Source organism: Pseudoalteromonas sp. RB2-MNA-CIBAN-0110, from assembly GCF_040309305.1.
Taxonomy (GTDB): domain Bacteria; phylum Pseudomonadota; class Gammaproteobacteria; order Enterobacterales; family Alteromonadaceae; genus Pseudoalteromonas; species Pseudoalteromonas arctica.
In genome coordinates this window covers 1-57,671 of sequence record NZ_JBEOOQ010000026.1, presented here as the reverse complement: position 1 = coordinate 57,671, position 57,671 = coordinate 1, and the positions used below count along the sequence as shown (strand labels likewise).

Annotated in this window: 58 protein-coding genes (1 of these 58 running past the window's edge); 20 read left to right on the top strand and 38 right to left on the bottom strand. The window is 39.0% G+C overall.

What is annotated here, in order from left to right:
• A protein-coding gene (locus AAEY68_RS13475; RefSeq protein WP_350586109.1) for a vWA domain-containing protein crosses the window boundary here: on the top strand, positions 1-556 show its 3' end. The gene continues 632 nt to the left of window position 1, outside the view; the window shows 556 of its 1,188 coding nt (coding positions 633-1,188); the start codon falls outside the window, past its left edge; its stop codon occupies positions 554-556.
• A gap of 59 nt (positions 557-615) precedes the next feature.
• Here AAEY68_RS13475 and AAEY68_RS13470 read toward each other — a convergent pair whose 3' ends face one another.
• From AAEY68_RS13470 to tkt, 8 genes are all read right to left on the bottom strand, one after another.
• The gene (locus AAEY68_RS13470) at positions 616-1,563 is read right to left on the bottom strand and encodes a hypothetical protein (protein WP_305137831.1); all 948 of its coding nucleotides are present in this window, start codon (positions 1,561-1,563) and stop codon (positions 616-618) included.
• Positions 1,564-1,904: 341 nt separating this feature from the next.
• Positions 1,905-2,219, bottom strand: a complete 315-nt coding sequence (locus tag AAEY68_RS13465) for a helix-turn-helix domain-containing protein (RefSeq protein WP_024594067.1) — start codon at positions 2,217-2,219, stop codon at positions 1,905-1,907.
• Positions 2,220-2,278: 59 nt separating this feature from the next.
• Positions 2,279-2,695 carry a GNAT family N-acetyltransferase gene (locus AAEY68_RS13460; RefSeq protein WP_024594068.1) on the bottom strand — a complete coding sequence of 139 codons (417 nt, stop codon included), beginning with the start codon at positions 2,693-2,695 and terminating at the stop codon, positions 2,279-2,281.
• Positions 2,696-2,713: 18 nt separating this feature from the next.
• Positions 2,714-3,169 carry a GNAT family N-acetyltransferase gene (locus tag AAEY68_RS13455; RefSeq protein WP_024594069.1) on the bottom strand — a complete coding sequence of 152 codons (456 nt, stop codon included), beginning with the start codon at positions 3,167-3,169 and terminating at the stop codon, positions 2,714-2,716.
• 71 nt (positions 3,170-3,240) lie between these two features.
• On the bottom strand, positions 3,241-4,416 hold the full coding sequence (locus AAEY68_RS13450) for an NRAMP family divalent metal transporter (protein WP_154903690.1): 1,176 nt from the start codon (positions 4,414-4,416) through the stop codon (positions 3,241-3,243).
• 202 nt (positions 4,417-4,618) lie between these two features.
• Entirely contained in the window at positions 4,619-4,975 is a 357-nt protein-coding gene (gene hpf / locus AAEY68_RS13445) for a ribosome hibernation-promoting factor, HPF/YfiA family (RefSeq protein WP_007584763.1), read from the bottom strand.
• Positions 4,976-5,152: 177 nt separating this feature from the next.
• Positions 5,153-5,467: a pyrimidine/purine nucleoside phosphorylase gene (ppnP, locus tag AAEY68_RS13440; RefSeq protein ID WP_002958974.1), complete on the bottom strand. Its 315-nt coding sequence runs from the start codon at positions 5,465-5,467 to the stop codon at positions 5,153-5,155.
• A gap of 184 nt (positions 5,468-5,651) precedes the next feature.
• Positions 5,652-7,643: a transketolase gene (tkt, locus tag AAEY68_RS13435; protein ID WP_024594070.1), complete on the bottom strand. Its 1,992-nt coding sequence runs from the start codon at positions 7,641-7,643 to the stop codon at positions 5,652-5,654.
• 304 nt (positions 7,644-7,947) lie between these two features.
• On the opposite strand from tkt, the gene metK reads away from it, so the two are divergent.
• From metK to serA, 5 genes are all read left to right on the top strand, one after another.
• Positions 7,948-9,099, top strand: coding sequence for a methionine adenosyltransferase (gene metK / locus AAEY68_RS13430; RefSeq protein ID WP_007584761.1), 1,152 nt, complete (start codon positions 7,948-7,950; stop codon positions 9,097-9,099).
• A gap of 175 nt (positions 9,100-9,274) precedes the next feature.
• Positions 9,275-9,823, top strand: a complete 549-nt coding sequence (locus AAEY68_RS13425; RefSeq protein WP_024594071.1) for a hypothetical protein — start codon at positions 9,275-9,277, stop codon at positions 9,821-9,823.
• A gap of 18 nt (positions 9,824-9,841) precedes the next feature.
• Positions 9,842-10,438, top strand: coding sequence for a 5-formyltetrahydrofolate cyclo-ligase (locus tag AAEY68_RS13420; protein ID WP_024594072.1), 597 nt, complete (start codon positions 9,842-9,844; stop codon positions 10,436-10,438).
• 53 nt (positions 10,439-10,491) lie between these two features.
• Positions 10,492-11,145, top strand: a complete 654-nt coding sequence (gene rpiA / locus AAEY68_RS13415) for a ribose-5-phosphate isomerase RpiA (RefSeq protein WP_024591469.1) — start codon at positions 10,492-10,494, stop codon at positions 11,143-11,145.
• A 9-nt stretch (positions 11,146-11,154) separates the two neighbouring features.
• Positions 11,155-12,384, top strand: a complete 1,230-nt coding sequence (gene serA, locus AAEY68_RS13410; protein WP_024594074.1) for a phosphoglycerate dehydrogenase — start codon at positions 11,155-11,157, stop codon at positions 12,382-12,384.
• Positions 12,385-12,437: 53 nt separating this feature from the next.
• Here serA and panP read toward each other — a convergent pair whose 3' ends face one another.
• The gene (gene panP / locus AAEY68_RS13405; RefSeq protein ID WP_024594075.1) at positions 12,438-14,063 is read right to left on the bottom strand and encodes a pyridoxal-dependent aspartate 1-decarboxylase PanP; all 1,626 of its coding nucleotides are present in this window, start codon (positions 14,061-14,063) and stop codon (positions 12,438-12,440) included.
• Positions 14,064-14,327: 264 nt separating this feature from the next.
• On the opposite strand from panP, the gene AAEY68_RS13400 reads away from it, so the two are divergent.
• Complete coding sequence (locus AAEY68_RS13400) at positions 14,328-16,211, top strand: EAL domain-containing protein (RefSeq protein WP_350586103.1); 1,884 nt, start codon at positions 14,328-14,330, stop codon at positions 16,209-16,211.
• 6 nt (positions 16,212-16,217) lie between these two features.
• Here the strand turns inward: AAEY68_RS13400 and trmB are convergent, their stop codons facing one another.
• Genes trmB through mpl form a run of 5 tightly spaced genes read right to left on the bottom strand, consistent with a single transcriptional unit; the run spans position 16,218 to position 20,563 of the window.
• Positions 16,218-16,889 carry a tRNA (guanine(46)-N(7))-methyltransferase TrmB gene (gene trmB, locus AAEY68_RS13395; protein WP_007584750.1) on the bottom strand — a complete coding sequence of 224 codons (672 nt, stop codon included), beginning with the start codon at positions 16,887-16,889 and terminating at the stop codon, positions 16,218-16,220.
• Positions 16,889-17,656 carry an ABC transporter permease gene (locus AAEY68_RS13390; RefSeq protein WP_350586101.1) on the bottom strand — a complete coding sequence of 256 codons (768 nt, stop codon included), beginning with the start codon at positions 17,654-17,656 and terminating at the stop codon, positions 16,889-16,891. The genes trmB and AAEY68_RS13390 overlap by 1 nt, the downstream gene beginning before the upstream one ends.
• The gene (locus AAEY68_RS13385) at positions 17,657-18,586 is read right to left on the bottom strand and encodes an ABC transporter ATP-binding protein (protein ID WP_024594076.1); all 930 of its coding nucleotides are present in this window, start codon (positions 18,584-18,586) and stop codon (positions 17,657-17,659) included.
• Positions 18,586-19,206 carry a flavin prenyltransferase UbiX gene (locus AAEY68_RS13380; protein WP_007584746.1) on the bottom strand — a complete coding sequence of 207 codons (621 nt, stop codon included), beginning with the start codon at positions 19,204-19,206 and terminating at the stop codon, positions 18,586-18,588. The genes AAEY68_RS13385 and AAEY68_RS13380 overlap by 1 nt, the downstream gene beginning before the upstream one ends.
• Position 19,207: 1 nt before the next feature.
• Positions 19,208-20,563 (bottom strand): UDP-N-acetylmuramate:L-alanyl-gamma-D-glutamyl-meso-diaminopimelate ligase, encoded by a 1,356-nt coding sequence (gene mpl / locus AAEY68_RS13375; protein WP_024594077.1) that lies wholly within the window; start codon positions 20,561-20,563, stop codon positions 19,208-19,210.
• 251 nt (positions 20,564-20,814) lie between these two features.
• Between mpl and AAEY68_RS13370 the strand changes: the two genes are divergently transcribed.
• Entirely contained in the window at positions 20,815-21,603 is a 789-nt protein-coding gene (locus tag AAEY68_RS13370) for a hypothetical protein (protein WP_024591466.1), read from the top strand.
• Positions 21,604-21,666: 63 nt separating this feature from the next.
• Here the strand turns inward: AAEY68_RS13370 and AAEY68_RS13365 are convergent, their stop codons facing one another.
• The 3 genes from AAEY68_RS13365 to folB are packed head-to-tail and all read right to left on the bottom strand — an operon-like array spanning position 21,667 to position 23,312.
• Entirely contained in the window at positions 21,667-22,467 is an 801-nt protein-coding gene (locus AAEY68_RS13365) for an undecaprenyl-diphosphate phosphatase (protein WP_007584742.1), read from the bottom strand.
• On the bottom strand, positions 22,464-22,952 hold the full coding sequence (gene folK / locus AAEY68_RS13360) for a 2-amino-4-hydroxy-6-hydroxymethyldihydropteridine diphosphokinase (RefSeq protein WP_024591465.1): 489 nt from the start codon (positions 22,950-22,952) through the stop codon (positions 22,464-22,466). Before folK ends, AAEY68_RS13365 begins: the two co-directional genes overlap by 4 nt.
• On the bottom strand, positions 22,953-23,312 hold the full coding sequence (gene folB, locus AAEY68_RS13355) for a dihydroneopterin aldolase (protein ID WP_007584738.1): 360 nt from the start codon (positions 23,310-23,312) through the stop codon (positions 22,953-22,955).
• Positions 23,313-23,542: 230 nt separating this feature from the next.
• Between folB and plsY the strand changes: the two genes are divergently transcribed.
• Positions 23,543-24,154, top strand: a complete 612-nt coding sequence (gene plsY, locus AAEY68_RS13350; protein ID WP_024594078.1) for a glycerol-3-phosphate 1-O-acyltransferase PlsY — start codon at positions 23,543-23,545, stop codon at positions 24,152-24,154.
• A gap of 174 nt (positions 24,155-24,328) precedes the next feature.
• On the opposite strand, the gene tsaD is transcribed toward plsY, so the two are convergent.
• From tsaD to AAEY68_RS13335, 3 genes are read right to left on the bottom strand one after another with little or no spacing between them, the layout of a single operon-like run.
• The gene (gene tsaD / locus AAEY68_RS13345) at positions 24,329-25,342 is read right to left on the bottom strand and encodes a tRNA (adenosine(37)-N6)-threonylcarbamoyltransferase complex transferase subunit TsaD (RefSeq protein ID WP_010554406.1); all 1,014 of its coding nucleotides are present in this window, start codon (positions 25,340-25,342) and stop codon (positions 24,329-24,331) included.
• Between the two features lie 38 nt (positions 25,343-25,380).
• Positions 25,381-25,971 (bottom strand): YjaG family protein, encoded by a 591-nt coding sequence (locus tag AAEY68_RS13340; RefSeq protein WP_007584732.1) that lies wholly within the window; start codon positions 25,969-25,971, stop codon positions 25,381-25,383.
• Positions 25,964-26,317, bottom strand: coding sequence for a putative signal transducing protein (locus AAEY68_RS13335; RefSeq protein WP_007584731.1), 354 nt, complete (start codon positions 26,315-26,317; stop codon positions 25,964-25,966). Before AAEY68_RS13335 ends, AAEY68_RS13340 begins: the two co-directional genes overlap by 8 nt.
• Before the next feature lie 75 nt (positions 26,318-26,392).
• Between AAEY68_RS13335 and AAEY68_RS13330 the strand changes: the two genes are divergently transcribed.
• The 3 genes from AAEY68_RS13330 to AAEY68_RS13320 all read left to right on the top strand — a co-directional run bounded on the left by AAEY68_RS13330 (position 26,393) and on the right by AAEY68_RS13320 (position 28,790).
• A complete protein-coding gene (locus AAEY68_RS13330) occupies positions 26,393-26,815 on the top strand; it encodes a DUF2721 domain-containing protein (RefSeq protein WP_007584730.1) in 423 nt (140 codons plus the stop codon).
• Between the two features lie 377 nt (positions 26,816-27,192).
• On the top strand, positions 27,193-28,077 hold the full coding sequence (locus tag AAEY68_RS13325) for a LysR family transcriptional regulator (protein WP_007584725.1): 885 nt from the start codon (positions 27,193-27,195) through the stop codon (positions 28,075-28,077).
• 92 nt (positions 28,078-28,169) lie between these two features.
• Positions 28,170-28,790 carry a 2OG-Fe(II) oxygenase gene (locus AAEY68_RS13320; protein WP_007584723.1) on the top strand — a complete coding sequence of 207 codons (621 nt, stop codon included), beginning with the start codon at positions 28,170-28,172 and terminating at the stop codon, positions 28,788-28,790.
• 37 nt (positions 28,791-28,827) lie between these two features.
• On the opposite strand, the gene ubiA is transcribed toward AAEY68_RS13320, so the two are convergent.
• Entirely contained in the window at positions 28,828-29,706 is an 879-nt protein-coding gene (gene ubiA, locus AAEY68_RS13315) for a 4-hydroxybenzoate octaprenyltransferase (RefSeq protein ID WP_024594080.1), read from the bottom strand.
• The gene (locus AAEY68_RS13310) at positions 29,703-30,242 is read right to left on the bottom strand and encodes a chorismate--pyruvate lyase family protein (protein WP_024594081.1); all 540 of its coding nucleotides are present in this window, start codon (positions 30,240-30,242) and stop codon (positions 29,703-29,705) included. Before AAEY68_RS13310 ends, ubiA begins: the two co-directional genes overlap by 4 nt.
• Positions 30,243-30,396: 154 nt before the next feature.
• On the opposite strand from AAEY68_RS13310, the gene AAEY68_RS13305 reads away from it, so the two are divergent.
• Positions 30,397-30,795, top strand: a complete 399-nt coding sequence (locus AAEY68_RS13305) for a flagellar basal body-associated protein FliL (RefSeq protein WP_007584719.1) — start codon at positions 30,397-30,399, stop codon at positions 30,793-30,795.
• 3 nt (positions 30,796-30,798) lie between these two features.
• Here the strand turns inward: AAEY68_RS13305 and glpG are convergent, their stop codons facing one another.
• The 6 genes from glpG to AAEY68_RS13275 form a co-directional block, all read right to left on the bottom strand.
• Entirely contained in the window at positions 30,799-31,617 is an 819-nt protein-coding gene (glpG, locus tag AAEY68_RS13300) for a rhomboid family intramembrane serine protease GlpG (RefSeq protein ID WP_024594082.1), read from the bottom strand.
• Positions 31,614-31,931, bottom strand: a complete 318-nt coding sequence (glpE, locus tag AAEY68_RS13295; protein ID WP_007584717.1) for a thiosulfate sulfurtransferase GlpE — start codon at positions 31,929-31,931, stop codon at positions 31,614-31,616. Before glpE ends, glpG begins: the two co-directional genes overlap by 4 nt.
• 68 nt (positions 31,932-31,999) lie before the next feature.
• A complete protein-coding gene (tdh, locus tag AAEY68_RS13290) occupies positions 32,000-33,025 on the bottom strand; it encodes an L-threonine 3-dehydrogenase (protein ID WP_007584716.1) in 1,026 nt (341 codons plus the stop codon).
• 50 nt (positions 33,026-33,075) lie between these two features.
• The gene (locus tag AAEY68_RS13285; RefSeq protein WP_024591460.1) at positions 33,076-34,269 is read right to left on the bottom strand and encodes a glycine C-acetyltransferase; all 1,194 of its coding nucleotides are present in this window, start codon (positions 34,267-34,269) and stop codon (positions 33,076-33,078) included.
• Positions 34,270-34,438: 169 nt separating this feature from the next.
• Positions 34,439-35,002 (bottom strand): D-glycero-beta-D-manno-heptose 1,7-bisphosphate 7-phosphatase, encoded by a 564-nt coding sequence (gene gmhB, locus AAEY68_RS13280; RefSeq protein ID WP_024594083.1) that lies wholly within the window; start codon positions 35,000-35,002, stop codon positions 34,439-34,441.
• Positions 35,002-36,060, bottom strand: coding sequence for a glycosyltransferase family 9 protein (locus tag AAEY68_RS13275; protein ID WP_024594084.1), 1,059 nt, complete (start codon positions 36,058-36,060; stop codon positions 35,002-35,004). The genes gmhB and AAEY68_RS13275 overlap by 1 nt, the downstream gene beginning before the upstream one ends.
• Positions 36,061-36,182: 122 nt before the next feature.
• Here AAEY68_RS13275 and AAEY68_RS13270 point away from each other — a divergent pair, with 122 nt between their 5' ends.
• A complete protein-coding gene (locus AAEY68_RS13270) occupies positions 36,183-36,911 on the top strand; it encodes a 3-deoxy-D-manno-octulosonic acid kinase (RefSeq protein ID WP_024594085.1) in 729 nt (242 codons plus the stop codon).
• 16 nt (positions 36,912-36,927) lie between these two features.
• Here AAEY68_RS13270 and AAEY68_RS13265 read toward each other — a convergent pair whose 3' ends face one another.
• Both AAEY68_RS13265 and AAEY68_RS13260 read right to left on the bottom strand, forming a co-directional pair.
• Entirely contained in the window at positions 36,928-38,013 is a 1,086-nt protein-coding gene (locus AAEY68_RS13265; RefSeq protein WP_024594086.1) for a glycosyltransferase, read from the bottom strand.
• Positions 38,013-39,083, bottom strand: a complete 1,071-nt coding sequence (locus AAEY68_RS13260) for a hypothetical protein (protein WP_024594087.1) — start codon at positions 39,081-39,083, stop codon at positions 38,013-38,015. Before AAEY68_RS13260 ends, AAEY68_RS13265 begins: the two co-directional genes overlap by 1 nt.
• Before the next feature lie 211 nt (positions 39,084-39,294).
• On the opposite strand from AAEY68_RS13260, the gene AAEY68_RS13255 reads away from it, so the two are divergent.
• Positions 39,295-40,800, top strand: a complete 1,506-nt coding sequence (locus AAEY68_RS13255) for a capsule assembly Wzi family protein (RefSeq protein WP_081707872.1) — start codon at positions 39,295-39,297, stop codon at positions 40,798-40,800.
• A gap of 98 nt (positions 40,801-40,898) precedes the next feature.
• Here the strand turns inward: AAEY68_RS13255 and hldE are convergent, their stop codons facing one another.
• Together hldE and AAEY68_RS13245 are read right to left on the bottom strand one after the other, a co-directional pair.
• Positions 40,899-42,338, bottom strand: coding sequence for a bifunctional D-glycero-beta-D-manno-heptose-7-phosphate kinase/D-glycero-beta-D-manno-heptose 1-phosphate adenylyltransferase HldE (gene hldE, locus AAEY68_RS13250; RefSeq protein WP_165729385.1), 1,440 nt, complete (start codon positions 42,336-42,338; stop codon positions 40,899-40,901).
• Positions 42,338-42,928 (bottom strand): SIS domain-containing protein, encoded by a 591-nt coding sequence (locus AAEY68_RS13245; protein WP_002961065.1) that lies wholly within the window; start codon positions 42,926-42,928, stop codon positions 42,338-42,340. The genes hldE and AAEY68_RS13245 overlap by 1 nt, the downstream gene beginning before the upstream one ends.
• A 182-nt stretch (positions 42,929-43,110) precedes the next feature.
• On the opposite strand from AAEY68_RS13245, the gene waaA reads away from it, so the two are divergent.
• Positions 43,111-44,409: a lipid IV(A) 3-deoxy-D-manno-octulosonic acid transferase gene (waaA, locus tag AAEY68_RS13240; protein ID WP_024594091.1), complete on the top strand. Its 1,299-nt coding sequence runs from the start codon at positions 43,111-43,113 to the stop codon at positions 44,407-44,409.
• Positions 44,406-44,954, top strand: coding sequence for a DUF1415 domain-containing protein (locus AAEY68_RS13235; protein ID WP_024591451.1), 549 nt, complete (start codon positions 44,406-44,408; stop codon positions 44,952-44,954). The genes waaA and AAEY68_RS13235 overlap by 4 nt, the downstream gene beginning before the upstream one ends.
• Positions 44,955-45,025: 71 nt before the next feature.
• Here AAEY68_RS13235 and AAEY68_RS13230 read toward each other — a convergent pair whose 3' ends face one another.
• The 4 genes from AAEY68_RS13230 to purL form a co-directional block, all read right to left on the bottom strand.
• The gene (locus AAEY68_RS13230; RefSeq protein WP_007584701.1) at positions 45,026-45,355 is read right to left on the bottom strand and encodes a YdbL family probable chaperone protein; all 330 of its coding nucleotides are present in this window, start codon (positions 45,353-45,355) and stop codon (positions 45,026-45,028) included.
• Between the two features lie 11 nt (positions 45,356-45,366).
• Positions 45,367-45,564 (bottom strand): YnbE family lipoprotein, encoded by a 198-nt coding sequence (locus tag AAEY68_RS13225; RefSeq protein ID WP_007584699.1) that lies wholly within the window; start codon positions 45,562-45,564, stop codon positions 45,367-45,369.
• Positions 45,565-45,566: 2 nt separating this feature from the next.
• Positions 45,567-48,035 (bottom strand): intermembrane phospholipid transport YdbH family protein, encoded by a 2,469-nt coding sequence (locus tag AAEY68_RS13220; protein ID WP_024594092.1) that lies wholly within the window; start codon positions 48,033-48,035, stop codon positions 45,567-45,569.
• Positions 48,036-48,156: 121 nt separating this feature from the next.
• Positions 48,157-52,047, bottom strand: a complete 3,891-nt coding sequence (gene purL, locus AAEY68_RS13215) for a phosphoribosylformylglycinamidine synthase (RefSeq protein WP_350586094.1) — start codon at positions 52,045-52,047, stop codon at positions 48,157-48,159.
• A gap of 211 nt (positions 52,048-52,258) precedes the next feature.
• Between purL and mltF the strand changes: the two genes are divergently transcribed.
• Together mltF and AAEY68_RS13205 are read left to right on the top strand one after the other, a co-directional pair.
• Positions 52,259-53,737, top strand: coding sequence for a membrane-bound lytic murein transglycosylase MltF (gene mltF, locus AAEY68_RS13210; protein ID WP_350586092.1), 1,479 nt, complete (start codon positions 52,259-52,261; stop codon positions 53,735-53,737).
• 198 nt (positions 53,738-53,935) lie between these two features.
• Complete coding sequence (locus tag AAEY68_RS13205; protein WP_007584688.1) at positions 53,936-54,103, top strand: hypothetical protein; 168 nt, start codon at positions 53,936-53,938, stop codon at positions 54,101-54,103.
• A gap of 2 nt (positions 54,104-54,105) precedes the next feature.
• Here the strand turns inward: AAEY68_RS13205 and tadA are convergent, their stop codons facing one another.
• Positions 54,106-54,621, bottom strand: coding sequence for a tRNA adenosine(34) deaminase TadA (gene tadA / locus AAEY68_RS13200; RefSeq protein WP_010554384.1), 516 nt, complete (start codon positions 54,619-54,621; stop codon positions 54,106-54,108).
• A 178-nt stretch (positions 54,622-54,799) separates the two neighbouring features.
• On the opposite strand from tadA, the gene AAEY68_RS13195 reads away from it, so the two are divergent.
• Positions 54,800-56,104, top strand: a complete 1,305-nt coding sequence (locus tag AAEY68_RS13195; protein ID WP_010554383.1) for an inosine/guanosine kinase — start codon at positions 54,800-54,802, stop codon at positions 56,102-56,104.
• A gap of 37 nt (positions 56,105-56,141) precedes the next feature.
• Here AAEY68_RS13195 and glsB read toward each other — a convergent pair whose 3' ends face one another.
• Positions 56,142-57,065: a glutaminase B gene (glsB, locus tag AAEY68_RS13190; RefSeq protein WP_024594093.1), complete on the bottom strand. Its 924-nt coding sequence runs from the start codon at positions 57,063-57,065 to the stop codon at positions 56,142-56,144.
• Between the last annotated feature and the right edge of the window lie 606 nt (positions 57,066-57,671).

Here is a 57,671-nt window from a genome sequence, read left to right as displayed (position 1 = left end):
CGAGACTATTCGCGCTACTGCAAAACAAGGCGGCATGCTTGATGTAAAAATGGCGCCCGAACGCCACAATGCAGTAAAAGTATTGATGCTGTTTGATATTGGCGGCTCAATGGATGACTACATCCACACCTGCGAAGAATTATTTAGCGCCGCTCACAGCGAGTTTAAACACCTAGAGTTTTACTACTTTCATAACTGTTTATACGAGCACGTTTGGCAAGACAACGCACGCCGCCATTCAAACGTGATTGACACCATGACGCTGATTAATAAATTTACCAGCGACTATAAAGTAATATTTGTTGGCGATGCCACTATGGGACCTTACGAAATAGCCTACCCTGGCGGCTCGGTAGAACACTACAATGAAGATCCCGGCAGTGCCTGGTTATCACGTGTCACAAACCACTTTGATAAAGTCGCCTGGCTCAACCCACAACCCGTTGAACACTGGCCGTACTATCAATCTATTGGCTTTATAAAAGAGTTAATGAACAACCGCATGTATGCCCTTAGTTTAGATGGGATAAGTAGAGCGATAAAAGAGCTGAGTTGATAGTTAATATCAATGACAGCCCAGTGTCAGTGGCGGACGGTCGTAACCTTAGCTCCTTGTTATGTGAATGTACTGTGAACCATTTCAATATATGGGAAAATAGGTTCCACGATTGATATAAATAGCTCTTTGGCTTTTTCCCATTTATCAATAGTCGTAAGAAAGGTACCTATTACAAGTAAAAATGTAAGCCAAGCCATTCGTCTCTGAATTGCCACCTGTCGCTTTTGAATAATGTTTGCAGATTCATTGTTTTTTATGCTTTCTTTTGTAAGGGTAAAGTAATGTATGCCCTTTCCTTTCATTTTATACAATGGGTCATTTTCATTCTGATGCGAGATTTTTTGAACTTCTCCATCCTCAACGCAGGACTCAAGAATCCAATCTAAAGATTGAGATACTTGCTGATAAACTTTAAATTCACCTACATAGTGGTTACCAAATAATGATTTTGATAACTCACTTTTCCTAAATGTACCTCTCTGAAGAAAATCATCATTATTCATCAGAGCTTCATAAATTTCGAATTTACTTCTGAGTGGTGTTCTAAGGCGTCTAAAAACGGTTACTTTACGAAAATAAGTAAAGATTTTGTGTTTGAGTATACTTAAATATATTGCTCCGGTAGCCCTTAACAAAAATAACTTTATAAGCATATAAAGTGAACATTTCTGTTCACGAACATCCCAACCTTTAAAATAGTAATTCACATCAATTCGAGCATATCGGAGGTAATCAATGGACATTAAACAGTCTGAAAATTCAGAATCGTGCCTTCTCTTCATACGTCCTGCTAGAATACCTCCCCATCTAGCTGAATTTTTCGAAGGCATGAATTCAAAATTAATTCTTAGCGCCCCGCGGTTTTTAGATGGAATATTAGCAAGTTCTTTGATTTCCCCTTCAGGGACAAAAATATGCACTTCAAAGAAGTTGTATTTTTTCGTTTCATCAGAACTTAATGAAAAACGGTCTGGGCAAATATATTTTGAGAAATAGTTTATCAACCAAAATTTAAGATAGTCAGATATTAGTTTCAGAATGATGCACCGATTTATAAGGATTCATATAACAACTTTATCAGAGGACACTTTACCTATCTTAGCGTGAAAACATCCTTATTTTGTGAAATTACATTAATAGCAAATAGTGTAAGCTATTGCCAGCTATAAATATTAGGCTTACTGTAGGTTATTTAAACATGTGAAAAAAGAAAAGTTTTCTCTTATGATTACTAATCTAATTACAACTCAGCTGAATGACTGCTTCACGCTCTTAGCTGCCACAAGAAAGTAATAGATCGCGTCTTTCTTTTTGTCTTTTAAAATAATAAATAATCCAAAGGAACTTACAACTCAGCTATATGATTTAGCGTCTCAGGATGACACTGCACAAGTTTTAGCAATATTATCGCTTGCCCATTAGGTGCACTGCGTCCTTGTTCCCAGTTTTCAAGCGTTCTTGCTGAGGTATGTAGAATGTTAGCAAACACACCACGCGACATATTAAATGTTTCTCGAATATTTACTATTTCATCCGATGAGATAGCAAGGTCGTTGATATCATTTACCTTATGAGAACGTAACGTAAGCTTTCCTTGTGAATGCGCTTTAGCATCACCAAGAGTTGTAGTTAATTCTGAAAATAAATCACGCTTGCTCATTGCGCCATGCCTTTGAAAGCTATCTAAATAATCTTTATATCATGCAGCAATATTTATTATTACTTGCTAATAAACTTACACATTCCGAGCCCTAAAACATCGCCATCACGTTTTACATAACCATACTGTGTATAAAAACTTTCTTTACCGTGAGCACTTAATAAAGCTATTGTAGCGCCATTAGAGCAGGTGCTGCTTAGATAGTTTTCAATGTGGGTCATAACTAAATGACCAATGCCCTTGCTTTGATAACTTGGCGCAACAATTACATCTTGAATATAAAAATACATTGCGCCATCACCAATCACTCTACCAGTGCCTATCAACTTATCAGTGTCGTACACGGCAACCCAAAACTGTGAGTTTTCGATGCTTGCTTTTAATGTTTTATCGTCAGGATTTTGCCACTTTACTTGTGTACGTAAATTAGCAAATTCATCCAGTGCTGGGGCTTTAAATTCAACTTTATAAACCATAATATCCCCTACTCACTTTTAAAGCACTTTACTCATAAACAAGCTGTACGGATCTAACTCATAATCACCAAATGGTTCGCATTCTTTAAAACCAAATTGAGTGTAAAGCTTTTGTGCGGGCAAAAATGCCTTTGCCGTGCCGGTCTCTAAGCTTAACTTTTTGTAACCTCGCAAAGTTGCTTGCTCAATAATATGCGTGAGCAATTTAGCAGCGATGCCTTGGCGTAAATAGTTGCTTGATGTGCGCATTGATTTAATTTCGCCATGCGTTGTATTTAGTGCTTTTAAAGCGCCAACACCCGCTAAATTATTATCAATCCATAAGCTATAAAAAGTTATATCGGGCTGAGTGAGTTTACTCACATCAAGTGCATGTACGCTCTCAACGGGTGAGTGTTTTAACATATCGTTATGATGCGCTTGTAGTAGCTTTATAACGTGTGGGTTTGAAAGCTCACCTGTTCTAATATCCATTTATACCTCGTTTAACCCTAGAATTTAATGCTTTAGGGCTTTAATTAAAACCCTAAAGTAAGTGGTTATATTTAGAATGCTAGTTTCCACACTACAAAAGCGACAGCAAACCCAACTAAGTACACCAAACCTAACCACGTTAAACTACGTAGTAAAACGCTATGCTTTATAGCAGGCTCTGAGCGCACAAGGCTAAAGTTGAGCCATGCAAATACAGGCGTTGTAACAAATGAAAGCGTCATCGCAAAAGTAAGCATGGGGCCAAGGGCTGATTTAAAAAATAAAATAACGGCCATACCGGCAAGTGCTTGTAGTATTAACCAAATATTTAAGCTGTGTTTTGATTGCCCAAAGCCAAGTAGTTTATGAGACTCGTTAAGCGTGCGGGCGTAGCCATCTAGCACGGTGAGTGTGGTGCCAAACATACATAAAAAAGCGATTGCTGATACCAGCGGCCTTGCCCACTCGCCTATTGTTAATGCGTACATATCAATAAGCTGCTTGGCAAACGCAACACCGCCGAGTTCTATACTACTGGTTTGCCCATACTGCACTAATACACCTAAGCTAAAAAATACCAAGGCTAAGCCAGCTGTAAGCCAGTAACCTACGTTAAAATCGAACAAGCCTTGGCTTTTAGAAACTGTTTGCTGCGCTTGTTTTTCTTTTAGCCATAAAGAACTTAATGCAGATATTTCGATAGGGGCTGGCATCCAGCCCATTAAAGCCACCATAAAGCTAAGCATGGCAAGTTCATACGGTGAAGGTCCCACATAATCAGCAGGTGCCATTGGGCCGTTACTAAATGCAATGGCAAGGGCAATCAAAGTAGCGAGCGTAAGCAGCCCCATAATACCTTTGGCAACGTTATCTAGCGCTTTAAAGTGTCCAAGTAGCAATATAACTAAACATACACCCAGCAGCATCCAGCAAAGCAAGGTTACTTCAATAACCACGGGTAAGGCGTAATGCAGTAAGCTTGCGGTAAGCAGTAATACGCCGGCGGTATTAACAACAGCGGCAACAATGTTTAAGCCAATAAAACTGTAGAAGTAAAACGGACCTTTGCTTTTATAGCCCTCCACTAGGCTATTTTTAGTGGCGAGTGTGTATTCCATACCAAAGCGAAAAAACGGGTACTTTAAAACATTAACAACGAGGATAAGCCAAAATAATTGCCAGCCAAATATTGCCCCAGCTTGCGTAGAGGCAACTAGGTGAGATCCGCCAATAGCGGCTGTTGCCATGAGTATTCCAGGCCCAAGCGCACCTAGTCGAGACTTCCATACTGCTTTTATTGTGTGCATTAATTTCTCAAAATATGTGTGTTGTGTGTTCTTTTTATTAATTTTTATAATTAATAAACTGCAAGAACGCATAACTTACCTAAATTACAGGCAATAAAAAAGAGCCATACGGCTCTTTTTTACAATACTTTGTGACTAAATTTTATTTAAGATCCATCTCTTGGATGATCTCGTGTGCGATTTCAGGTGTAGTGCTAACAGGCTTTTCGTGTAAGTTTGCTTTTATCTGCCCTTTTCGATGTTTTAGTGCTGCATCGAGTTTTTTAGCTGCACTTGCAATGGCAGGGTACATAACTTCGTTTTCCCCTTTTACCGATATGCGCGTGCCTTCATAATTAGTGCTAATTTCAGCTTGGATTTTATGATGTTCTTTAGACAAAATAATTTCGAGTGCAATAAGCGATGGGAAATGGCTCTCGATTTTTGAAAATTTTTCGTTGATGTGCTCTCTAATAGAGTCAGTAACTTCAACATGGTGACCAGAAAGATTAATTTTCATAGGGTATCCTTTTATTTGTTACCTCATAAATAGTATTGGGGGCTATTTAGATTAACACAAGGAAAAAAGAGAGATATTTGAGGTTTATTTGCGGTTTTTGGTGATTTAAATCATGCGTTGCGCAAAGTTTATGCAAAGCCCATAGTGCATGGGCTTTCAGACGTCTAGCTGTACTGATTAATCTGTGTACGAACAACAGTAGTCAGCAAAATCAGATACTTTTACTTTAAAGCTTACATTTGCATCAACATTAAACGATTCACCCGCGTTAAATGTTTTCCACTCACTTGCACCTGGTAATAAAATATCCCATTGGCCAGCTAAAAGCTCCATGCACTCTTTTTGGTTTGTATCAAAAACAAACTCACCTGGTTGCATAAAGCCTAACGTTTTCGCTTCGCCATCACCTAAAATAACGGTACGGCTCGACACTTTTCCGTCAAAATATACATTGGCTTTTTTTACTACACTCACGTTATCGAACTTTGGCATTTTTAGCTCCTGCTATTAATTTAAGATTTTTATTTATAAATATTATCGCACTACCTTGCCTGATAGCTTACTTTCTTGCAAGGAAAGCTGCATTGATCAAGGTGAAGTTGCTTCATGTAAGGGCATAAAAAAACCCGCAACATGTGCGGGTTTTTCAATTACTTACTTTATTTAATCGAAGCGATTAAAAAAGCTCGTTTGCTTTGCTTACAATGTTTGCCACTGTAAAACCAAAGTGCTCAAACAGCTCGCCTGCAGGTGCTGACTCACCAAAGGTAGTCATACCTACTACTGCGCCGTTTAGACCTACGTACTTGTACCAGTAGTCAGCAATACCAGCTTCTACTGCTACGCGGCGTGAAACAGATGCCGGTAATACGCTTTCTTTGTATGCTGCGCTTTGATCTTCAAAGGCATCAGTACATGGCATAGATACAACACGTACCTTTTTACCTTGGCTGCGTAGCTCAGTTGCTGAATCTTGTGCTAGTTTCACTTCAGAGCCCGTCGCAATAAAGATAATCTCTGGATTGCCGTCACAGCTAAGGATGTAACCACCCTTTTTAACATCTGCTAATTGCTGTGCGTCACGTGCTTGTTGCTCAAGACCTTGGCGAGTAAAGATAAGCGATGTAGGCCCGTCTTTACGCTCAATAGCTTGTTGCCATGCAATTGCCGACTCAACTTGGTCACATGGACGCCAGTTGTATAAGTTAGGCGTTAAACGCATGCTTGCAATTTGCTCTACTGGTTGGTGAGTTGGACCATCTTCACCTAAACCAATTGAATCATGCGTGTATACAAAAATGCTTGGTTGCTTCATTAATGCAGCCATACGCACAGCATTTTTTGCATATTCAACAAACATTAAGAACGTAGCACCGTAAGGAATAAAGCCTTTATGAAGGGCAATACCATTCATAATTGCCGACATACCAAACTCACGCACACCGTAATAAATGTAGTTACCGCTTGCATCATCGCGTGTTAAACCTTTAGAGCCATCCCAAATTGTTAAGTTTGAGCCAGCTAAATCGGCTGAGCCACCCATAAATTCTGGTAATAACGGACCAAATGCGTTTAATGCATTTTGCGATGCTTTACGAGACGCTGGGTTTGCAGGGTTTGCTTGTAATTGCTCAATGTACGCTTGAGATTTTTCAGCCCAATCGCCAGGCAGTTCGTTATTAATACGACGCTTATATTCAGCTGCAAGCTCTGGGTATGCTTTTGCGTATGCTGCAAATTTTTCGTCCCAGCTTGATTCAAGCTGCTGACCTTTTTCTTTGCTATCCCATTGTGCGTAAATATCATCAGGAATTTCGAACGCATCGCCAGTCCAACCTAAGAATTCGCGAGACGCTTTAATTTCGTCATCACCTAGTGGTGCACCGTGACAATCGTGGCTACCAGATTTATTAGGTGAGCCGTAACCAATAATTGTTTTACAACAAATTAGTGAAGGTTTATCGGTAACGCTTTTTGCTTCTGCAATTGCAGCACTTACAGCATCGCTGTCGTGGCCATCAACACCACTAATTACATGCCAACCGTATGCTTTAAAGCGAGCTGGTGTATCATCTGTAAACCAACCTTCTACTTCGCCATCGATTGAGATGCCGTTGTCATCCCAAAATGCAACAAGTTTCCCCAGACCTAATGTGCCTGCAAGTGAACCTGCTTCATGAGAAATACCTTCCATAAGGCAACCATCGCCCATAAATGCATAGGTAAAGTGATCAACAATATCGTGACCTTCACGGTTAAACTGTGCAGCAAGTGCTTTTTCAGCAATTGCCATACCTACTGCATTTGTGATCCCTTGACCTAATGGACCCGTAGTAGTTTCGATTCCTGGTGCATAACCATATTCAGGGTGACCTGGTGTTTTAGAATGCATTTGACGGAAGTTTTTAATTTCGTCCAGTGGTAAGTCGTAACCACTTAGGTGCAATAGAGAATAGATAAGCATTGAACCGTGGCCGTTTGAAAGAATAAATCTGTCACGGTCAGCCCACTCTGGATTCGTTGGGTTATGTTTTAGATAATCGCGCCATAATACTTCTGCGATATCAGCCATGCCCATAGGGGCTCCAGGGTGACCAGATTTGGCCTTTTGTACTGCGTCCATTGACAAGACGCGAATAGCATTTGCAAGTTCTTTGCGAGATGGCATGAATTCTCCTACCTTTATGTGTATTTGCGCGGGTATTTATGTGTTTGTTTATGCACCCAAGTAACTTGGGTTCGTTTATACCGACCATTCTTACTTATTGTGGGGGCTGTGTGCAATTAAAAACCCTATAAAAGTGAGGCATTATGAATATTTTTTAAGACCAAAAAGTTATTAGTAATTTTATTTAGACGTCTAGGCGTAAAAACACTATGCAAGGTGTTTTGTTTTCGATAAAATACGCCCCTTAATTTTTTAGCGCTAATACCGACGTTTGTGAAGCGCAATATTTGTGAGCAGAATTACAATGGCAAAACATTTATTTACTTCTGAATCAGTTTCTGAAGGTCATCCGGATAAAATCGCCGATCAAATCTCTGATGCGGTACTTGATGCTATCCTAGAGCAAGACTCTCATGCCCGTGTTGCATGCGAAACTTACGTAAAAACCGGTATGGTTATGGTTGGTGGTGAAATCACTACTAGCGCATGGGTTGATATCGAAGAAATTACACGTAAAACAATTCGTGACATTGGCTACACAAATTCAGACATGGGCTTTGATGCCGATTCATGTGCAATTTTAAACACTATTGGTAAACAGTCTCCAGACATTAACCAAGGTGTTGACCGTACTAGCCCAGAAGAGCAAGGCGCTGGCGACCAAGGCTTAATGTTTGGTTACGCATGTAACGAAACAGAAGTACTAATGCCTGCTCCAATTACTTACTCACACCGTTTAGTACAGCGCCAAGCGCAAGTACGCAAAAGCGGCGAGCTTAATTGGTTACGTCCAGATGCAAAATCTCAAGTTACTTTTGCATACGAAAATGGCAAACCTGTAGGTATTGATGCTGTTGTACTTTCTACTCAGCACAGCGAAGACATTTCGCAAAAAGATTTAGTAGAAGCTGTGATGGAAACAATCATCAAGCCGGTACTCCCTGCAGAGCTTATTACAAGTGCAACTAAGTTTTTCATTAACCCAACAGGTCGCTTTGTAATTGGCGGACCAATGGGTGACTGTGGTTTAACTGGTCGTAAAATCATTGTAGATACATACGGTGGTATGGCTCGTCACGGTGGTGGTGCATTCTCTGGTAAAGATCCATCAAAAGTTGACCGTTCAGCAGCATACGCTGCACGTTACGTTGCTAAAAACATTGTTGCTGCTGGTCTTGCTGACAAGTGTGAGCTACAAGTCTCTTACGCAATTGGTGTTGCAGAGCCTACTTCTATCAGCGTTGAAACGTTTGGTACAAGCAAGCTAGAAGAAAGCCGTTTAATCGAGCTTATTCGTGAACATTTTGACCTGCGCCCTTACGGCTTAATTCAAATGCTTGATTTAGAGCGCCCTATCTACCTTCCTACAGCGGCTTACGGCCACTTTGGTCGTGACGAATTCCCTTGGGAACGTACAGATAAAGCAGACGCACTTCGCGCAGCTGCCGGCCTTTAAGCCAAAATTGTTGTAGTAAATTAAAAACGGCCCTTTTAAGGGCCGTTTTTACATCTAAAACTTATTCGCTATATTGTTTGTAGAGCGTCTACAAAATAACTATTAAATCGACCTCGAATTCTTTTGTACTTTAGGTATATACTTATTTCATTATAAAAGCTTTAGGGACAGTTAAATGGCCGATAACTTTCGCGTTATATTTTCAGGACTTGCCGATAACGTTGACATAAAAACAGCATGTACAAATTTAGCTGCAAAATTAAAAACGTCAGATGAAAAAGTAGCTCTTTTTTTTAAAGGTAAGCCACTGTTTGCACCAAGCGATAAAGACAAAGCGTTAAAACAGGCTAAGTTACTAGCAGGCTTAGGCATTAAAAGTAAGCTTCAAGCTGTTTCAAACATCATTCAAAATGGCTCAAACCCTGCTGCAAATAACAATCAACGTGATGAACGTATTTTTGATGCACTCGATTACATCACTAGCAGCTTAATTCGCCTTGAAGAAAAGTTAGACGAGTTAGAGCAACGCCTTCCTGAAGCTCAGTTAAAAGCACCAGACGAAAGTATTGACGAATGGCAAGGTGACGATCTAATGCTAGGTGATGATTTAGCGCCTCCTAAAAAACGCAGTAACTTACTTTTATATTCATTGATTGCAACTGCCACCATTTTGCTAGTCGTACTGGCTGTTTTTTTAATTTTTCCCGATTTATTCTCTTTTTAAGAATGGCTAATTAATTTAATGAGCAATAAACGCGCAAAAATAAGAGCGGAAATTCGTAACACCCGTAAAAACTTGTCAAATAATCAGCAAATAATTGCTGCGCAATCGCTAAAAATGAATTTTATTCAACATTTAAAAAGCGAAAAAACAACGAATTCAAAGAATATTGCCATTTACTTAAGTAACGATGGGGAGCTAGACACTTCATTGTTAATTAAAGAATTATGGAGTTTAAACCATACCGTTTACCTACCTATAATACACCCATTCAATGGCGCTAATTTACTATTTCAGCGCTATGAGAAAAACTCACCCATGAGAGCAAATCGCTATGGTATCTTGGAGCCTGAGCTGAACTGCTCTCAAATATGCCCATTACCAGTGCTTGATTACCTCCTTATGCCATTAGTTGCATTTGATAAACAAGGTAATCGCCTAGGAATGGGAGGTGGGTTTTACGACCGGACATTGGCGCGTTTGCACGAACAAAATTGGCAAAAACCACAACTAATTGGCCTTGCACATGAATGCCAAAAAGTTGAGGCCCTACCAATCGAGTCGTGGGATGTACCACTTAAAACCATTATCACCCCAGATAAAACATACTGTTGGTAACAATTAAATTTGATTACTAACCGCATATTTCTGACATACATGAGCACAAAGCAATGACACAAGACGAATTAAAAAAAGCAGCTGCTTGGGCAGCACTCGAGTTTGTAAAAGAAAACACTATTGTAGGTGTGGGTACAGGCTCTACTGTTAATCACTTTATTGATGCCCTTGGTTCAGTAAAGGACACTATTGTAGGCGCTGTATCAAGCTCAGAAGCCTCAACCGCGCGCTTACAAGCGTTAGGTATTGAAGTATTTGAGCTTAATAACGTTGCTGCTTTAGATGTATACGTTGACGGCGCTGACGAAATAAACGATCAAAACGAAATGATTAAAGGTGGCGGCGCAGCCCTTACTCGCGAAAAAATAGTAGCCGCTGTAGCTAAACAATTTGTGTGCATTGTAGATGACACCAAATTAGTAAAAACATTAGGCGACTTCCCGCTTCCGGTAGAAGTTATTCCAATGGCTCGCAGCTACGTTGCACGAGAATTATTAAAGCTTGGTGGTGACCCTGTTTATCGCCAAGGCGTAGTTACCGATAACGGTAACGTTATATTAGATGTATTTAACTTAAAAATTACCAATGCTAAACAACTTGAAGCACAAATAAATTCAATTGTTGGCGTAGTTACCAACGGCCTATTTGCAATGCGTGGTGCTGATAAAGTGATTATCGGTACTAAAAATGGGCCACAAATTAAATAGGATGAGGTTATGAGTAAGGTATCGTTAGCAAAAGACAAAATTAAAATTCTCTTGCTTGAAGGTGTTCACCAAAGCGCTGTTGAAACGCTAAAACGTAACGGTTACAGCAATATCGACTACGTTAAAACATCCTTACCTGAGGACGAATTAAAAGAGCGCATTAAAGATGTTCACTTTGTAGGACTTCGTTCTCGTACTCATATTAACCAAGCCGTATTAGACTCAGCTGACAAGCTAGTTGCTGTTGGGTGTTTTTGTATTGGTACAAACCAAGTTGATTTAGATGCAGCACGCGAACGCGGTATTGCTGTATTTAACGCACCATTTTCTAATACTCGTTCAGTTGCTGAACTTGTACTTGGTGAAATCCTACTTTTATTACGCGGTATTCCAGAGCGTAATGCAGCGGCTCATCGTGGTGGCTGGTTAAAAACAGCAAATGGTTCGTTTGAAGCACGTGGTAAAACATTAGGTATTATTGGCTACGGTCACATTGGTACTCAGCTAGGTATTATGGCTGAAAATATCGGTATGAACGTTGAATATTACGATATCGAAGATAAATTATCACTCGGTAATGCAAAGCAAGTTCACAACCTAACTCAGCTGTTACAACGCTCTGATATTATTAGTTTACACGTACCAGAAACACCGCAAACTAAAAATCTTATTGGTAGCGCAGAACTTGCTGTTATGAAGCAGGGATCTATTTTGATCAATGCTTCACGCGGAACTGTTGTTGATATTGATGCACTTGCAGAAGCACTAACAGAGAAAAAACTAAGTGGAGCAGCAATCGATGTGTTCCCTACTGAGCCAAAGTCTAACGATGAAGAATTTGTATCGCCACTGCGCCAATTCGACAATGTTATTTTAACGCCGCACATTGGTGGTTCTACACAAGAAGCGCAAGAAAACATTGGTATTGAAGTAGCGGGTAAACTGGCTAAATACTCAGATAATGGCTCAACTATTACTGCCGTTAACTTCCCTGAAGTATCGCTGCCTGAGCTTGCTAATCGTAGCCGTTTATTACACGTGCACCACAACCGCCCTGGTGTACTAACGCAAATTAACCAAGCGTTTGCACAGCACGGTATTAACATTGCTGCGCAATACCTACAAACAGACGCATCTATTGGTTATGTAGTTATTGATGTAGATACAGATCAATCTGAAGTAGCACTTAAAGAACTAAGCGCTGTTGAGGGTACAATTAGAGCACGTATTTTACATTAATAAGTACTTTTGATATTAAGAAGGGTCCTTATGGACCCTTTTTTGTATTTAGATTACATATACTTTCTTAAGTATTTTTTGAATACCGGATCTGTTGCAGCCAACTCTTTTTGCTCAGCTAATATCTCTTTTAAAATAGCGCCTGAGGTAAGCGGGTTAGCAAGGACCACTCTAAATACAACCGTTGGTTGATTGTCGTATTTAGAAGGCGTTAAACGAGTACGTGATACAAATGAGCGACCAGACTCTCGCTGACGTTTTTGCATACTGGCAGTAAAACGATTCAGAGAGGCAAAAATATCTAACCGAGTTGCAGCATCTGCATCGGCTATTGCTTGTTTAATTTGCTTAGGTACATAACGATACGTTAATAAGCACAATTCAGGTTCTGAAATAAGCTCAAAGTCTTCATCAGCTTTAATTAAATCAGCAAAGTAATGTGCTTTTTTGATGCTTCGATCAATCAGCATTTCGTAACCTTTACGACCAATAACACGTAAGCAAGCATGTACTAACATTGCCATACCAGGTCGGCTGCCTTCAAGCGTGTGGCTACCTAAGTCTTTTGAACCTTTACGTAATATGTACTCAGCGTGATGCTCTATTGCATCAGTTGCAGCGGGATCTTTAAATAAAACTAAGCCCGCTCCCATTGGTACATACATTTGTTTATGTGCATCGATGGTAATTGAATCTGCTCGCTCAATCCCTTTTAGTAAAGGGCGATGCGTGTTCGATAAAAGGGTTGCTCCTCCCCATGCAGCATCTACATGAAAATGGCAGTTAATGTCTTGTGCTAAGTCGGCCATTTCATCAAGTGGGTCAATATTACCGGTTTCGGTTGTACCCGCTACCCCAATAATCGCCATTACTTTAATGCCTTGCGATTCAAGCTCACGTGCTTTTTCGCGCATAGCTCCTACATCTACTTTATTATTTTCGCAGGTTTTAATACCAATTAAGTTATCGCGGCCAATACCGAGTAAATCAACCGATTTACCTAATGAGTAATGTCCGCGTTCTGATATTAATACTGCTAAACCTTTATAGCCGTAATGCAGCATACCGGCAATTAGGCCTTGTGCGCCGATACCTCTAAAATCGCCATCGGGTTTTAATAAGCGGTTTCGAGCAATCCAAAGCGCAGTAATATTAGCAACCGTTCCACCAGAGCAAAATGCACCTAATGAGGTTTTAGCACTGTGCATCCATTTAGAATAAAATGAATCTTCTTGCCCATAAGCTAAATGATGCATCATTCCAAGCACTTGACGCTCAAGAGGCGTAAACGCTTTAGACGTTTCTATTTTTACTAGATTTTGATTTAGCCCTACCATCAATTTTGACAGAGGTAATAAAAAATGCGGCAAGGCAGAGGTCATGTGACCAATAAAGCTAGGCGCAGCTGTATGCACAGAATGCGCAACAAGTTGCTCCATTATGTCTTGGGCATAAGCAGATACAAACGTTGGATCCTCTGGGATCACTGCCGACTGAAAATCTTTTTCGATTTCATGTAATGGTTTTTCAATTGCCGCTATATTTTCGTTTAGAAAACCTGCTAAATTACTCGAAATTTCAAGCTCGATTTTGCTTAAAGTTGAGTCTGGCGCTTCAGGTACAGTAAATATACGCTTAAGGCTTTCTTTAGAGGCGACGGCACAACGCTTTTGATCCATCTCAATACCTAGTGTGTGTAGCTAAAACACGCGCTTACCCATCAAAAACGCCTACTTATTAGGACATTTAGAGCAATCGTGTTTCTTTAAAAATTGCGCTAACTTTACTGCAATATAACTAAAATGTCTCGTTTAAACCTATAAAAGCAATCAAAGCGATGACAAAAAAATGATAATTTAATTAAAACTCTACCAAACCTAATTATTTATTGGGCATTTACTTATTTTGGGTATAATAAATTTGATAACAAAAAAGGGACACATATGCCAGAAGGAAGAGTCAAAGTTAGTTGGATAGTGGCAGGCTTTAGCTTGTTTTTAATAAGCTTACTTACCTATGTTTACTACACTTACCAAACCACGCGTGCTGAAATAATGCAGTCGGTTGATAATCGCTTACTTAATGCAGCCACCAGCGTAAAACATATTTTAGGTGAAAATTACTTAAGTGCGGTTAATCAAGGCGACAACATAAGTTTTTCTTACTATCAAGATAAAAGTAAACAGCTCTCTGAGTTTGCTCAAGCACTTGATATTGCTTATGTGTATTCAATGATTTTAAAAGACGGAAAGGTTCTTTTTAGCTCATCAAGCTACACGCAAGACGATCAGAATAATGGCAAAGTAACTCAATTTTTAGATCTCTACCCTGAAGCTACCGATGCCAATATAAGTGCTTTTTACTCAACCGAGCCTGTATTTGAAATATCGAGCGATCAGTGGGGCCACTTTAAAACTATTTTTATTCCTTACGTTGACCCTATTAACGGCAATACCTATTTAACGGGTGCCGATATAACTATTTACAATTTAAACGAGAAACTTAAAGAAAGCGTATCAAAAGCAGCTGCAATGGCTAGCTTCTTCTTTTTTATCGCGATACTTGTTGCCGCCATATATATTTATTTACTAAAGCGCTCGTTAGCAACTGACTCAAGTACTGGTTTTTCAAATCATATTGCTCTTGAGTACTTTATTAAAAAAAGTAATGCTCATCACATGCAGTTAGCCGTTATTTGGGTTAATGAAATAGAAGATATAAACAGTTTCTACGGCACTGAAGTGGGTGATAAAGTAATGAAAAACTTACTTATTCACTTTAAATTCAGAAGCTCTGCGCATTGCCATATATACAGACTAGCAACCAACAAAATAGTATTACTCGCGCCTAAAGAAATGAGTAATGACGAATTTACCGATCTCGTAAAAACATATAACTTTAATACCCCAGTGTTAACTGACCCTTTTATTTATATAACTCTATGTGCAGGTATTGCCAGTGGCAATAAATCGCTACTACTTGAAAACGCTCATATAGCGGCGCTGCAAGCTAAACAAGGCAGGCATAGCGTAGTTAACTACTCAAAAGCGCTACACGATGTAAAAACGCAATATCAATACAATGTTGAAATGGCTAAAGAGGTGCGTGAAGCGTTTGATAACAACCGTATAGTGCCTTACTTTCAACCCATTATTGATACAAATACCAACAAGGTCGTTCAATACGAATGTTTAGCTCGAATGGTAACGGCGCAAGGGGAAGTGTTGAAACCTGATGCATTTTTAAATGTTGTTACTCGATCAAGAATGGACGGAATACTTACCCGTACTATATTTTCACAATGTGTTAGTCGCTTTAGAAAAACCGATATTTGCTGGAGTTTAAATATAACAGCACAAGATATGCTCGACCCTAATTTAAGTGAGTTTATTGCGGACGAACTTAAGCGCTACCCGCATCCTGGTAATATCACACTAGAGCTTTTAGAAACCCAAGCTATTGCCAACTTTTCTGAGGTAAAAGCATTTATTGGAATGGTTAAAACGAAAGGCGTTAAGGTTATTATTGATGACTTTGGTAGTGGTTATTCAAATATATCAAACGTACTTAAGCTGGAAGTAGATGGTATTAAGCTAGATGGCGCACTAATAAAGCAAATAGTGCATGACAAAGACATCTATTTATTTATTGAACATATAGCCAGTTTTGCTAATCAACTTGGTTTGCAATTAATGGCAGAGTCGGTAGAAAATGCAACCATAGTAACCGCACTTAAAAAGGCGGATGTGACACTAATGCAAGGCAACTACTTTGCCCACCCAGTGTCACATGTTAGTACGGTTATAGAAGAAGAATTAGCACTTTAACTTACTTTAGCGAGGTAAGTTAATAACGAGTCGGTGGCTTTGCTGGCCACTGGCCCAGTATTTACGCTCAAAAGGCGTAATGGCATCGTCTGACTCATAAAGCGTTACATCGCAAGGGTTGCCTGTTAATTCGAGCGCCCGAGCAAACTCCTTAACGTAAATATCCCAATTGCTGCGTACTTCTAATTTTCCACCTAACTTAACAATAAATGGAAAAATAGCTGCGCCATGCCAGCGCCTACGAATATGCTTAGATTTAGGCCACGGGTTTGGATACAACAAATAATGGTGCGTAGGTTGCCAATTAGCAGCTACCGCTAAACGCCAAAAGTCATTTAAGTCTGCTTGCACTAAGATGTACTGACCACTGTCGGTTTGCTTATATTCAACATCGTGCTTATCTAATCGGTGCGACGATTTATCAATACCAATTATAAGTGCATCTGGGTGGCGCTTAGCTAAGTTAGCTGAGCTTTCACCTACGCCACAACACGAGTCTAAAATAAGCGGGCCACTAAAGGCTTGTACTTTAGCATTAACCTCGTCAAATGCGGCTTGGGTATGCGCTGCAATTGGCTTTTTAAATTCAGCATCTAAGTGCTTATTTACTATTTCATCAAGCTTTTCGTGAATACCCGCTTGATTAGATACAATACTACGTGAATTTGCATCACTCATTAATGTCTTAGCCCCACACCTTTTTTGATCAATGTAAGCGCTAATGTAAATAACGCTGTTATAAATACTAAAATAACCCCAAGAGCCACGCTCAAATCAACATCCGACACACCTAAAAAGCCATAACGGAACGCGTTAACCATATAAATTATAGGATTAATTTGCGATACATTTTGCCAAAGTTCTGGCAGTAATGTAATAGAATAAAACACACCCCCTAAGTAGGTTAATGGCGTTAAAATAAAGGTTGGGATAATACTAATATCATCAAAGCTATTTGCGTAAATTGCATTAATCAAACCACCTAAAGCAAATACGGCTGAGGTTAAAATAACCGTCGCCATAATTACAAAAATATTATGAATTTGAATATCAACAAATAATAACGATACACAGGTAACTATAAAGCCCACCATAATACCGCGCGTCATACCGCCACCCATATAACCTAGAACAATGATGTAGTTAGGTACAGGTGCAACTAAAAGCTCTTCAATGCTTTTTTGAAACTTTGTTGAATAAAAACTAGAGGCTACGTTCGAGTATGAGTTTGTAATAACCGACATCATTATAAGGCCCGGTACAATAAACTCCATGTAGCTAAAACCGCCCATATCGCCAATTCGTGAACCAATTAAGTTACCAAAAATAACAAAATATAAGCTCATTGTAATTGCTGGCGGTACTAAGGTTTGCACCCAAATACGTAAAAAACGAATACACTCTTTAATCCATAAACTCTTTAAGGCTACGCCATATTTAAACATTTATTCGCCCCGCCCTTGCTCTAGTAATCCTACAAATAACTCTTCTAGTCTGTTTGCTTTATTTCGCATACTCAATACAGTATTACCTTGAGCTGTTAATGCACTAAAAACCGCATTTAACCCTTGTGATTTAGCAACTTCCACCTCAACAGTGCGATCGTCTGTCATGGTAAATTTATAGCCATCAAGCGTTACAGGATTTGCAGGCGTTTTTAAATCTAAAATAAAGGTTTCTTTATCAAGCTTTGCAAGCAGTGCTTTAATTGTGGTGTTTTCAACAATTCGACCATTATCGATAATCGCAATATTTTTACACAGTAACTCTGCTTCTTCAAGGTAATGCGTAGTTAAAATAATGGTAACGCCTTGCTGATTTATTTGGCGTAAAAAATCCCACATTGAGCGACGAAGCTCTATATCAACACCTGCTGTTGGCTCATCAAGTATAAGCAACTTTGGTTCGTGCATAAGCGCACGTGCAATCATTAAGCGGCGTTTCATACCACCTGAAAGCGTACGCGCTTGTTTGTCTTTTTTCTCAAGTAAACCAAGTTGAGCTAGGTATTTATCAGCACGCTTATGGGCTTCAGCGCGTGGAACACCGTAATAACCAGCTTGATTAACAAGTATTTGGCTAAGTGTTTCAAACTGACTAAAGTTAAACTCTTGCGGCACTAAGCCTAAATGCGCTTTTGCGGCTTCTAAATCAGTATCAATATCGCAACCGAATACTTCTACTTTGCCTTTTGTTTTATTAACAAGTGAGGAAATAACACCAATAGTGGTTGATTTACCAGCTCCATTTGGGCCAAGCAAGGCGAAAAAATCACCTTCGTAAACTTGTAAATCAACGCCTTTAATGGCCTCAACACCATTTTTATAAACCTTAGTAAGGCCTTCTATATTTAAAGCAATATTTTGCTTAACCATTACTTACCCTCACCATAACCCCAACGTTTTGTTAGGTTATGTTCAATGTTTAAATGATCTAAAATTCTTGCCACCATAAAATCGACTAAGTCTTCAATACTTTGTGGCTTATGATAAAAACCAGGTGCTGCTGGCATAATAGTTACCCCTAAACGAGATAACTTAAGCATGTTTTCTAAATGAATTTCGTTAAATGGTGTTTCGCGCGGTACTAAAATTAGCTGCCCGCGTTCTTTTATTACAACATCAGCGGCGCGCTCTAATAAGTTATCTGACGCCCCTACTGCAATTGCAGAAACCGATCCTGCACTACACGGGCATACCACCATTTTTTTAGGCGCAGCAGAGCCCGAAGCCACAGGGCTAAACCAGTTATCTTTACCGTATACTTTTAACTGCCCAGATTTAGCATTAAACAGCGTACTTAACTGCTCAGTGGCTTTATCTTCGTTACCAGAGAGCTTAATATTTGATTCTGTATCAAGCACCACTCGCGCTGCACTTGAGATAAGTACGTAAACTTGAAATTGCTGCTCAAGCAATACTTCAAGTAACCTTAAACCATAAGGCGCACCTGATGCACCGCTAAAAGCGAGCGTAATTCTATCTTTAAATTGCACACTATTCTCCGCTGTATTTATCAGCTAAACCATCAACAAGGTGTTGATGAAGGCCATTAAAACCGCCATTGCTCATAATTAAAATATGCTGATTAGGCTCAATATTTTCAAGCACCGTATCAATAATTGTTTGCGTGCTGCTAAAGCACTGCATGCCTGCTTTATCTGCTTGCTCTTTTAGCGACCAATTTAGATTCTCTGGTTCAAAAAGTAGTACGTCGTCAGCATCACGCAGTGAATCTAATAATGTATATTGGTGCACGCCCATTTTCATAGTGTTTGAGCGCGGCTCTAAAATAGCGATAATTTTTTCATCACCTACTTTTGCGCGCAGTCCTGCAAGCGTAGTTTTAATTGCTGTTGGGTGATGCGCAAAATCGTCATACACCTTAATATTATTAATATCAGCCTTTAGCTCCATACGCCTTTTAGGGCTAATAAATTCTCCTAAGGCATCAATACTATGATCAACAGCTATACCCACATGACGCGCTGCTGCGATAGTCATAATTGCATTTTTAACGTTATGCTCGCCTATTGCTTGCCAGCAAACAGTGCCCTGCTTTTCGTTATTTAAAAGTACATTAAACTCACTACCATCGGCTTTTATTAATTCATAGCTCCAATCATCGCCTAGCGTTTCGCTTTCGCTCCAAAGCCCTTGTGCTATTACGTCATTAAGCGCTACGTCTTGCTTAGGCCAAATTACCTTGCCGCTTTGAGGTAATGTACGCATTAAGTGATGAAATTGTTTTTTTATTGCGTTCAAATCTTCGAAAATATCAGCGTGATCGAATTCAAGATTATTTAAAATAAGTGTACGTGGAAGGTAATGGACAAACTTACTGCGCTTATCAAAAAAAGCAGTGTCGTATTCATCGGCTTCAATAACAAAAAATGGCGTTTCACCCACTTTTGCCGATACACCAAAATTTTGGACTATGCCGCCAATTAAAAACCCTGGTTTTAAACCTGCATATTCTAAAACCCACGCAAGCATACTTGCTGTGGTTGTTTTTCCATGCGTACCCGCTACAGCAAGTACCCACGATTTTTGTAATAAATTATGTTTAAGCCATTCAGGGCCTGAGGTGTAAGGCAGACCTTTATCAAGCACATATTCAACACACGGGTTACCACGGCTCATTGCATTACCGACAACTACCATATCTGGTTTTGGCTCTAATTGAGACACGTCGTAGCCTTGAGTCAGTTCAATGCCAAGCTCTTCAAGTTGCGTACTCATTGGTGGGTAAACGTTTTGATCAGAACCCGTTACTTTATGACCTAATGATTTAGCAATGGCTGCAATACCACCCATAAACGTGCCACAAATGCCCAAAATATGTATATGCATATACTTTCCTTAAATCGTATGCTCACTTTACAGCTATGCAAAGTTTAATGGCGCTATAATGCCAAAATTCGTGCTTAGTTACTATGTACGTCTGCACAATTCACTCGTGCCAAAAACACGTTAATTAGTTTTTTAAACGCTAAAAATCAAAAAATAGGCACGTTCACCTACCCTGTATTGCTTTTAATCAATTATTATCAATGTTATAAACCAGCTTGCTGTATAACTTTAAAACTTAAAAAGGACTTAATATGAAAAAACTATTCTTTATAGCCTGTATTTTACTTAGTCAAAAAAGCTTTGCTTTGGAATTTGCTAAGTACCCAATAGAACTAAGTTCGGGCGAAGGCGTTAATGTTGTTATTGCCCCAACAACAGATAAAAAACAAGCTTTAGTAAAAGTAACAGGCATAAACCATGATATTGATGGCATTGTATTTTTAACCGATTTAAAACCTCATGGTAGTAATAAAGCTTACAAATATACTTACGATGGTACACAAAGAAGTTTAGTAAGTGTTGAGGAAGGCTACCGCTGTTGCTCTTACAATCTTTATATTCCAGACACTCGTGATGGAATTTACTTATCAAAAAAAGAAGAGTCAAACCCTGCCATTGTTGAAGACTTAAAAGCGCAATACGATCAACAATTAAATAAAGGTACTCAAGCTAAACTAGCGGAGTTTAATCGTGAAAAGCATTTAGGGTATCAACAAAAAAATATAGCTGCCGCTAATAGCGAAATAGATAAGCAATGCGGATTAAAAATAAATACCAATGTTGATTGGGAAAGCATTGATGATGAAAACCTAAAAGAATATCCAGTGGGTTCATTTTGTGCACAAGTTGCAAACGAAATGGCATACATGTGCGAAAAAGACCAAAGTTTTAAAAACGACATAGCTCAGTTCAATGCTATCGAATGTAAATTTACTAATGAGCTAAAACTACGTAAAAATGGTAATACACTTATATTTAAAACAGCGCCAAAAGCCGCTAACCAACGCCGCTTTATTGAAGCTTATTTATTAAATTTATAAGCTGAGTTTAAAACCAAAAAAGCACCTAAAGGTGCTTTTTTTGGTTTTACTAATTAAGTTTGTTTATAGCGTTAAAAATACAATCAAACCGACACCGAGTAATAAACGATATATTACAAATGGCAACATACCCATTCGCTCTATTACTTTTAAAAACATAAATATACATGCATAAGCCGATAAGAACGATAGCACCACACCAAGCAATAATGTATTCCAATCAACTACATGGTCACCCAGTGCAAGCTCTGCAATATAATAAAGCCCCATCATAGAAATAATCGGAATCGCTAGTAAAAACGAAAAACGCGCTGCGCTTTGCTTATTCATACCCAACATTAAACCAGCGGTCATCGTGATACCTGATCGAGAAGTACCCGGGATCATTGCAACAGCTTGTGCGAAACCAATGATAAGTGCCGTTTTCCAATTGAGCTGATAAATAGTTTTAATTTGTTTCCCTTTTGCATCTGCGTACCAAAGCAACAAACCAAATACAATGGTGGTAGTAGCAATTACCCAAGCGCTTCGCAAATATAACTCAATAAAGTCTTTTAAAAGTAAACCTAAAATAGCGGCAGGCACTGTACCTAGTATAATCCACCAGCCTAATTTACTGTCATCGGTAGTGCCTTGCTTACCAAAAGATTTAAACCATGCGCTTAGTATATCTACTACTTCTTTACGAAAATAAATAACAACGGCTATTAAAGTACCAACATGTACTGCTACGTCAAACGCAAGCCCTTGATCTTCCCAACCTAAAATTTGCGATGGGAGAATTAAATGCGCAGAACTCGATATTGGTAAAAACTCAGTAAATCCCTGTATGAGGGCTAAAATAATTATTTCGATAATACTCATAGGTTAGAAAACTCCACCTTCCATAGCTTTTGTTGAGGGTTATTATATTCATTCCATAACTGCGCAATCGTTTGCTTAGCTACAGGATGATAAAAATCTGGGGCAACCTCACTCAGAGGTTGTAATACAAATGCATTTTTAGTTATTTCATCACGTGGTAATTGCGCTGGGGAATCGCAAGTTACATCATCATAAAACAGTAAATCTAAATCGAGCGTTCGTGGACTAAATTTTTTATCGTTCGCTGTACGCCCATTATCACGCTCTATTTCTTTTAATAAAGCGCATACATCAGCAAGCGACATATCAGTTGTAGCGCCAACTACTGAATTATAAAAATTATTGCCAGCAAACCCAACTGCTTCACTTTCAAAAACAGACGAGTGCACAATGTGCTCAAAGTGCTGCTTAAGTGCAATTAATGCACATTGTATATAATGCGCTTTATTTATATTTGACCCTAGGCTGATATAAATTTGAGCCATTTAGTCAGTTGCCTTAACACGTGTAATTTCAACACCTACAGTTTGTGCTTGTGCTACTGCTGCAGGTTTACTTACTCTTATAGTAACTTGTGGCGTATTAAACTCGCTTAAAATAATCTCAGCCAACTGCTCAACCAAAGTCTCTAGCAACTCAACAGGTTTTGCAGTGCAGTGCTTAATAACGCGTTCGCTTACTTTTGAGTAATCCAGTGCTAAATTAATATCGTCATTTTCGGCTGCAGGCTTAATATCACTAAGCATTTCAATATCAAAATAAAGGCTCTGTTTACTTTCTTTTTCAAAGTCGTACACTCCAATAATAGTGTCGACGTGCAATTGAGATATAAAAACCTTATCCATTGATACTCCAAATAACAACAAACGACTAAGCAACTATACAAAGCATCAATAAAATTAATACTGTATATGGTTTAGCCAGTGTTTAAATATGTGAAAATAACTTCTACAATAGCAAAATAACCAAACTAGCTATTAAATAGCCTGTTAATAATTTTCACGATAAATTTTGCTGCCAATAATAGCTTAAAAGTACTATCAATTGGTATAGTAATTAAAAAATAAGGAAGCGTGTGTTAGCCACTTTAATGTTTGTTTTAGCTTATTTACTTGGGTCGATTTCGTCGGCTATTTTAGTGTCGCGGTTGTTCAAACTCCCTGACCCTCGTAATAGTGGTTCTAACAACCCAGGGGCTACAAATGTTTATAGATTAGGCGGAGCATTTCCGGCTTGCTTGGTTTTAGTGTTTGATATTTTAAAAGGCACTATTCCGGTATGGGGGGCTTATTTTTTAGAAGTTGAACCTTTAGAGCTTGGTTTAGTCGCAGTAGCTGCTTGTTTAGGCCATATGTACCCACTGTTTTTTAGCTTCAAAGGCGGTAAAGCCGTAGCAACGGCATTTGGCTCATTATTACCTATTGGCTTATCACTGGCTGGTTTACTTGTGTGCACTTGGTTAGTTATAGTGGCAATAACACGCTATTCATCACTGGCAGCGCTTGTAGCTGTATCTTTAGCGCCCTTATATACATGGCTAATAAAACCACTTTATACTCTTCCCGTTACTTTTATCACGTTGTTAATTATATTTCGTCACCGTACTAATATTATTCGATTATTTAGTGGGGAAGAACCAAAAGTAGGCGCTAAAAAAGCACCCACTGATGAAAACAAAAACAGTTAATGTAAGAGTAATACCAATTTTATTAAAAACATAATCATTCTAGCGTATTAAATAACTCACTAACTACGTTAAAAATTATTTATATAGAACAACTATGTATCATAATTTTAGCCTTGTTATTGAGCTATTTTCTTATCGCTATAATAGATCACTAATTTAATGCAATTGGTATAATTAAATAGGCTCAAGGCTATCTATTGGCCAGCGAGGTTTTGTTTTCATATCAAGACTTGCAAACTGACCTGCTTTTAATCGTTGCATTCCTGCATAAGCAATCATTGCACCGTTGTCGGTACAAAATTCAGTACGCGGATAAAAAACTTCGCCTTTCATACCTTTCATTACGCGTTCAAGCTGCAGTCGAAGCTGTGTATTTGCACTTACGCCACCGGCGATTACTAAACGCTTAATACCTGTTTGTTTAAGCGCTCGCTTGCACTTAATAACCAGCGTATCAATAACCGCTGTTTGAAATGCATGCGCTATATCAGCTTTAGTTTGATCGTCGTCGTCATTTTCACGAATAGTGATTGATGCTGCAGTTTTTAAACCACTAAAACTAAAATCAAGACCTGGTTTGTCAGTCATCGGGCGAGGAAAAATAAAGCGCTTCGCAACGCCTTGTTCAGCCATTTTAGCTAAGCGCGGACCTCCAGGGTAGTCAAGACCAAGTAACTTAGCCGTTTTATCAAAGGCTTCGCCTGCGGCATCATCAACTGACTCACCTAGTACTTCGTATTGTCCAATACCCGCTACTTTAACCATCATGGTATGACCGCCCGATACAAGCAATGCAATAAACGGAAACTCAGGAATATTTTCTTCAAGCATTGGAGCAAGTAAATGCCCTTCCATATGATGAACAGCAACAGCTGGAATATCCCAACCGTATGCTAATGAACGACCAATAGAAGTACCTACCAATAATGCTCCAACTAAACCTGGGCCTGCAGTATAAGCAATGCCATCTAAGTCTTCTGGGCCGCAACCCGCTTGTGCAAAAGCTGCGTCTATAAGTGGTAGCGTTTTACGAACATGATCGCGCGATGCAAGTTCCGGTACTACACCGCCATAATCAGCGTGTACTTTTACCTGGCTGTATAGTTGATGAGCTAACAAGCCTTTTTCGTCATCGTATATTGCAATACCTGTTTCATCGCATGACGATTCAATGCCTAAAATTCGCACTGTACTTCTCCTGCCTTTAAAATTTCACTTCGCTGTTTTTATAACGTAAGGCCAATATTTGTTTGGCCATCTTCTAGGGCAAACTTTTTAAGTGCCTTCACGCTATCAGAGGTAATACGCCCCATATTTTCTACAAAATCAATTAGCTCACCTAATACTTCAATTTCGTATTGCATTAATGGATGCTCTCTAACGGCCGTGTTATCTGCAACCTCACCTTCAACCGTCATTTGATATTCAATAAAGCGGGCCACTGTTGCTTGAGATATTTTACTGACACTAATGAACTCTTGCTCATCTTGCGCCATTAAACCATGCATTAAGCTAAGTAAAGACGTTGCAGCATCAATAGCAGGGTAAGTACCAAACATATCAAAATCAGCAAGTTCAGGAACATTCGGTTCTATTTTTTCAACTTGTTTTTCGAGATCTATTTTACTTTTAGGCAGTAATATTTTTTCCCAACAAACATTAAGCGAATTACGAAGTAAGGTTTCATCACCAAACCCCGTTGCTTCGCTAAATAAACCGTAATTTGGCAGCATTCGCTCTATTAAAGCACTTGCTAAAACAGCTTTTTGTAAATAGTTAAGCTCTCTAATACGCTGAAAATTATTTGCTTTAGTCATTCTTTAACGTCTCACACGACCAACAAAAATCAAATGTTGATCCATTATGCTCATTACAGTTAGGGCATACCCAATCTGGAGCGGATTGTTTTACTTGTTGATAGTTTAACAATATTTGGCGCGCATGGCGCTCTTTTATCGCATAAACCTGCACACTAACTTGTGCTTGATCAAATGGAATTTCTCCCAATGCGCCTTGGAGCATCTCACCTTTTATTTTGCATTCAATGCCACTGGTTTGTATTAAACCTTTAATAATATTAGCTTCAAGGGTATTTTCGGCTTTATAAATTGTAACCCATTGAAAAGAGCTATCAGTTGAATTTTTATTATTAATATTTTGCAATATTCACCTCATTTATTTTGTGTTAACAATATCCTACGCTAAATTATTAGCATGCTGCACTTTTAAGGAATAAACATGACACTTACAACCCCGGGCTTACTTTTTCCGGCCATATCGCTGCTATTATTAGCCTATACAAACCGATTTTTAGTTTTAGCGCAATTAATTAGAGAGTTAAATGCGCGTGAAGGCGAATCTATCCGACCTGTTGTAGTCGCTCAAATCACTAACTTACGTAAACGAATAAACTTAATAAGAACAATGCAGGTATACGGCGTAGCCTCTTTTTTACTGTGTACATTTTCGATGTTTGCTTTATTTATTGAATTTAATACCACAGGGATTATTTTATTTGGCATTAGCTTAGCTTGCTTAAGTTTATCGTTATTAACGTCTTTATTCGAAATACATATTTCCTGTGATGCGATTGAAATAGAACTACAAAGCATTGAAAATAAACCATTAAGCAGCCGAATAAATAGAAATTTTGTAAAATAAACTCTTATAGATAAAACACCCTATTATTTGTCATAATCATGTTATATGTGCGCCCTATTTTGGGGCGTACTTTTTTATTAATTAGAACAATTAAATTCCAATCTCCTAACTAACCCACTGAGTTAAAATAACTTTGCCTAGATAGTTAATTGCAAAAATATAGACAAAACACAATAAACAACTAGTTATCAATTAAAAAAGTAATACTATTTGGTCGCTTTCCTCTTTAATTAATACTAAAAGGGGGGTATCCTGCTGGAAACACGTATGAACTTGCAACCGTATTTCAATATAGAATTTTACTAAACTTTAGAATAAAAATTAATATATTTGATATCCGTGGTATCTGCGACTTACTTATAAAAAGGGACTATAAAGTGAGATTTGAACAATTAGAGCAATTTGTAGCACTTGGTGTATTACGTCACTTTAGACAAGCAGCTGAACAAACCCAAATTAGTACTTCAGCGCTAACGCGCAGCATTCAAACACTTGAAAATGAAATGGGATATGAGTTAGTAAAACGCTCAACTCGTTCTGTTAAATTAACGCCTGAAGGCGAACTTTTCCTTGAATATGCTAAAACGACTCTATCGGAACTTGAGCTAACGAAAAAACGGATTTTTCAATCAGTAAACGGTAATGCTAATGAAAAACTTGTTATTGGCTATACCAATAAGGCAAGCAGCATAGTACCTATTTCTTGTGGACAGTTTTTAGCTCAATATCCTCATATAAAAATTGAAATGCAGTTACAAGATCAACAAGAGCTAACACGCAGACTCCAACAAGGTGAAATAGACATAAGTGTATACTCTCAAGCTATTAATAGTATTGGCAGTGACATTCACTTACCTGATCAGCTTGTATTATTTGTTTCAAAAAATCACCCTCTTGCACATAAAAACGATATCAGTAAGCAAAATCTTGATAGCTACCCTATGTTTGGCTGCTTCTCTCAATCTAAACAAGTGCAAACTATGCTTAATGAAGCAATTGATTCTTTAAATAAATCATCAAGTATTAAAGTGGGCAGCATTGAGCAAGTAATGGCCGGTGTAGTTAAATCAGATCACTTTGCTATAGCAAGCATTGAGCATGCGAACACAATCGCAGAGAACTCTGAACTCGTGCAACTAAAAACAAATAAAGATTTAAATCACGAACAACTCGTTGTACAGACAAGCCAACAAACGTCTATTACCGAACATGTAGAACACTTGTTGTCGCTTATAAAAAAAGCGGGAGCTGCATTTAACTAACCCTTCTTTTTGAAAAAGTGCGGCACAATAAACAGTAGCTTTAAATCGCTTTTCCGCTACACTGTCGCACCTTTTTTAAACAGCTGATGTGAATGAACACACTTTTTGGTCCTGATGTCTATTTAGATGATATAGAACGCCAAGGATACACCGTAATTCATAACGCGCTTATTGCCGATTTAGTTAACGATTTAGTTGCAGATTGTCACCGTATAAACCCCCACTTTAGCCTTGCCGGTATTGGTCGATTAAATAACTTACAAATAGATAAAACTATTCGCACTGACAAAACCTATTGGTTTGACGGCAGCTCTCAAGCACAGCTTACGTATCAAGCAATAATGCAAAGTATAAAAACCACGTTAAATCGTAGCTTTTTTATGGGGCTATTTGATTACGAATGCCATTATGCAAAATATACACAGGGTGATTTTTACAAAAAACACTTAGATGCATTTAAAGGTCGATCTAATCGTGTATTTACAACGGTGCTTTATTTAAATACGCCAGAGCAAGGTGGCGAACTTGTTATATATAAACCTAAAAGTAAAGAAGTAGAAATAACCATTAAACCAACTGCTGGCACATTGGTTATGTTTGAAAGCGAACGTTTTGCTCATGAAGTGCTTCCTGCAGTTGACGAACGCTATTCTATTGCTGGATGGTTTAGAAAAAACGCCTCTATTAGCGGCATTATTGATCCACCCCGATAGCTCTAAATAGAGAATTTTAACAGCCTTTATTAAGGCTTTAAAATGCTATTGGGTATGAAAGTAATAACCCTATAAAGATAGCCAAGCCCACATAATGATTATTTAAAAACGCTTTAAAGCAGGCATCTCTTTCACGTTTATGAATAAGCGTTTGTTGATATGCCAATAAACCAGCTGCTACACTCAAACCAATGCCAAACGCGATACTTAAATGATTACTTATACCAATAAACGCAACCAGCGCTATAAATACAGCATTAAGTAAAAAGATTATGTGGCGGTCGTATTTACCAAATAAAATAGCGGTTGATTTTACCCCTATTTTTAAATCGTCATCTCTATCAACCATCGCATACATAGTGTCATAAGCGACTGTCCAGCAAATGTTGGCTATAAATAATAACCATGCCTGCTGCGGTAATGCATTTATTGAAGCCATATAGGCCATTGGAATAGCCCAACCAAATGCAGCTCCTAAAACAACTTGTGGTAATTGTGTATAGCGTTTCATAAAAGGGTAGCAAAAGGCTAAAGCCAAAGCCCCAAAAGAAAGCAAAATAGTATTAACGCTAAGCATTAATACTAAAATAAACGCAATAACTATGAGCAGTAAAAATAGGCTAACTGCTTCACCACTACTAACCCGCCCTGAAGCTAGCGGCCGCTGAGCTGTGCGTTTTACAGAGCCGTCTATTTTCCTATCTGCAAAATCATTAATTACACACCCTGCACTTCGCATAACAACAACGCCCAGCGTAAATATAATAAAGTTGAGTAAGCTCGGCATCCCACTATTAGCAAGCCATAAAGCCCAGTATGTTGGCCAAAGTAATAACAAGGTACCAATGGGCTTATCTATACGCATTAGCTGTATATAGTAAGAAATATGTTTTGGCTTTAAAGCGGCTAATTTCATGAGTATAAATATGCTCCTGGTAAAAACACTTCACACACTAAAAATTTATATTCTTTGAGTGAAAATACACTTCGACGCCCTAGTAAGTTTTTTCCGGGTAGGTCTAATTTTGCAACTAATTGCTGAACGGGGTGTTTGGCATCAAAATAAGCAATTTCTATATCCGTTCGTTTTAGTGCTGGGTCTTGAAAAATCACATCACCTAAAGGTCGTTCACCCATATTGTGCAAAGGATTGTTCGAATCATTTTTAGGAAGCCAGCTTTGTGCGTACACCACAGGTTTGTTATCGCACAATAAGAGTACTTCTCTATTAATAGCTGTTTTAGCTGTGCTGTTTAGCAGTAACTTTTGCTCTAGGCTTAAAGTAAATAACTGCTCGCTTAATACTCTTACACTAAAAATTTGTGATTTACTTTTTAATTTAGCAGTTAAAGAATTAGGTTCAAAAAGCCATTCTTGCTCTAGAGGAGATAAGTCACTTACATATGAAGTGGACTGCCAATTAGCAGATATAGACAGAGGATAAGTAATCACAATAGCTCAACAAAATAAAAAACAACGAGATGATACCATTGCCAAAGCTTTTGAAAAAGTGATGTTTTATAACCATAAATAATAGCTTGGCGCTGTTTATTACCCACTATTAAGTATAAACTATTTGTAACAAGTTTTAAGAAACGCTTTAAATATGAAAAAAATAGTATACGCAGGTCTTTTTACGTTCTTTGTAAGTGTCATAAGCTTTACAGCTCGTGCTGAATCTACAGTTGGTTATTTTGGTTTTGAGCCCGATATAATCACCAACTACATTGGCGCATCAAGTAAAAAAATGGGCTATGTGCGTGTAACTATTGATTTAATGCTTAATGACACTTCAGATATTGCAGTAGTAGAGCACCACACGCCATTACTACGTGATGCCCTAGTAGAGATTTTATCTAAAGAGCCTGAAGAAAAAATAAAATCCCTTACTGGCCGTGAAGAAATACGCGCAAAGTGCGCCGAAAAACTAAAAAGCCTCTTAAAAGAAGAAACAGGACAAGAGATCATCCGTGAAGTCTTGTTCACTAAATATTTATATCATTAGTATTTAACGTTTTGCGTTAAATACTTTGGCGGTGTAGGCAAAAGCCATACCGCTAACTAATCCACCTAAGTGCGCCCAATTAGCCATACCTACAAACAATACATCTGCAAACCCAAGCACTAACCAAATCAACATAAAACCAACAATAGCCGTACTAACCAGCGCAGGTTTATTCGGATTTAAAAAGCTATGAATCCAACAAAAACCAAGTAACCCATATACTACGCCACTCAAACCGCCAAAGTTGGGACCAACCATTAGGTATTGCGCCCAATTACTAATAAGTGCAGTCACTAAAAACAAACCTATTAAGCTGAGTTTTCCGCATTGCTTTTCGATATTGTCGCCAAGCGACATCCACCAAATTAAATTAAATACAATATGCATCGCGCTAAAATGCACAAGCGCAGGTGTTAACCAACTAAGCGGTTGTGATGGATTAAATTGCAGAGCTGTATAAATTTCATCAAATCCACCCAATAAAAAAGCGACATAAATAACAATACTTAATATGCTAACAGTTTGGTTAAGCCAGCTAAGCGCTTTAAATCGCGACATAAGATTAAGTGATTGCCCTTGATATTTAAGCGGCGACTGTGTGCTGCCTACATCCCAAGATGCTTGCTGGTATTTTTCATGATTAGGATTTTGTGTAAACTCAACCCATAAAGGCTGAACTTGATGAAAGTCCTCCTCAGTCACGCTAATAATGACATTACTGCCATCTGCTGAGTGTATCTTTGCATCTAGGCCTTGGCTTTTTAAATAATCTATAAAGCCTTGTGCGGCGCGTGGGTTATTTAAACTGCCAAGCTCTATCATCGTTCTACTTTCTCGCTATAAGACGCTTCCCAAGCAGTAAAACCGCCATCCATGCTGTATACATCTTCAAAACCTTGCTCAACTAAATAACTAGCTGCGCCCTGAGAGCTCATACCGTGGTAACACACAATAATAATTGGCTGATCGAATTCTTTTTCCATCATAAATTGTGCAATATTACCGTTAGAAAGTGCTTCTGAGCCTGGAATACGACCAGCTTGATACGAATTTGGATCGCGAATATCTGCAATTACAACGTCTTCTTTATCTAGAAGTTCTAACGTTTGCGCTATAGAAATGTGTTTAAATGCCATTGAAGTCTCTTTAATTAATAGTATAAAAAAGGCGGCTAAAGCCGCCCTTCTTGTAATTTAGTTAGGAACTAATCCCAGTTTAAAATTACTTTACCTGACTGACCTGAAATCATCATATCAAAGCCAGCTTGGAAGTCATCCACAGAATACTGATGTGTAATAATTGGGTTCAAATCAAGACCAGATTGAATCAAGCTTGCCATTTTGTACCACGTTTCGAACATTTCGCGACCGTAAATACCTTTAATCACTAAACCTTTAAAAATAACTTGGTTCCAATCAACTGCCATATCAGATGGTGGAATACCTAGCATGGCAATTTTACCGCCGTGGTTCATGTTATTAAGCATTGAATTAAAAGCGCTTGGCACACCTGACATCTCAAGACCAATATCAAAGCCCTCTGTCATACCTAAGTCTTTTATTACATCTTCAAGCTTTTCGCTTGCCACGTTTACAGCACGTGATGCACCCATTTTGCGGGCTAAGTCTAGGCGGTATTCATTTACGTCGGTAATAACGACGTGGCGAGCACCAACGTGTTTTGCAACCGCTGCTGCCATAATACCAATTGGGCCGGCACCAGTAATAAGTACATCTTCGCCAACTAAGTCGAACGATAATGCGGTATGAACTGCATTGCCAAACGGGTCAAAAATTGAAGCCAGTTCGTCAGAAATATTATCTGGAATTTTAAATGCATTAAATGCAGGAATAACTAAATACTCTGCAAATGCACCTTCACGGTTTACGCCAACACCCGTTGTATTACGGCATAAATGTACACGCCCAGCACGACAGTTACGACAATGCCCACATGTAATATGACCTTCACCCGATACGCGATCGCCTACTTTAAAGCCACGAACTTCCTGGCCCATATCAACGACTTCACCAACATATTCGTGACCAACAACCATAGGAGTAGGAATCGTTTTACTTGCCCATTCATCCCATTTGTAAATATGTACGTCGGTACCACAAATAGCTGTTTTACGAATTTTAATTAGTAAGTCGTTATGACCCACTTCTGGCTTTGGTGCATCTGTCATCCAAATGCCCGGTTCTGCTTTTAATTTAGATAATGCTTTCATAATTCACACTCAACTAAAAAACCGAAGCAAGGCTTCGGTTTAAAATAAAATTAAATAACGCCCATTTCTTTACCAATACGGGTAAATGCATCAATAGCAATATCGAGTTGCTCAATACTATGCGCCGCTGAAATTTGTGTACGAATACGCGCTTGCCCTTTTGGTACTACAGGGAATGAAAAACCAGTGACGTAAATGCCTTCAGCAAGTAGTTTATCAGCCATTAACGAGGCTACTTTGGCATCTCCTAGCATTACAGGGATGATTGCATGATCTTTACCTGCACACGTAAAACCAACAGCTTCCATTTGCTCACGGAAATATTTAGCATTTGACCAAAGTTTAGCGCGAAGCTCGCCGCCATTTTCTAGCATTTCAAGTACTTTAATTGATGCAGTAACAATTGAAGGTGCTAATGAGTTTGAGAATAAGTATGGGCGTGAGCGCTGACGTAACCATTCAACAATTTCTTTTTTACCTGATGTATAACCACCTGATGCACCGCCTAGCGCTTTACCTAATGTACCGGTAATAATATCTACACGGTCTAATACATTACAGTACTCTGGTGTACCTTTACCGTTTTCGCCAACAAAGCCAACAGCATGAGAGTCATCAACCATTACAAGTGCATCGTATTTATCAGCTAGGTCGCACACAGCTTCTAAATTACAAATAACGCCGTCCATAGAAAACACGCCATCGGTAGCAATTAGTTTAGTTTTAGCGCCAGCTTCATCTGCTGCAATAAGTTGCTTTTCAAGATCAGCCATGTCGTTATTTGCATAACGAAAACGCTTAGCTTTACACAAACGTACACCATCAATAATTGATGCATGGTTTAACGAATCAGAAATAATAGCGTCTTCTGCGCCTAAAATAGTCTCAAACAAGCCTGTATTTGCATCAAAACATGAAGAATATAAAATCGTATCTTCTGTTTCTAAAAACTCACTGATTTTTTTCTCTAGCGTTTTATGAATATCTTGCGTGCCACAAATAAAACGAACAGACGCCACACCAAAACCATGATTATTTAAACCGTTTTGCGCAGCTTCAATTAGCTCTGGGCTATTAGCTAAACCTAAGTAGTTATTAGCACAAAAGTTGATTACTTTACCTGATGCAACTTCGATTTGAGCTTGCTGCTGAGATTTAATAATACGTTCGCTTTTATACAAACCTTCGGTTTTTACGTCTTCAATTTGCTGTTGTAACTGGCTAAAAAAAGCAGATGCTCTCATCTAAGTTCTCCATATATTTGAACGGGTAAACAATCACATTTAAACGACTGTTTATTATGAGGGGTATTGTAAAAGTTTAATGGGAAAAATGCACGGTTTGCAGTTCGTCGCAAACGCCCTAAACTGGAAGGAATTCCTGCCAGTTTACAGGCTAATCTGTTTAGTTTATTTATGTCTTTAAAAGTGCAGGTAAACTGTTTATAGAATCGATAATTAAATCAGCCTCTTGCTTAGCACTTTCATCAAAGCTTTGACCCGAACGCACTAAAACGCGGGTCGTAATGCTCGCTTTTTTCGCAGCCTGCATATCACTGAGTTTATCGCCCACCATTATACTGCAAGCAGGGTCGATGTTATGCTCTTGTATGCCTTGTAATAACATACCTGGCGCAGGCTTTCTGCAACTGCACTCTTTCAAATATTCAGGGTGCGCTTTTTTAGGGTGATGAGGGCAAAAGTACACATCGGCAACTTCAATACTGTGATCGCTAAATTGAGCTTTCATCCATTGCGTTAGTGCTAAAAAATCAGTTTCGGTGTAATAACCTCGGCCAATTCCAGATTGATTAGTGACGATTATGATTTTATAGCCCGCATCATAAAATGCTTTACAAGTACTAAAAACACCTTCAATAAATTCAAATTTATCGCTTTGATACACATAACCATGGTCAACATTTACTACGCCATCTCGGTCTAAAAAAAGTGCTTTATTTTTTTTTTGTGCATTCATTACAAAGACTCTTTTTGTACAACATGATCAAACATCGCTTTTACGTTATCAACTGTAATTTGGCCCATTAAATCATCGCCTTTTACGCGCGTACCCCACGGCACTTGCTCAGCTGTTTTACCAGTTTGCTTAAGCAAATTTTGATGATAAACCTCTACCACGTAGTCTTGGTATAAGTAAGGACCTGTGCGTGCTGGGTTTGAATGTGCGTATAAACCAATAACCGGCGTACCAACCGTTACCGCCATATGTGCAGGACCCGTATCGGGCGCAAGCACTAAGCTGCCACGCTTTAACACGCACAACAACTCTTTGAGTTTCGTTTTACCCACTAAATTTAAAATAGGTGTTTTACTATACTCAACAATACTATTTGCTAGGTTAATTTCAAGTTCTGTTGGCCCCCCCGTCAATACCACCTTAAAGCCTTGCTCATTTGCATAATCAGCCAATGCGGCATAACGATCTGCGAGCCAATTGCGCTGTGCTTTACTTGCTGCTGGCGATATTACAAATAGTTTATTAGTTAGGTATTTTGGTGTTAGTAGTTCATCAGCAACCGCTTGGTCTTGCTCTGTATATGGCATGTCCCAACTCGGTTTATAATCAGCTACACCAATGGCTTTTGCAAAACCTTTAAAGCCTTCAAGCACATGCGCCTGAGCTTCTGGGGCTATTCGTTTATTAATAAACAAGCTGTGCAATTCTTTTGAACGCGCCCAATCAAACCCTATTTTTACTTTTGCAGGAATACAACGCGCTACAAACCCAGCCCTTAATGCAACTTGCATATTAAGTAGTACATCAAACTGTTGATCTTTAAAGCGTTGCTTTAAGCTTTTAAGTGCTGCTTTACCTTGTTTTTTATCAAATACCACCAGCTCAACACCCGGTAAGTCGGCAAGTAACATCGCTTCTATTTTACCAATAACCCACGTGATTTTTGCATTTGGGTGTGCTTTTTGAATGGCTTGTACAGCACTCACACCATGACATACGTCACCAATGGCTGAGAGTCTTAATATACAAATAGATGAATAGTTAGGAGCTTGAGTCACACATTCCCTTAGGTATTAAATACAAAAGCCGATCTTAAATTATAATCACGCTATTGCAAGCACTTATCCTCAGCTTTAAAACGCGCTAATATAGGCACATTATTTAGCAATTACGCAGAGCTATGTTTAAACAACACGTGCAAGGCAATCACACTGTATTAAGCCACCCTAAATACACGAGCCAAATTACTCTCGATTGGTTTGATGCAAATTATTGGCAACAACGAAATAAAATTGTGGGCGCTAAAAAGGGCCGAGCAACTGCGTGGTTTTTTAAACAAGACGAATTAACAGCCGTACTTAGGCATTATTGGCGCGGTGGCTTAGTGGGTAAATTGCTAAGCGATCAATATTTATATCCAGGGCTTGAACAAACCCGTGTGTATAAAGAGTTTAGCTTAATGAGTAAACTTATAGAGCTTGGTTTAAACGTACCAACCCCTATTGCAGCTAAAGTAACCCGCAGCGGATTAATTTATCGTGGGGATATTATTACCGAGGCTGTTAAAGGCGCTAAAAGTGTACTCGATGTATTAATTGAACGCCCATTGACCGAAGATGAGTTAGAGGGCATAGCTAAAACAATCGCGCTATTTCATTCAAAAGGTGTGTATCACGCCGATTTAAACATTAATAACATTTTGTTTGATGATACTGGTGATGTGTATATTATCGACTTTGATAGAGGTGAAATAAAAACACCTAATGTGCAGTGGCAACAAAGTAATATGGCACGTCTTGAGCGCTCATTTTTAAAAGAACAAGGTCGAAACGAGTCATTTAATTGGCAAGCGACTAACTGGCAAACTCTGCATAGCAACTACCTCAAAGCACTCGCTAATATAAGTTAACCTAATATAAGTTAACTTAGTTAGCCAATGCTAAATACTGCAGAGCAACCTGCTCTGCCTGTACTTGTTTTAGAATATCTGCGTTTTCTACATTTAGCTTATCTGCTAGCACCTGCTTAACGGCATTGGCTAATGCCTCACTTTGTCCAGCGGGTACTAAATATTTACTCAGCTCGCCTGTTAATATCTCGCTTGGTCCAAATGTACAATTAGTACTAACTACCGGAGTACCCACCGCTAAAGCCTCAATTAATACCGTTGGAAGTCCTTCAAAATCAGAACTCAACACTAAAGCTTTGGCATGCTTAATCCAGTTGTACGGGTTTTGTTGAAATCCTGGCACTACTAACTGTTTTTCTATGCCGTATTCCTGTGCAAGCTTTAGCGCTTTAGCCGGTTTATTACATAAAAGTACTAACTTGTATTTTTTATCAAGCTTTGCAAATGCTGCAAATAATATATCGTGGCGTTTTTGTTTGGCGAGTCTTCCTACATGAATTAAGTAGGGCTCATTTGGGATATTGTTATTTTGCTCATTTGCTTGCTGTCTTATTTTTTCAAAATCGAACGGGTTGTAAATAGTCGCAATTGCACTTGGGTTAATTAAATCCCCTTGTATTATTTCTTTTTCAACACCCTTTGATACGCAAATAAGTGATTTACCATTTAAATTTTGCTTACTTTTTTTAAGATATAAATATGAAAATGGACCTAACTTTTTTTGACGTGCAAGTTCTGCATTAACTGAGTTGTGAATAACAAAATGAACATTTTTGATATTACTACGCGCGAGCAAGTTATTACTTCTATCAAGATTAGAAAGCACTAAATCAATATTGCCCAGCTCGCTTTGTTTTTTTTCAAACCACGCTTTTAATCTCAAAATACTGTTTTTTCGCTGCCAGAATCTATCTACTTTAGATGCTCTATCAGTAAATAAACTATCAACTTTAACTATATCAGGAATGTCATACTCAGCGTTGCTCGCAAGAGATAATATAGTGACATTGTGCTGTAGTTTCGCCATTTTTTCAGCCAAAGTAAGCATTACTTTTTCAGCACCACCACCTACTAGTGAATCAATTACAATCACTATATTCATTAGCGATCCCCTATAAGCATATTTTTTATGCCATTAGTGATCACATCGAAGCTATGTGTATTATCAAGTTGGCTATATTTAGCAACGAATTCATTATAGAAAGGCTCGCTAATAACCTGAGCTATTTTCGTAGTGATTTCATCAATATCAAGATTTGCTTTTATGACAACACCTGCATTAACACAATGATCCAAACGTGTATTTTGATCTTTTGAGATAGCACATGCCACAACGGGGGTTTGAACTGCAATTGCTTGCAGTAAAGTATCTCCACCGCTAAGTAATGCGATTTTAGCTTGGCTCATTAATGCCAAAAAATCAGTACTCTGCAAACTTGCTAAACAAGTAACCTCATCACTTTCAGGAATGGCTTTCTTATAATTGGGACCAAACACAACAACTGCTTTTAAACCAGTGTGCTTAGTAATTTTAAGCGCGGCTTTAAAGTAAACATCAGCGCAATTAAGGTTATTTAATACATGTCCGCCTGAGCCAGCATTTACAATAAAATAGCCTTCCGATACTAAGTTATAGCGATTTAAAACATCACGTTTTTGCGCGCAAGAGGCAAATGTAACAAAAGGACCTACATTTCGAGGATGTGCCAAGGGAAACATGTCTAACTTCGTACTTTCAGCCCATGTAAGTGGCTCAATACAATAATCAGGCTGTACAACCCAATGTGTATCAATTAAATTAATTCTGTTAAGTTTTAAGCCTTTAGCACGTTTTTTTGCATGCTGAGAAATGAATATAACTTTAGCGCCTACCTTTTTAGCCGCCTTCATATGCCCTGCACGTCCTGCACAATCAAAAACAACGACATCAGGTTTAAATTGCTCTATAAAGTCGCAAACAAAATCAAGCTCTTTAGTCGCTGAGTGTTCGAGTAGTGTGGCTTCAAAAGGACAATTTCTTGCGTAGCTTGTATGCTTATTTAATATAAAGTGAATATCGAGAGAATCTGCAAGTTCTGCCTTTAAACTTTGAGCCAACAACAACGAGCGCATATATTCACCAATGCCTTCTGGTGATGATACTGGAATAAATAAAAGTCGTTTGTTGCTCATTGCATTCTCAATGTCCTATTTGAGCTCCAGTATATCAATCAGATACTTATTACGATAGACAGGTTGCATTTTAATATATTAAATTAACTCTATAAATTTGATTATTTACTGCAATAGCAGACTTAGATTGATAAACTTAGCCGCAATCTTAATCACAAGGATCTGAACTTTGCGAAACAGAATTTTTCTACTTTCTACTCTTTTTTGCGCTATGAGCGCATCAGTTAATGCTGAGCCATGGGTAAAACCCGATGATTATGGTCTAAGAGCTGATATTCAACAATTAGCTGATGCCGGTGTTATTTTAGCTCCTGTAACTACCTATCCGCTTATGTGGAAAAGTTTTATAAGCGATGTGGAAAGCATGCCGCTGGAGCAATTATCTCCAAGCTTACAAGATGCTTTACTTCGCGTTAAACATCGATATAAATCGGAAAATAGTAGCTCACATAGTCTTCAATTATCAGCTTTTGCAGCCACAGATCCAATCATAGCAACAAGCTTTGGTGCAACAAATACTCAAGAAACAGAGCTTTCAGCAGCTTACGCTTATTTAGGCGATAACTTTGCAGCTAAAGTAGCTATAAACTATAGAAAAGACGGTAAAAAATGTTTAGTTGATGGAAAAACGACTGACGATATAGTTACCGATGAGCAAGCTTTAACCGATTGTAACGATACCTCACTTGATAATAGTTACTTAGCTTACCGTTTAGGTAACTGGATTTTTAGAGCCGGTGCTGTTGAACAATTTTGGGGACCTGGTGTTGATAACAGCTTAATTATGTCAGGTAATGCGAAACCTTTACCTGCACTAAGTGTTACTCGAGAAAAAAGTACTGCTTTTGAGACACCATGGCTGAGCTGGATTGGTCAATGGAGCTTTACAGCACAAATGGCAAAGCTTGAGTCTACGCGTGTTATACCTGATGCTTTACTGTGGAGTACTCGTGTTAATTTTCGCCCTATTCAACAGTTAGAAATTGCACTTAGCTGGTCTGCACAATGGGCAGGTGACGGACAACCGGGCTCTGCGGGTGATTTTATTGATGTCATAACAGGGCAAACTGCATGTATCGATGGCAATGAGAGTTGTGATAGCCAGTTAGAGTCGAAAATAGGTAATCAATTGGCTGGTATTGATATTCGTTGGTCAGATACCTTATTTGATCAACCATATGCGGTTTATGCCAGTACTATAGGTGAAGATGCTAGCTCACAGTTTAAACCCGCTGATAGAGCTTACTTATTTGGTCTGCAAACAACACAGCGCATTTATGCTCAAAACATATTAGTAAATGTTGAATATATAGATACTGGTGTTTCATGCCAAGCTGAATCAATAGTTGAAAATTGTTACTATGAGCATGATACTTATAAGTCTGGCTATCGCTACCATGGACGCACTATTGGTTCGACGTATGATAATGATGCGCAATCAGTTGTCCTAACACTACTTGGTCAGCTTTCTAATGGTGATGATTGGCAGTTGAAATTACGCAGTGTTGATTACAATAGTGACAATAGCGATTGGTACCCTAGCAATCCAGATTTAGGTAACAGCATAACTAAAACAGCCTACAACAGTAAGCAATTAGAACTTCGTTACAGAATGCTTTCTATGGGAGGACGCGTCACTTTAGGTGCTTTTGCGTCTAACAACGACGGTGCTGAAAACGATACTTCTGCGTTTGCTAAGTACGAATATAACTTTTAATACGTTACTTTTAATAAAGTAACGTATTAAAAGTAAGAAAGGGATGAAAACAGTGTTTTCATCCCTTTTTTGTATTTTTTAGCAAACTAAATCAGTAATTACTGTTTAATTTTACTAATTACTTTTGATGTTGAGCATCCATCTAAAAATTCAAGCACTTCAACTTTTCCGCCATGGCGAAGTACATGCTCAGCACCCGCTATTTGCTCTACGGTGTAGTCGCCACCCTTAACTAAAATATCAGGGCTTATCTGCTCGATTAATTTAGCGGGAGTATCGTTTTCATCTAGACTACCAAACGGAATAACCCAATCAACTGATGAAAGTGCGCTAAGTACCATTGCACGCTCATCTAGCGGGTTAATAGGACGATCTGCCCCCTTTAAGCGCGTAATAGATTCATCATTATTTAATCCAACAACGAGTCTATCGCCTCGGGCTTTAGCTTGTGCTAAATAACGCACATGCCCAGCATGTAAAATATCAAAGCAGCCATTAGTAAATACAATGGTTTCGCCATTTTGTTTTGCAAACTCAATATGTTGAAGGACATCATCAAATGGTGTTTGGTAATGCTCACCAGTAGTATGTAAATACTGACCAAGCTTACGACTTAACTCTTCTGGCGAAACTGTAGCTGCACCAAATTTACTAACCGCTATACCTGCCGCTAAGTTAGCAATTTCGACAGCATCTTTAGGTTCCATGCCCGCACCAAGCATAACGGCTAATGTAGCTATAACCGTATCACCAGCCCCAGTCACATCACTTACTTCAAGTTCTTGTGCTGCAAAATCAAATTTTTCATCTGCATTAATTAACGACATACCTTGCTCAGAACGCGTAAGCAACATGGCTTTAATGCCATTTTTGCTAATTAAATCACGTGCACTTGCAGCTAAAGCTTCTTCTGAATCGGTTTGACCACCCGCTAACTTAAACTCATGTAAATTAGGCGTAATGTAATCAGCACCTTCATATAAATGTAAATCTGGCGATTTAGGGTCGATTAAAACCGTTTTTCCGGCGCCCTTAGCAAGGCTTACCATCTCTTTAATTAAGCTTAAAGATCCTTTGCTGTAATCAGAGAACACAATAAAATCGTATTCATCAAGTACAAGCTCTAAACGGTTTAATAAAAGTTGGCTGTGTTGCTCGGTAAATGTTTCTTCTAAATCAAGACGAACCAGTTGTTGGTGGCGGCTAATAACACGCATTTTTGAAATAGTCGGTAAATCACATACACTGACTAATTGTGAACTTATTTTTTCACCTTTTAGAATAGTCTCTAAAATCTGCCCGCTTTCGTCTTCACCAATTAAGCCCAGTAAGCCAACTTTTGCATCTAACCGGGCTATATTTTTTGCAACGTTAGCTGCGCCGCCCGCTTTATCTTCAAATTTACTTACTTTAACAACAGGTACTGGCGCTTCAGGCGAAATACGCCCGGTATCACCGTACCAATAACGGTCTAGCATTACGTCGCCAACAACTAATATTCGTGCCGCTGATAAGTTTTTTAATAACGATAAATCCATTACTGCTGCTCCGCAACAACCATATCCATGGCTTCACATAACCAGTGACCTATAAACATGTGAGCTTCTTGAATACGTGCTGTTTCGTCATTTTTTATAATGATAGGTAACTTAGCAATATCTTTTACTTTACCGCCATCACGTCCAGTTAATGCCACTGTAAAAGCGCCTAGTTTATTTGCAGCTTCTAATGCTAAATTAATATTATTACTAGTACCTGATGTGGTTAAACCAATCACTAAATCTTCTGGCTTACATAGCGCTTGAACTTGGCGTTCAAACACCGTATCAAAGTGATAATCGTTGCTGTGTGCTGTTAAAATTGATGTATCTGTAGTCAATGCCATTGAGGCAAGCGGACCACGTTCTAATTTATAACGCACTACAAATTCTGCTGCTAAATGCTGCGCATCGGCTGCACTACCGCCGTTACCAAACCAAACAATCTTGCCACCAGCTTGTAATGCACTGTGGCATGCTTCTAACAGTTGCATAGATTCTTGATGATAAGCTTCCATCGTTTCAAATAATGCTTGATGACGGTTTAATGTTTCAACGTAGCTAGTTGCCACTGAATCGATAATTGACATGAAAAATTCCTCTAGGAACTGAAATAGCAGGGAAAAATTAAATCCATTATTCCATAATTTTATTTAATTGTGTGCATTTTATCGGGTTATAACTGAACCCAGACCATATTTTATTGTGAGTATGTTTAGAAAACGGCTATTTCACGGTAAACTAACGCCACCTCCCTTTAAGAAAGATCAGTATGGCACGCATTTTTTACTCTCTAGCATTAATTTTTATTAGCCCACTGATTGTATTTTATCTCTATATTTTACGAGGTAAAAAAAACCAAGGTTATCGTGCACACTTTAAAGAGCGCTTTGGGTTTGTCAGTAAGTCTTTATTTACGACTAAAACCAAACCTTTAGTTTTTCATTGTGCTTCTGTTGGTGAGGTACTTGCCGCAACGCCGCTTATTAAAGCTCTTCAAAAAGCGCATCCAAATTTAAATATACTTATAACCTGTAATACTCCAACAGGCAGAGAGCAAATACTTAGCCAGTTTAAAAATACTGTGGCGTGTAGCTACTTACCAATCGATTTTCCGTTTGCGACAGCCCGATTTTTAAAGCGTATAAAGCCACAAGCATTATGTATTTTAGAAACAGAGCTATGGCCAAATTTAATGGCGATAAGTCACAAAAAAAATATACCGGTACTTGTTATCAATGCAAGACTCTCTGAAAAGTCGCAGCAGGGTTATCAAAAGGTCGCTAAATTAACGCATATTATTATGCGCTCAATTACAGTACTTGCGAGTCATAACAAGGCAGATGCAGAGCGTTTTATAGAGCTTGGTCTCGAAACTTCAAAAAGCCATGTAACAGGCTCTATAAAATTTGATATAACACCAAGTGACGAGCAATTAGCCAAAGTACTCAACCTTAAACAGCTTTATAACAGTAATGAAGACAATAACGATGAACGCTTTGTATGGGTAGCAGGTTCAACACATCCTATTGAGCATGAGTTGGTACTTTCAGCCCATCAAGAGTTACTAAAAAAGCAACCTAATGCATTACTTATAATTGCCCCGCGCCATCCAGAGCAATTTGATAAAGTAGCTGAGCTTTTAACACAAAGCCCACTTAGTTTTAGCCGTCGTAGCCAAAATAACTACAACAATGAACAAGTACTCCTTGCTGATACGCTTGGTGAATTACAGTGTTTATATGGCTCTGCAAATGTGAGCTTTATTGGTGGCAGCTTAATACGCAGAGGTGGGCATAACCCACTGGAATCAGCTGCGTTTTCGGTAGGTTTAATAACAGGTCCACACACATACAATTTTGATCATGTTTATCCCGAGCTAATAAAACTTAAAGGCACTGTAGTGGTTGATAGCTATGACGCACTAGCAAAGCAGCTCATAACGTTTAGCCAAAACACAAAAGCGTGCCAAACCTTAGGTATTAAAGCTGCGCAATGCGTAACTAAAAACCAAGGTGCTATACAAAAAACACTTACCATTATTAATCAATATTTAGAGCCAAAACCGTGACCAACATAGCTATAAGCCAAACCCGTGAATGGGTGTCATCTGTTATTGTTAAATATAACTTTTGCCCATTTGCACGTAAAGAAGTAGAAAACAACTGTATTCATTACATAGTAAGCCCTGCAGCAACTATGGATGATGCCGTAATGGATATGCTTGAGCAATGTGTTGAGCTTGACCGCGAACCAGAGCGCGAAACAACCCTTATCATGTTTGACAACGGCTTTAGTGATTTTGAAGACTTTTTAGACTTGGTCGATTTAGCTAATGCACTTTTAGTCGCGCAGGGGTTTGAAGGGAAGTATCAAATTGCTAACTTTCATCCTGATTACGTATTTGCCGACAGCGATGAAACTGATGCCGCAAATTACACAAATAGAGCGCCCTTTCCTACTTTGCATTTAATTCGCGAAGCAAGTATGAGCGAAGCACTTGATAGTTATAACGAGCCTGAATCTATTCCAGAGCATAATATAAACCTAGCAAGGCGTAAGGGTATTGATTTTTGGCAGCAGTTACTCGAAGGCTGTAAAAAACCGAGCGCTTAAATGCTCGGTTTTATTTTGGTTTGTAAAAACTTTGTGCAAAACTTTTTACAAAACAAGGCAATAACTAACGCTTATTTTTTAACCCAGTTACCATTTACTTCAACGTAATGACCACTTTGGGTTTTTTCAATTGTTTTAGCGGCAGCAAGTGCTTCTACTTGTGAAAGTGACAAGTTATTCTTTTTAGCCAGCTTTAAGTACTGCGCTTTACGCTTTGCATTTATGTCATCAACAACTGCTTTTGCTTCTGCGTTTTGTACAACGAGCCCTAAATAACCAGAGCTATCTTCACCTACAAAACCTTGGTTTTTAGCGTCATCAAGGCTAATAGCCCACGCAGAGAACGACATACATACTGCACTAACTAACGTAATAATATTTAATTTTTTCTTCGTATTCATGTTTTAGCTCCTTAAAATAACTCACTGTCGTCACTAAACAAACTGTCGAGTTCTTTATCTACTTTTACGCGAATTTCGTGATCGACCTTCACATTTAAATTAATAGTAATGGGCTCTTTAGCAGACACCTCAACTCGGTGCGTGCAGGCACTTAGTGCACTAATAGCACCTAGCGCGAGCAGTACTTTTATCAATAACGACTGTCTCATTATTAGTTTCCTTTTTGTGAGTATTGTTGCTCAACTTTTTGTGTAATTTCGTCACTTAAACGCAGTGCGCGTAAAAGTGTAAATACGTTTTCTTCGTGGTTATAATTAAAGTTAACTTGCTGCTGCTCTTGTTTATTATAGCCTTGTAAATTAACCCCAAGCTTTAACCAGCCATCGTTTTTTAATGCCACACTGCTATTAAGTTTTTGAATATCTAAATTAGTTAATAGCCCTAATACAGGTTGCAACTCTTGCTGTTGCTGCATTACTGAATCAAACGCGGCATTATTGGTGATTTTTAAATTACCTGTTCCTTGGCTAAATAAACTACCGTCAATTATTTCAATTTTTCCACTATCAAAATGGACAGGTAAAGACCCCGCCAAGCGTCCCGTTAATACAATGCCCGACTTATCGTCGAGTGTAACGAGTTTACTTGCATCAATATTTTCAAACTTAACATTGGCAACTTGGTTTGGCTTCCCTATTGTGTAGGTATCTAACGAAAATTCGCCACCAAACACACTTCCTTTTACATCATTTATAAGCGCGGTATTACTACTCACTTGCCATTGCCCTTTAATCGCTTTAACTACGGCACCCGCTCTAAACTCATTTAAATTAAAGGTAGTTGGTTTTACATTAAGCTTACCTGAATTATATTCCCCGCTAAATACACTGTTTAAATCACTCGCAAGGTAATCGTTATACAGTGCACTTGTATGACTAATCCCCATATTGAACAGTGCATTTTGTAAGTTTATATCGCCACTAATATAGCCATTAAATTCGCCCTCTGTTAGTTGTGCAAGTGGCTCAAATTGCCTAATAAGCGCATTTAACAGCAGCGTACTTTGTTCAGGAATAATGACTTCAAACGGATGAGCTTGCGACGACATATGATGATTTACAACTAACTCAACATCGTTTATAAATGCGTGATGCGTGGCTTTTAGTGCACGGCTTTGCAAGCCTGTAGACTCTACTTTTATATTATTAAGTTTTATGTCGGGGCTATTAACAGCCTTTATATTCGTTTTTGCAGTTAGATCAGCAAATAACTCACCTACGCCTAAATTAGCATTTGCTGTTAATGTGTTACTTATATCTGTGACTTTAAATTCTTTATATTCTGCGCTTTTTAACTGCTGCGTTAACGCTACCTCTGCGTTTAACTGTTTATCCATTTTTGCTGTTAAATCACCTTGGTATTGCACTGCACTTATATCAAACGCATCTACACTATTAAGCGTTAATTTAGCATTTATAAGCCCAATTGGTTTTGAGTCTATAAACTCACTTATATTAAAGTGACCACTAAGGCTAAGCCCATTCGCTGTTGCAGGTGCAAACTCAGGCAAGCCTTCAAGCATAACGGCGTAATCGCCTTTAATTGCAGCGCTAGATATCTGAGCATTAACGCTAATATTATTTATATCGGGTGTATTTATTTGAGCTGATAAATTTGTCTGTAAGTACTCAAGTGGAGATGTAATATTTAGTGTTGTATCTGTTATTAAAAAATCAAATTGCTTATCGCCTTCACTCATCAAATTAATTACAGGTACACTGAGCTCACTAGCCTCTAAGCTAATTGATTGAGGGAGTTTAAGTTGCCAATTTAAAGGAACTTGTTTGCTAATAAAGCCTGCATATTCACTCGGTGGTATTAACTCAATACAGCTTGGTGTTAAATTAATTTTGTTATTAAGCAAATCGGTATTAAACATTAACGCTTGGCTATTTAAATTAAAATGAGTCGTCAATTTACCAGTGGTTAATACGTTAACTTGGCACTGCTGATTTGTATGAGAAAATTCATACGTGTGAGCAAGCTGGGAACTAATATCACCATTTAACTCAAGTTCTATACCATCAAAGCTAAACGCTTGCTGAGTATTAAAGTTAAAATCTGCGATTAATGTATTTTTAGTGTTTATAACCTGCTTTAAAAGTGTGTCATTAATTTCAAACTGACCACTTACTTTATTAGCAGTCAAAATTGCACTCGCGTTTATATCACCCGTAACATTAAATTTATTTAGCTCGGGTTCTAATATACTTATTTTAAGTGACTTATTGAGCTCGTCACTTTTTACTACAAGCTGTTTAATGCTGATTAATGGGCGATTTAAGGGAAGTGCTAAATCGAGATTTTTAGCAAGTTGATTAGCATTATCACTTTTAGGGAGTGAATTAACTGCTAGCACTGCATTTTTAATATCTATACGCTTTGTATTTGCAGTAATACCAGTGAGTTGTAACTGTTGATTTTGGTAATTTACACACACTTTATCAGCATGAATATTTAGTTCAGACGTAATTGAAAAATCGAGACAACTTAACGTAATGCCTGCTTTTTTGAGCTCAGGCGCAATAGCCCACTGTAATAAAGGCAAGCGAAATACATAACCAAGCAGTAAGGTACTTAGCAATACAGCCCCAACAATTAAACCAACTCGCTTAAACATACTATCCTTAAATGCTTTGTGCTTTTAGCTAAAACTATACTAATCAAAAAAGGCTGCACAATGCAGCCTTTTTTATTTTACAGTAAGATTATGAATCTAACTTGTATAAACGCAAATGTAATTAACCTACGTTTTTACGTGCGTTACGGAACATACGCATCCACGGGCTATCCTCGACCCACTCATCAGGATGCCAAGAGTTGGCAACGCTTCTGAATACACGTTCTGGATGCGGCATCATTACAGTGGCGCGACCATCAGTTGACGTAATACCTGTAATACCTTCTGGAGATCCATTAGGGTTAGCTGGGTACTGCGTTGTAGGGTTACCGTAGTTATCTACAAACTTAACCGCTACAGTGCCGCTATTAAGCGCCGCTTTAGTGGCTGCATCGTTTGCAAACTCAGCATGACCTTCACCATGAGAAACCGCTATAGGCATACGCGAGCCAGCCATTCCGTTAAAGAACACAGACGGGTTTTCTTGTATTTCTACTAAACTAAAGCGTGCTTCAAAACGTTCTGATTTATTAGTTACAAAGCGCGGCCAATGTTCAGTGCCAGGGATCAACTCTTTTAATGTTGATAACATTTGGCAACCGTTACATACACCTAAGCTAAAGGTATCTTCACGGTGGAAGAAGTTTTGGAACTGATCGCGTGCCATGTCGTTAAACAAAATAGACTTAGCCCAACCTTCACCCGCACCAAGTACGTCACCGTATGAGAAACCACCACATGCCACTAAACCTTTAAATTGCTCTAGTGTTAAACGACCTTCTAAAATGTCGCTCATGTGTACATCAACGGCTGCAAAACCTGCGCGATTAAACGCTGCCGCCATTTCTAAATGAGAGTTAACACCTTGCTCACGTAAAATAGCCATTTGCGGTTTAGCACCGGTTGCAATATATGGTGCAGCTATATCTTCGTTTAAATCAAAGTTTAGTTTTACGTTTAAGCCTGGATCTTTTGCATCAAACTTTGCATCAAACTCTTGCTTAGCACACTCAGGGTTATCACGGCGTGCTTGCATTTGATACGTTGTTTCAGCCCAAATAGTACGAAGCTCAGTACGCGTATGATTAAGTACCGTATTTTCGCCACGGTTAAATATAATCGTATCATCGCTGTTAAGCGTGCCAATGTTGTGACTAATTGCTGCTATACCATGTTGTTCAAACACTGCATTTACCGCATCTAAATCACTATTTGCAACTTGAATGACCGCACCTAGCTCTTCGTTATAAAGCGCTTCAATGTCTGAACCTGTTAAAGCTGCTAAATCAACCGTTACACCGGTATGACCCGTAAACGCCATTTCAGCAACCGTGGTAAATAAACCACCGTCTGAGCGGTCATGATAAGCAAGTAATTTACTATCGGCCACAAGCGCTTGCATTGCGTTATAAAAGCCTTTTAATAACTCTGGGCTATCTACATCAGGTGTTACATCACCTAATTGCTTATAAACTTGCGCAAGGCTTGATGCGCCCATGCGGTTTTTACCCGCACCTAAATCAACTAATATAAGCGATGTGTCGCCTTTATCTGTGCGCAGTTGTGGCGTTACTGTTTTACGTACGTCGTCAACACGACCAAACGCAGTTATAACCAGTGAAAGCGGCGATGTTACTGACTTCTCTTGTGAATCACCTTCATCTTTCCATGTCGTTTTCATTGACATAGAATCTTTACCCACTGGAATCGTTAAACCAAGCGCAGGACAAAGCTCTTCGCCTACTGCTTTAACCGCTTCATATAAACCAGCATCTTCACCTGGGTGACCCGCTGCTGCCATCCAGTTTGCCGATAACTTAATGTTTTCAAGGCTACCGATGTTTGCACAGGCAATATTAGTTAACGACTCAGCTACAGCTAAACGAGCAGATGCACCGTAATTAAGTAATGCTGCAGGAGTACGCTCACCGAGTGACATAGCTTCACCGTGGTAAGTATCATACGTTGCCGCAGTTACTGCACAGTTAGCAACAGGTACTTGCCAAGGACCGACCATTTGATCGCGCGCTACTAAACCCGTAACTGAGCGATCGCCGATTGTTATTAGGAATGTTTTTTCTGCAATGGCTGGTAAACGCATTAAGCGCTGCGCTGCATCTGCTGCATTTATTAATGTAGTATCAAGCGCTTTACCAACAACTTGCTTTGACGTTACATCGCGGTGCATTTTAGGTGCTTTACCTAATAATACGTCCAGCGGTAAATCAACAGGGTTATTTTCAAAATGGCTGTCTGACACTGTTAAGTGAGGTTCAGCGGTTGCTTCACCAATAACAGCGTACTGGGCACGTTCACGCTTACAAATTGCTTCAAAGCGATCAAAGTCCTCTACGCCAACAGCGAGTACATAACGTTCTTGTGATTCATTACACCAAATTTCGTGTGGTGCCATGCCTGGCTCATCGTTAGGAATACTACGTAATTGGAACTTACCACCACGTCCGCCATCATTAACAAGCTCAGGGAACGCATTTGATAAACCGCCAGCACCTACATCGTGGATGAATGCAATTGGGTTTTCGTCACCTAGCTGCCAACATTTATCGATAACTTCTTGGCAACGACGTTCCATTTCTGGGTTTTCGCGTTGTACTGAAGCAAAATCTAAATCTTCGTTTGATTGACCTGAAGCCATGCTTGATGCAGCACCACCGCCTAAACCAATGTTCATTGCAGGTCCACCTAACGCAATTAATTTAGCGCCAACAGGAATATCGCCTTTTTGAACATGATCAGAGCGAATATTACCTAAACCACCGGCAAGCATAATTGGTTTATGGTAACCACGTACTTCTTCGCCATTATGGCTTGTTACTTTTTCTTCGTAAGTACGGAAGTAGCCTAATAAGTTTGGACGACCGAACTCATTATTAAATGCAGCGCCACCTAGTGGACCTTCTGTCATTATATCAAGTGCGTTTACAATACGACCCGGTTTACCAAAATCGCTTTCCCATGGTTGCTCGTAACCTGGAATACGTAAATTTGATACAGTAAAGCCAACTAAACCTGCTTTTGGCTTAGAGCCACGACCAGTTGCGCCTTCATCGCGAATCTCACCACCAGAGCCTGTAGCCGCACCAGAGAATGGCGCGATAGCTGTTGGGTGGTTATGCGTTTCAACTTTCATTAGTATTTCAATGTCTTCTTGATGATACGCATATTCACCTTGCGCATTTGGGAAGAAGCGACCCGCTTTTGAGCCTTTCATTACTGCCGCGTTATCTTTATACGCCGACAATACATTTTCAGGATTTAACTCAAACGTATTTTTAATCATTTTAAACAGCGATTTTGGCTGCTCTTTTCCATCGATTGTCCAGTCAGCATTAAATATTTTATGGCGACAATGCTCTGAGTTTGCTTGTGCAAACATAAACAATTCGATGTCGTTAGGGTTACGTCCTAACTTTATAAAGTTTTCTACCAAGTAATCTATTTCGTCATCAGCAAGGGCAAAACCTTGCTCAACATTTGCTATTGCTAATGCTTCGCGTCCGCCACCTAAAATATCAACAGACGACATTTGGCGCGGTGCATCACTGCGAAACAGTTGTGCAGCATCTTCAAGCTCACTATGCGTGGCTTCGGTCATACGGTCGTGCAATAACGCAATTACTTGTGCAAGTTGTTCTGCGTTTAAGTCACCTTCAACATAATAAGCAATACCGCGTTCAACACGGTGAACCTGTTTTAAACCACAGTTATGGGCAATATCGGTTGCTTTAGATGCCCAAGGTGAAATGGTACCTGGGCGAGGTGTAACAAGTACAAGTTTGCCAGCTGGGGTATGCTCAGCAATAGTTGGACCGTAAGTTAATAGTTTTTCAAGCTTGGTTTGCTCGGAGCTACTCAACGGCGATGTTAAATCGGCAAAGTGAGCATACTCGGCGTATACGTTAGTGACTGGAAGTTGCGATTGTTGGCAACGCGCTAAAATTTTATTAACTCTGAACTCTGACAGTGCTGGTGCACCACGAAGGATCAACATAGGTAATTTCATCCGGGGTTAGGGATTGAACGATATTTTAGGCACGCATTATAGTCCAATTAGCATTCAGATTTAACTCAAAATTACGCTTTTCATAAAATTAACTTTTTAGCTTTATTTATAGCCTCTTTTGGTTAATAAAATAAAACGTAAAGTGACGCGATGGCTTAGTTTTGCTATAACGGTGGCTGGCGAGCTTAAGGGGCACTCAATGTTGAAAGAAAAACTAATAATAATCATTACTTTAGTTATGCTGTTATGTGCATGCGATATGCAAGAGCAGCCAACTCAACTCGCCCAAATAAAAGAACACAATAAAATACGTGTGGGTACCCTTGCCAGTGCTAGTAATTATTATCAAGCCGTTCAAGGTGAGCAAGGCTTTGAATATGAGTTATCTCAAGCCTTCGCTGAATATTTAGGAGTAGAGCTTGAAATAGTCCCTTTCTTTAACTTATCTGACATGTTTGAACGCCTTGAAAGCGGTGATTTAGACTTAATAGCGTCAGGACTTACCTATAATAAAACCCGTGCAGAGCAATACCGTTACGGACCAACTTACAGAACAATCAGCCAAAAGTTAGTTTATAAACAAGGGCGCGTTCGTCCTCGAGAGTTTGACGATTTAGATGGCAACTTTACGGTTATAGCTAAAAGTAGCCACTCGCTTACTCTACAAAAAATGAAGAAGAACAATCCAGATCTGACTTGGATAGAAAGCGAAGAGTTTGATGAAGAAGAACTACTTCAAGCAGTTATTGATGGAGAGATAGATTACACACTCGCTGATACGCATACGCTATCGCTGTTTCGCCGTTATCACCCAAATTTAAGCATTGGTTTTTCAGTTAGCCATAACGACCCGATTGCATGGATACTTAATAAATCTAAAGACGACTCTTTATATGCGTTGTTGGTGCCATTTTTTGGTGACGTTAAGCAAAGTAACCAGCTCTATGTACTTGAAGAAAAATACTTTGGTCACGTACGCCAATTTAACTATGTAAATACCCTTGCTTATATCGAAGCAATTAAAGAAACCTTACCAACATACCAGCCATGGTTTGAACAATATGCAGGTAGCCTTGACTGGCGGTTATTAGCGGCACTAAGCTATCAAGAATCTATGTGGAATCCTCGCGCTAAATCACCAACAGGTGTGCGCGGCATCATGATGCTAACTCGCAGTACAGCCAAACAAGTAGGTGTTACTAACCGGTTAGAACCAGAGCAAAACATTCGTGGTGGCGCTAAATACTTAAGCAAGCTTATTAAACGTATTCCTGACCGTATCCCGCAACCCGACCGCACATGGCTTGCTTTGGCCGGATACAATGTAGGTTGGGGGCACGTTAACGACGCACGTATAATTACCGAACAGCAAGGTGCAAGTCCTGACAAATGGGCTGATGTAAAAAAACGCCTACCGCTATTAATTAAAAAGCGCTATTACCGTAAAACTCGCTACGGTTATGCCCGAGGCGATGTAGCTGTTAAATATGTCGATAATATTCGTCGCTATTACGATGCACTTGTTTGGCTAGATGAAAATGATGCTATTGCTGCAGAGCCTGAGCCAGAACCAATTACAGAGTTGAGCACTGATACTGAGCTAAAGCTAAAGCTAAACGAAAAAAGTGAAGTGAAAAGTAAGGCCGACGAAGCTCAAACAGAAAAAAACAACCTATAATCGAACCCGAACAGTCGAGTGAAAACAATGGCTAAGATTAATATAAGTACCCGTTTATTGAGTATGTCAGTAAGCAAAATTTAAGTAAATTAAATATCTGTTTACTTGTCACCAAATGATCACTAATGTGTGTTAATTGTATATCATTATTTTATAAGATATACCCGTGCCTTTCTCACTCTTGCATTAGGAGAAAACATGCTAAAACGTAGACGCACACAAAGATTAAAACGCAATGTCATTTATTCAACGGCCACACGTCGTCGTGTTATGTTGCGAAAACTACACAAAAAAATCATCTGGCGTCGCCGAATGTTTGCTATGCAGCAAATGGCTGAATCAGAAATAGAGCCAATCGCTAGTTAACTTTAGTTAGGCTTATTTATTTGATCATCACGAGCAGCTTTCTTAGCTGCTTTAATTTGCGCTCTTCTACGTTTAAAAAAATTCGAAATAGTATCCCCGCACTGCTGTGCCAAAACACCACCGCACACCTCAACTTGATGATTTAACTTAGGCTCTTGTAATAAATTCATAATTGAACCCGCAGACCCTGTTTTAGCATCGACTGCTCCAAATACTAAACGCTTTATTCTACTATGCACTAACAATCCCGCACACATAGAACATGGCTCTAACGTTACGTATAGGGTGCAATCAATTAAGCGGTAATTGTTAAGGACTTTTCCAGCTTCTCGCACTGCAATCATTTCGGCATGGGCAGATGGGTCATTATCCGTTATTGAGCGGTTATACCCGACTGAAACTAGCTGGTTATCTTTGACTACAATTGCTCCAACCGGAATTTCATCAAGCAGCTCTGCTTGCTTTGCATACAAAAGCGCTTGTTCCATCCAGTAGGAATCATCAAATGGTTCGTTCATTATTTCTACTTAAATAACCTTTTATGCTGTAATTATACCTAGTTAGCACTCTAAAGTGCGCCATTCATTACTTTATTCCAAAAATAAAACAATATTTACCCGTTTGTAATGGCTCACTCGTGCTGATTTACGCTATAATCTCACGCTTTTTTTATTTAGCTCACAACACGGGTAGCAAATGAAATTTCCTGGACGCCGCAGGCATAAACATTATTTTCCAGTGGAAGCCAAAGATCCACTTACCAATCAACTTAACGCAACAGAGCGATTACAACGTAGTTATATTACGGGTATCGATCAGATCGTTGTTGATATAGAGGCAAAAGTTGATCAAGCTTTCCTTGACGAATTTCAACTACGTAGAGGGATGTCGCAAGTTATTGATAGCGATACAACAAACGCCTTATACGATCGTTTAAAATTAAACAATATGGTTGATTTTGAGTTTGCCGGTGGAACCATTGGTAACACTATGCACAACTACTCTGTACTTGCAGATGATCGCTCAGTTTTATTAGGCGTAATGAGCGAAAATATAAAAATAGGTAGCTACGCTTACCGTTTTTTATGTAATACCTCAAGCCGTGTAGACTTAAACTACCTTCAACCAGTTGATGGGCCTGTAGGCCGTTGTTTTACATTAATTGATGAAACCGGTGAGCGTACTTTTGCAATAAGTGCAGGCCTAATGAATCACTTACGTCCTGAATCTATCGATAAAGACCTTATTGAGAATTCATCAGCGTTAGTGATTAGTGCCTATCTTATGCGTACTCAAGGTAGCGAAACAATGACTGAAGCCACTATGCAAGCGGTAAAATACGCTAATGACGCAGGTGTGCCAGTTGTGCTTACACTCGGTACTAAGTTCTTAATTGAACAAGACCCTACTTGGTGGGCAAACTTTGTTGAAAAGCATGTTGATATTCTTGCTATGAACGAAGAAGAAGGTTTAGCTATTACAGGTTTTGAAGATCCTCTTCTAGCTGCTGATAAAGCACTTGATTGGGTAGACTTAGTTATTTGTACCGCTGGCGAAAAAGGCTTATTTATGGCCGGCTACGTAGACGAAAGCTTAAAGCGTGAAACCGAATACCCGTTACTACCAGGCGCCATACCTGATTTTAACCGTTACGAATTCTCACGAGCTATGCGTAAAGATGAGTGTGATGAACCTATCAGAGCATATAGTCATACGGCCCCATTTATGGGGGGACCTGATTCAATCAAAAACACCAATGGTGCAGGTGACTGCGCACTTGCGGCTGTACTACATGATTTGTCAGCGAATGTTTACCATAAGCTTAATGTGGCAAACTCAGCTAAACATCAGCAACAAGCTATTACTTACTCGTCACTATCGCAAATTAGTAAATATGCTAACCGAGCGAGCTATGAAGTATTAGTTCAGCACTCTCCGCGTTTATCTCGTGGTTTACCTGAACGTGAAGATTGTTTAGAACAAGTTTATTGGGAACAATAAATAACGGTGGGAGCAATTATTGCTCCCTATCGATTTCCTAAAAAATAGAAATATCGAGCTTTTTAGATAGCAGTTCTAATGCTGCTATTCCTGCAACGGAGTTACCAAACGAATTAAGCCCCGGAGAATAAACAGCTACAGTAAACTTATTTGGTAACACAGCTAAAATAGTTCCTGACACTCCCGACTTACCTGGCATGCCCACTCTGTAACCAAAATCACCCGCAGCATCATATAAACCACTCGTGAATAAAAGCGAATTAAGCTGTTTATTCTGACGACTACTTAAAACACGATTGCCCGATCGATTATCAACACCCTTATTAGCTAAAAAATTATAAGCTTTTGCTAATTCAATACAGTTGAGCTCAATAGAGCAAAAGTTAAAGTAAGCCCACAAAACATCATCAACTTCATTTTCAAAATTACCAAACGATTTCATCAAATGCGCCATCGCAGCATTTCGGTGCCTGAACTCATACTCTGAATTAGCGACTTTTTTATCAATTACTATGCTTCTATTACCAGCTAATAACCTGAAGGTTTCGAGCATAGAATGCATTGGCGCAGATAAGCGGCTGTATAACGCATCACACGTTACAATTGCGCCTGCATTGATGAATGGGTTTCGAGGTATTCCCTTTTCAAACTCAAGCTGTGTAAGCGAGTTAAAGGCTGTACCTGAGGGTTCCTTTCCGACTCTATGCCAAAGTTCATCACCATAACGCTGTAGTGCCATAGTAAGTGTCATAACTTTAGAAACTGATTGAATAGTGAAGCGTTGAGAACAATCCCCCGCACATACAGTTTCACCATCAGTTGTATAAATAGCGATAGAAAATTGTTCCGGATCAACCTCGGCAAGCGCCGGTATATAATCAGCTACTTTCCCTTGTGATAATAAAGGACGTACTTCATATGCTATTTCATCAAGCACCTTTTGGTAATCAGCTGTAGGCAATCTAGACCTCTATATCGTCATTCATAAAAATTGGATTTTAACACGCGCGATTAAGTGCACCTAGTTTTGTTGTCGAATTTAACGGTGAGATTTTACTAAATTTAAATAGAAAAAAACGTCACATTACTGTATCTGGTTTCTCTTAATTAAATTCATGATGCCCACTGCGGTGGAGAGTCACAGTGCAAATGCTACGAACTCATTGTCGAGCGGAGGTTTTTATGATTTTAGCGTCGGGAGTCGCTACGCTCGCCCGACCTACGTGATAGGTGTTGATGTGAGTGGGTGTTAATTGCGCGTACTTCATTTTTCTGCAGACATAAAAAAGCCCGAATCTTAAATTCGAGCGCTCTACAATGTGAAGTCGGTGCGCTACGCAGTAGGATGTCGTAGTGCCCACAGCGGTAGAGAGTCACAGTGAAATACTACACTATTATTAATCGTATCATCTCTTAGTATGCTGAGTTTTACTAATTTCAAAAAGCAAAAAACCCGTTACATTGCTGTAACGGGTTTCTCTTAATTAAATCCTGGTAATGTCCTACTTTCACATAGCAAATGCTACACTATCATCGGCGCTGTTTCGTTTCACTACTGAGTTCGGCA

What these genes read in the sequence shown, in the direction of transcription:
- AAEY68_RS13220 (WP_024594092.1), bottom strand. Translation starts at nt 48,035, where the DNA reads ATGTTTAAGCGAGTTGGTTTAATTGTTGGGGCTGTATTGCTAAGTACC.
- hldE (WP_165729385.1), bottom strand. Translation starts at nt 42,338, where the DNA reads ATGGATTTATCGTTATTAAAAAACTTATCAGCGGCACGAATATTAGTT.
- ppnP (WP_002958974.1), bottom strand. Translation starts at nt 5,467, where the DNA reads ATGCCAAAGTTCGATAACGTGAGTGTAGTAAAAAAAGCCAATGTATAT.
- tdh (WP_007584716.1), bottom strand. Translation starts at nt 33,025, where the DNA reads ATGAAAGCATTATCTAAATTAAAAGCAGAACCGGGCATTTGGATGACA.
- AAEY68_RS13270 (WP_024594085.1), top strand. Translation starts at nt 36,183, where the DNA reads ATGTTTAAACAACACGTGCAAGGCAATCACACTGTATTAAGCCACCCT.
- purL (WP_350586094.1), bottom strand. Translation starts at nt 52,047, where the DNA reads ATGTTGATCCTTCGTGGTGCACCAGCACTGTCAGAGTTCAGAGTTAAT.
- AAEY68_RS13365 (WP_007584742.1), bottom strand. Translation starts at nt 22,467, where the DNA reads ATGAGTATTATCGAAATAATTATTTTAGCCCTCATACAGGGATTTACT.
- trmB (WP_007584750.1), bottom strand. Translation starts at nt 16,889, where the DNA reads ATGAGTGATGCAAATTCACGTAGTATTGTATCTAATCAAGCGGGTATT.
- AAEY68_RS13330 (WP_007584730.1), top strand. Translation starts at nt 26,393, where the DNA reads ATGACACTTACAACCCCGGGCTTACTTTTTCCGGCCATATCGCTGCTA.
- AAEY68_RS13205 (WP_007584688.1), top strand. Translation starts at nt 53,936, where the DNA reads ATGCTAAAACGTAGACGCACACAAAGATTAAAACGCAATGTCATTTAT.
- AAEY68_RS13420 (WP_024594072.1), top strand. Translation starts at nt 9,842, where the DNA reads ATGAGCAATAAACGCGCAAAAATAAGAGCGGAAATTCGTAACACCCGT.
- panP (WP_024594075.1), bottom strand. Translation starts at nt 14,063, where the DNA reads ATGGATCAAAAGCGTTGTGCCGTCGCCTCTAAAGAAAGCCTTAAGCGT.
- AAEY68_RS13255 (WP_081707872.1), top strand. Translation starts at nt 39,295, where the DNA reads ATGAGCGCATCAGTTAATGCTGAGCCATGGGTAAAACCCGATGATTAT.
- metK (WP_007584761.1), top strand. Translation starts at nt 7,948, where the DNA reads ATGGCAAAACATTTATTTACTTCTGAATCAGTTTCTGAAGGTCATCCG.
- AAEY68_RS13455 (WP_024594069.1), bottom strand. Translation starts at nt 3,169, where the DNA reads ATGGATATTAGAACAGGTGAGCTTTCAAACCCACACGTTATAAAGCTA.
- AAEY68_RS13425 (WP_024594071.1), top strand. Translation starts at nt 9,275, where the DNA reads ATGGCCGATAACTTTCGCGTTATATTTTCAGGACTTGCCGATAACGTT.
- mpl (WP_024594077.1), bottom strand. Translation starts at nt 20,563, where the DNA reads ATGCATATACATATTTTGGGCATTTGTGGCACGTTTATGGGTGGTATT.
- AAEY68_RS13305 (WP_007584719.1), top strand. Translation starts at nt 30,397, where the DNA reads ATGAAAAAAATAGTATACGCAGGTCTTTTTACGTTCTTTGTAAGTGTC.
- AAEY68_RS13460 (WP_024594068.1), bottom strand. Translation starts at nt 2,695, where the DNA reads ATGGTTTATAAAGTTGAATTTAAAGCCCCAGCACTGGATGAATTTGCT.
- folK (WP_024591465.1), bottom strand. Translation starts at nt 22,952, where the DNA reads ATGGCTCAAATTTATATCAGCCTAGGGTCAAATATAAATAAAGCGCAT.
- gmhB (WP_024594083.1), bottom strand. Translation starts at nt 35,002, where the DNA reads ATGAATGCACAAAAAAAAAATAAAGCACTTTTTTTAGACCGAGATGGC.
- mltF (WP_350586092.1), top strand. Translation starts at nt 52,259, where the DNA reads ATGTTGAAAGAAAAACTAATAATAATCATTACTTTAGTTATGCTGTTA.
- AAEY68_RS13390 (WP_350586101.1), bottom strand. Translation starts at nt 17,656, where the DNA reads ATGTTTAAATATGGCGTAGCCTTAAAGAGTTTATGGATTAAAGAGTGT.
- rpiA (WP_024591469.1), top strand. Translation starts at nt 10,492, where the DNA reads ATGACACAAGACGAATTAAAAAAAGCAGCTGCTTGGGCAGCACTCGAG.
- AAEY68_RS13320 (WP_007584723.1), top strand. Translation starts at nt 28,170, where the DNA reads ATGAACACACTTTTTGGTCCTGATGTCTATTTAGATGATATAGAACGC.
- AAEY68_RS13285 (WP_024591460.1), bottom strand. Translation starts at nt 34,269, where the DNA reads ATGAGAGCATCTGCTTTTTTTAGCCAGTTACAACAGCAAATTGAAGAC.
- AAEY68_RS13400 (WP_350586103.1), top strand. Translation starts at nt 14,328, where the DNA reads ATGCCAGAAGGAAGAGTCAAAGTTAGTTGGATAGTGGCAGGCTTTAGC.
- AAEY68_RS13450 (WP_154903690.1), bottom strand. Translation starts at nt 4,416, where the DNA reads ATGGCAACAGCCGCTATTGGCGGATCTCACCTAGTTGCCTCTACGCAA.
- AAEY68_RS13340 (WP_007584732.1), bottom strand. Translation starts at nt 25,971, where the DNA reads ATGACTAAAGCAAATAATTTTCAGCGTATTAGAGAGCTTAACTATTTA.
- ubiA (WP_024594080.1), bottom strand. Translation starts at nt 29,706, where the DNA reads ATGAAATTAGCCGCTTTAAAGCCAAAACATATTTCTTACTATATACAG.
- tadA (WP_010554384.1), bottom strand. Translation starts at nt 54,621, where the DNA reads ATGAACGAACCATTTGATGATTCCTACTGGATGGAACAAGCGCTTTTG.
- AAEY68_RS13225 (WP_007584699.1), bottom strand. Translation starts at nt 45,564, where the DNA reads ATGAGACAGTCGTTATTGATAAAAGTACTGCTCGCGCTAGGTGCTATT.
- tkt (WP_024594070.1), bottom strand. Translation starts at nt 7,643, where the DNA reads ATGCCATCTCGCAAAGAACTTGCAAATGCTATTCGCGTCTTGTCAATG.
- serA (WP_024594074.1), top strand. Translation starts at nt 11,155, where the DNA reads ATGAGTAAGGTATCGTTAGCAAAAGACAAAATTAAAATTCTCTTGCTT.
- AAEY68_RS13385 (WP_024594076.1), bottom strand. Translation starts at nt 18,586, where the DNA reads ATGGTTAAGCAAAATATTGCTTTAAATATAGAAGGCCTTACTAAGGTT.
- AAEY68_RS13230 (WP_007584701.1), bottom strand. Translation starts at nt 45,355, where the DNA reads ATGAATACGAAGAAAAAATTAAATATTATTACGTTAGTTAGTGCAGTA.
- AAEY68_RS13195 (WP_010554383.1), top strand. Translation starts at nt 54,800, where the DNA reads ATGAAATTTCCTGGACGCCGCAGGCATAAACATTATTTTCCAGTGGAA.
- hpf (WP_007584763.1), bottom strand. Translation starts at nt 4,975, where the DNA reads ATGAAAATTAATCTTTCTGGTCACCATGTTGAAGTTACTGACTCTATT.
- AAEY68_RS13245 (WP_002961065.1), bottom strand. Translation starts at nt 42,928, where the DNA reads ATGTCAATTATCGATTCAGTGGCAACTAGCTACGTTGAAACATTAAAC.
- AAEY68_RS13465 (WP_024594067.1), bottom strand. Translation starts at nt 2,219, where the DNA reads ATGAGCAAGCGTGATTTATTTTCAGAATTAACTACAACTCTTGGTGAT.
- glpG (WP_024594082.1), bottom strand. Translation starts at nt 31,617, where the DNA reads ATGATAGAGCTTGGCAGTTTAAATAACCCACGCGCCGCACAAGGCTTT.
- glpE (WP_007584717.1), bottom strand. Translation starts at nt 31,931, where the DNA reads ATGGCATTTAAACACATTTCTATAGCGCAAACGTTAGAACTTCTAGAT.
- AAEY68_RS13370 (WP_024591466.1), top strand. Translation starts at nt 20,815, where the DNA reads ATGAAAAAACTATTCTTTATAGCCTGTATTTTACTTAGTCAAAAAAGC.
- waaA (WP_024594091.1), top strand. Translation starts at nt 43,111, where the DNA reads ATGGCACGCATTTTTTACTCTCTAGCATTAATTTTTATTAGCCCACTG.
- AAEY68_RS13260 (WP_024594087.1), bottom strand. Translation starts at nt 39,083, where the DNA reads ATGAGCAACAAACGACTTTTATTTATTCCAGTATCATCACCAGAAGGC.
- AAEY68_RS13265 (WP_024594086.1), bottom strand. Translation starts at nt 38,013, where the DNA reads ATGAATATAGTGATTGTAATTGATTCACTAGTAGGTGGTGGTGCTGAA.
- folB (WP_007584738.1), bottom strand. Translation starts at nt 23,312, where the DNA reads ATGGATAAGGTTTTTATATCTCAATTGCACGTCGACACTATTATTGGA.